The 55534-nt window shown below is 63.4% G+C and carries 57 protein-coding genes and 2 pseudogenes (1 of these 59 cut by a window edge); 20 read left to right on the forward strand and 39 right to left on the reverse strand.

Annotated features, from left to right (window positions below; all coding sequences use genetic code 11):
- Positions 1–287: 287 nt before the first annotated feature.
- Positions 288–761 (reverse strand): helix-turn-helix domain-containing protein, encoded by a 474-nt coding sequence (locus J2Y49_RS29305; RefSeq protein WP_149226076.1) that lies wholly within the window; start codon positions 759–761, stop codon positions 288–290.
- A gap of 693 nt (positions 762–1454) precedes the next feature.
- Between J2Y49_RS29305 and J2Y49_RS29310 the strand changes: the two genes are divergently transcribed.
- Positions 1455–1700 carry a DUF4167 domain-containing protein gene (locus J2Y49_RS29310; RefSeq protein WP_149226074.1) on the forward strand — a complete coding sequence of 82 codons (246 nt, stop codon included), beginning with the start codon at positions 1455–1457 and terminating at the stop codon, positions 1698–1700.
- Positions 1701–1839: 139 nt separating this feature from the next.
- On the opposite strand, the gene J2Y49_RS29315 is transcribed toward J2Y49_RS29310, so the two are convergent.
- From J2Y49_RS29315 to J2Y49_RS29330, 5 genes are all read right to left on the reverse strand, one after another.
- Positions 1840–2175 (reverse strand): helix-turn-helix transcriptional regulator, encoded by a 336-nt coding sequence (locus tag J2Y49_RS29315; RefSeq protein ID WP_149226072.1) that lies wholly within the window; start codon positions 2173–2175, stop codon positions 1840–1842.
- Positions 2176–2333: 158 nt separating this feature from the next.
- A complete protein-coding gene (locus tag J2Y49_RS32490; protein WP_149226070.1) occupies positions 2334–2771 on the reverse strand; it encodes a DUF1643 domain-containing protein in 438 nt (145 codons plus the stop codon).
- Positions 2772–2811: 40 nt separating this feature from the next.
- Positions 2812–4110 carry an ATP-binding protein gene (locus J2Y49_RS29320; protein ID WP_149226068.1) on the reverse strand — a complete coding sequence of 433 codons (1299 nt, stop codon included), beginning with the start codon at positions 4108–4110 and terminating at the stop codon, positions 2812–2814.
- Between the two features lie 382 nt (positions 4111–4492).
- Positions 4493–5377: a ParB/RepB/Spo0J family partition protein gene (locus J2Y49_RS29325; RefSeq protein WP_188092480.1), complete on the reverse strand. Its 885-nt coding sequence runs from the start codon at positions 5375–5377 to the stop codon at positions 4493–4495.
- Positions 5370–6452, reverse strand: coding sequence for an AAA family ATPase (locus tag J2Y49_RS29330; protein ID WP_149226064.1), 1083 nt, complete (start codon positions 6450–6452; stop codon positions 5370–5372). The genes J2Y49_RS29325 and J2Y49_RS29330 overlap by 8 nt, the downstream gene beginning before the upstream one ends.
- A gap of 243 nt (positions 6453–6695) precedes the next feature.
- On the opposite strand from J2Y49_RS29330, the gene J2Y49_RS29335 reads away from it, so the two are divergent.
- Positions 6696–7463: an IS5 family transposase gene (locus J2Y49_RS29335; protein WP_149226062.1), complete on the forward strand. Its 768-nt coding sequence runs from the start codon at positions 6696–6698 to the stop codon at positions 7461–7463.
- 605 nt (positions 7464–8068) lie between these two features.
- On the opposite strand, the gene J2Y49_RS29340 is transcribed toward J2Y49_RS29335, so the two are convergent.
- The 5 genes from J2Y49_RS29340 to J2Y49_RS32495 form a co-directional block, all read right to left on the reverse strand.
- Positions 8069–8917 (reverse strand): hypothetical protein, encoded by an 849-nt coding sequence (locus J2Y49_RS29340; protein WP_149226060.1) that lies wholly within the window; start codon positions 8915–8917, stop codon positions 8069–8071.
- A gap of 5 nt (positions 8918–8922) precedes the next feature.
- A complete protein-coding gene (locus tag J2Y49_RS29345) occupies positions 8923–9147 on the reverse strand; it encodes a hypothetical protein (RefSeq protein ID WP_149226058.1) in 225 nt (74 codons plus the stop codon).
- Between the two features lie 6 nt (positions 9148–9153).
- Complete coding sequence (locus tag J2Y49_RS29350; RefSeq protein WP_149226056.1) at positions 9154–9438, reverse strand: hypothetical protein; 285 nt, start codon at positions 9436–9438, stop codon at positions 9154–9156.
- A gap of 486 nt (positions 9439–9924) precedes the next feature.
- Positions 9925–10182: a ribbon-helix-helix domain-containing protein gene (locus tag J2Y49_RS29355; RefSeq protein ID WP_149226054.1), complete on the reverse strand. Its 258-nt coding sequence runs from the start codon at positions 10180–10182 to the stop codon at positions 9925–9927.
- Between the two features lie 54 nt (positions 10183–10236).
- Positions 10237–10812: a FlhC family transcriptional regulator gene (locus tag J2Y49_RS32495; protein ID WP_149226052.1), complete on the reverse strand. Its 576-nt coding sequence runs from the start codon at positions 10810–10812 to the stop codon at positions 10237–10239.
- 408 nt (positions 10813–11220) lie between these two features.
- Here J2Y49_RS32495 and J2Y49_RS29360 point away from each other — a divergent pair, with 408 nt between their 5' ends.
- From J2Y49_RS29360 to J2Y49_RS29380, 5 genes are all read left to right on the forward strand, one after another.
- Positions 11221–11871, forward strand: a complete 651-nt coding sequence (locus tag J2Y49_RS29360; protein WP_149226050.1) for a response regulator transcription factor — start codon at positions 11221–11223, stop codon at positions 11869–11871.
- A gap of 144 nt (positions 11872–12015) precedes the next feature.
- Positions 12016–12546 carry a hypothetical protein gene (locus J2Y49_RS29365; protein ID WP_149226048.1) on the forward strand — a complete coding sequence of 177 codons (531 nt, stop codon included), beginning with the start codon at positions 12016–12018 and terminating at the stop codon, positions 12544–12546.
- Between the two features lie 29 nt (positions 12547–12575).
- Positions 12576–14759 carry an ATP-binding protein gene (locus tag J2Y49_RS29370; protein ID WP_188092479.1) on the forward strand — a complete coding sequence of 728 codons (2184 nt, stop codon included), beginning with the start codon at positions 12576–12578 and terminating at the stop codon, positions 14757–14759.
- A 51-nt stretch (positions 14760–14810) separates the two neighbouring features.
- A complete protein-coding gene (locus tag J2Y49_RS29375; protein ID WP_188092478.1) occupies positions 14811–15761 on the forward strand; it encodes a glycosyltransferase family 2 protein in 951 nt (316 codons plus the stop codon).
- 12 nt (positions 15762–15773) lie between these two features.
- Positions 15774–16040, forward strand: a complete 267-nt coding sequence (locus tag J2Y49_RS29380; protein WP_149226042.1) for a hypothetical protein — start codon at positions 15774–15776, stop codon at positions 16038–16040.
- Between the two features lie 347 nt (positions 16041–16387).
- Here the strand turns inward: J2Y49_RS29380 and J2Y49_RS29385 are convergent, their stop codons facing one another.
- Together J2Y49_RS29385 and J2Y49_RS29390 are read right to left on the reverse strand one after the other, a co-directional pair.
- Positions 16388–17377, reverse strand: a complete 990-nt coding sequence (locus tag J2Y49_RS29385; protein ID WP_149226040.1) for a response regulator — start codon at positions 17375–17377, stop codon at positions 16388–16390.
- A 401-nt stretch (positions 17378–17778) separates the two neighbouring features.
- On the reverse strand, positions 17779–18855 hold the full coding sequence (locus tag J2Y49_RS29390; protein ID WP_149226038.1) for a hypothetical protein: 1077 nt from the start codon (positions 18853–18855) through the stop codon (positions 17779–17781).
- Between the two features lie 574 nt (positions 18856–19429).
- Here J2Y49_RS29390 and J2Y49_RS29395 point away from each other — a divergent pair.
- Positions 19430–20374 carry a recombinase family protein gene (locus J2Y49_RS29395; RefSeq protein ID WP_310119074.1) on the forward strand — a complete coding sequence of 315 codons (945 nt, stop codon included), beginning with the start codon at positions 19430–19432 and terminating at the stop codon, positions 20372–20374.
- Between the two features lie 131 nt (positions 20375–20505).
- Here J2Y49_RS29395 and J2Y49_RS29400 read toward each other — a convergent pair whose 3' ends face one another.
- The 5 genes from J2Y49_RS29400 to J2Y49_RS29420 form a co-directional block, all read right to left on the reverse strand.
- Entirely contained in the window at positions 20506–20838 is a 333-nt protein-coding gene (locus J2Y49_RS29400) for a hypothetical protein (RefSeq protein ID WP_310119166.1), read from the reverse strand.
- A gap of 193 nt (positions 20839–21031) precedes the next feature.
- On the reverse strand, positions 21032–23539 hold the full coding sequence (locus J2Y49_RS29405) for an ATP-binding protein (protein WP_310119076.1): 2508 nt from the start codon (positions 23537–23539) through the stop codon (positions 21032–21034).
- A 20-nt stretch (positions 23540–23559) separates the two neighbouring features.
- Complete coding sequence (locus J2Y49_RS29410) at positions 23560–23823, reverse strand: hypothetical protein (RefSeq protein ID WP_310119077.1); 264 nt, start codon at positions 23821–23823, stop codon at positions 23560–23562.
- Between the two features lie 235 nt (positions 23824–24058).
- Entirely contained in the window at positions 24059–25567 is a 1509-nt protein-coding gene (locus J2Y49_RS29415; protein ID WP_310119078.1) for a sensor domain-containing diguanylate cyclase, read from the reverse strand.
- Positions 25568–25929: 362 nt separating this feature from the next.
- Positions 25930–26805: a diguanylate cyclase gene (locus tag J2Y49_RS29420; RefSeq protein WP_310119079.1), complete on the reverse strand. Its 876-nt coding sequence runs from the start codon at positions 26803–26805 to the stop codon at positions 25930–25932.
- 335 nt (positions 26806–27140) lie between these two features.
- Here J2Y49_RS29420 and J2Y49_RS32500 point away from each other — a divergent pair, with 335 nt between their 5' ends.
- Positions 27141–27449: a hypothetical protein gene (locus J2Y49_RS32500; RefSeq protein ID WP_409017929.1), complete on the forward strand. Its 309-nt coding sequence runs from the start codon at positions 27141–27143 to the stop codon at positions 27447–27449.
- Here J2Y49_RS32500 and J2Y49_RS29430 read toward each other — a convergent pair.
- A complete protein-coding gene (locus tag J2Y49_RS29430; RefSeq protein WP_310119081.1) occupies positions 27419–28282 on the reverse strand; it encodes an MBL fold metallo-hydrolase in 864 nt (287 codons plus the stop codon). The genes J2Y49_RS32500 and J2Y49_RS29430 overlap by 31 nt on opposite strands.
- 128 nt (positions 28283–28410) lie before the next feature.
- Here J2Y49_RS29430 and J2Y49_RS29435 point away from each other — a divergent pair, with 128 nt between their 5' ends.
- From J2Y49_RS29435 to J2Y49_RS29450, 4 genes are read left to right on the forward strand one after another with little or no spacing between them, the layout of a single operon-like run.
- The gene (locus J2Y49_RS29435) at positions 28411–28719 is read left to right on the forward strand and encodes a metalloregulator ArsR/SmtB family transcription factor (protein ID WP_310119082.1); all 309 of its coding nucleotides are present in this window, start codon (positions 28411–28413) and stop codon (positions 28717–28719) included.
- Positions 28720–28744: 25 nt separating this feature from the next.
- Positions 28745–29170 carry a YeeE/YedE thiosulfate transporter family protein gene (locus J2Y49_RS29440; protein ID WP_310119085.1) on the forward strand — a complete coding sequence of 142 codons (426 nt, stop codon included), beginning with the start codon at positions 28745–28747 and terminating at the stop codon, positions 29168–29170.
- A gap of 5 nt (positions 29171–29175) precedes the next feature.
- Positions 29176–29613: a YeeE/YedE family protein gene (locus J2Y49_RS29445; RefSeq protein WP_310119086.1), complete on the forward strand. Its 438-nt coding sequence runs from the start codon at positions 29176–29178 to the stop codon at positions 29611–29613.
- Positions 29614–29638: 25 nt separating this feature from the next.
- Entirely contained in the window at positions 29639–30415 is a 777-nt protein-coding gene (locus J2Y49_RS29450) for a sulfite exporter TauE/SafE family protein (RefSeq protein WP_310119088.1), read from the forward strand.
- A 212-nt stretch (positions 30416–30627) separates the two neighbouring features.
- Here J2Y49_RS29450 and J2Y49_RS29455 read toward each other — a convergent pair whose 3' ends face one another.
- The 5 genes from J2Y49_RS29455 to J2Y49_RS29475 form a co-directional block, all read right to left on the reverse strand.
- Complete coding sequence (locus J2Y49_RS29455) at positions 30628–30795, reverse strand: hypothetical protein (RefSeq protein ID WP_310119089.1); 168 nt, start codon at positions 30793–30795, stop codon at positions 30628–30630.
- 584 nt (positions 30796–31379) lie between these two features.
- Positions 31380–32153 (reverse strand): OBAP family protein, encoded by a 774-nt coding sequence (locus J2Y49_RS29460; protein ID WP_310119162.1) that lies wholly within the window; start codon positions 32151–32153, stop codon positions 31380–31382.
- Positions 32154–32300: 147 nt separating this feature from the next.
- Positions 32301–33062 (reverse strand): MBL fold metallo-hydrolase, encoded by a 762-nt coding sequence (locus J2Y49_RS29465; protein ID WP_310119090.1) that lies wholly within the window; start codon positions 33060–33062, stop codon positions 32301–32303.
- The gene (locus J2Y49_RS29470; RefSeq protein WP_310119092.1) at positions 33059–33529 is read right to left on the reverse strand and encodes a beta-lactamase hydrolase domain-containing protein; all 471 of its coding nucleotides are present in this window, start codon (positions 33527–33529) and stop codon (positions 33059–33061) included. Before J2Y49_RS29470 ends, J2Y49_RS29465 begins: the two co-directional genes overlap by 4 nt.
- Positions 33530–33568: 39 nt before the next feature.
- Positions 33569–34039, reverse strand: coding sequence for a hypothetical protein (locus J2Y49_RS29475; protein WP_310119093.1), 471 nt, complete (start codon positions 34037–34039; stop codon positions 33569–33571).
- A gap of 782 nt (positions 34040–34821) precedes the next feature.
- Here J2Y49_RS29475 and J2Y49_RS29480 point away from each other — a divergent pair.
- The 4 genes from J2Y49_RS29480 (at position 34822) to J2Y49_RS29490 (ending at position 37499) form a co-directional block, all read left to right on the forward strand.
- Positions 34822–35634: a hypothetical protein gene (locus J2Y49_RS29480; protein WP_310119095.1), complete on the forward strand. Its 813-nt coding sequence runs from the start codon at positions 34822–34824 to the stop codon at positions 35632–35634.
- Between the two features lie 124 nt (positions 35635–35758).
- The gene (locus tag J2Y49_RS32505) at positions 35759–36049 is read left to right on the forward strand and encodes a VOC family protein (RefSeq protein WP_409017931.1); all 291 of its coding nucleotides are present in this window, start codon (positions 35759–35761) and stop codon (positions 36047–36049) included.
- Between the two features lie 107 nt (positions 36050–36156).
- Positions 36157–36780: a hypothetical protein gene (locus tag J2Y49_RS29485; protein WP_310119096.1), complete on the forward strand. Its 624-nt coding sequence runs from the start codon at positions 36157–36159 to the stop codon at positions 36778–36780.
- Between the two features lie 29 nt (positions 36781–36809).
- Positions 36810–37499 (forward strand): DUF305 domain-containing protein, encoded by a 690-nt coding sequence (locus J2Y49_RS29490; protein ID WP_310119098.1) that lies wholly within the window; start codon positions 36810–36812, stop codon positions 37497–37499.
- 151 nt (positions 37500–37650) lie between these two features.
- Here J2Y49_RS29490 and J2Y49_RS29495 read toward each other — a convergent pair whose 3' ends face one another.
- The 4 genes from J2Y49_RS29495 to J2Y49_RS29510 all read right to left on the reverse strand — a co-directional run bounded on the left by J2Y49_RS29495 (position 37651) and on the right by J2Y49_RS29510 (position 41567).
- The gene (locus tag J2Y49_RS29495) at positions 37651–38148 is read right to left on the reverse strand and encodes a hypothetical protein (RefSeq protein WP_310119099.1); all 498 of its coding nucleotides are present in this window, start codon (positions 38146–38148) and stop codon (positions 37651–37653) included.
- Positions 38145–38828, reverse strand: a complete 684-nt coding sequence (locus J2Y49_RS29500) for a DsbA family protein (protein WP_310119100.1) — start codon at positions 38826–38828, stop codon at positions 38145–38147. Before J2Y49_RS29500 ends, J2Y49_RS29495 begins: the two co-directional genes overlap by 4 nt.
- A 117-nt stretch (positions 38829–38945) precedes the next feature.
- Positions 38946–41048 (reverse strand): protein-disulfide reductase DsbD domain-containing protein, encoded by a 2103-nt coding sequence (locus J2Y49_RS29505; RefSeq protein ID WP_310119102.1) that lies wholly within the window; start codon positions 41046–41048, stop codon positions 38946–38948.
- A 129-nt stretch (positions 41049–41177) separates the two neighbouring features.
- Positions 41178–41567, reverse strand: a complete 390-nt coding sequence (locus J2Y49_RS29510; RefSeq protein WP_310119103.1) for a hypothetical protein — start codon at positions 41565–41567, stop codon at positions 41178–41180.
- 285 nt (positions 41568–41852) lie between these two features.
- On the opposite strand from J2Y49_RS29510, the gene J2Y49_RS29515 reads away from it, so the two are divergent.
- Entirely contained in the window at positions 41853–43253 is a 1401-nt protein-coding gene (locus J2Y49_RS29515) for a rhodanese-like domain-containing protein (RefSeq protein ID WP_310119105.1), read from the forward strand.
- 148 nt (positions 43254–43401) lie between these two features.
- Here J2Y49_RS29515 and J2Y49_RS29520 read toward each other — a convergent pair whose 3' ends face one another.
- From J2Y49_RS29520 to J2Y49_RS29545, 6 genes and pseudogenes are all read right to left on the reverse strand, one after another.
- Complete coding sequence (locus J2Y49_RS29520) at positions 43402–44874, reverse strand: TniQ family protein (RefSeq protein WP_310119107.1); 1473 nt, start codon at positions 44872–44874, stop codon at positions 43402–43404.
- A 5-nt stretch (positions 44875–44879) separates the two neighbouring features.
- Complete coding sequence (locus J2Y49_RS29525; RefSeq protein WP_310119108.1) at positions 44880–45752, reverse strand: TniB family NTP-binding protein; 873 nt, start codon at positions 45750–45752, stop codon at positions 44880–44882.
- A complete protein-coding gene (locus tag J2Y49_RS29530) occupies positions 45745–47427 on the reverse strand; it encodes a Mu transposase C-terminal domain-containing protein (RefSeq protein ID WP_310119109.1) in 1683 nt (560 codons plus the stop codon). Before J2Y49_RS29530 ends, J2Y49_RS29525 begins: the two co-directional genes overlap by 8 nt.
- 398 nt (positions 47428–47825) lie before the next feature.
- Positions 47826–48422: pseudogene (locus J2Y49_RS29535) on the reverse strand (IS6 family transposase); the annotation flags it as partial.
- Between the two features lie 62 nt (positions 48423–48484).
- Complete coding sequence (locus J2Y49_RS29540) at positions 48485–49771, reverse strand: type II toxin-antitoxin system HipA family toxin (RefSeq protein WP_310119111.1); 1287 nt, start codon at positions 49769–49771, stop codon at positions 48485–48487.
- On the reverse strand, positions 49768–50058 hold the full coding sequence (locus J2Y49_RS29545) for a helix-turn-helix domain-containing protein (RefSeq protein ID WP_310119112.1): 291 nt from the start codon (positions 50056–50058) through the stop codon (positions 49768–49770). The genes J2Y49_RS29540 and J2Y49_RS29545 overlap by 4 nt, the downstream gene beginning before the upstream one ends.
- Before the next feature lie 148 nt (positions 50059–50206).
- On the opposite strand from J2Y49_RS29545, the pseudogene J2Y49_RS29550 reads away from it, so the two are divergent.
- A pseudogene (locus tag J2Y49_RS29550) lies at positions 50207–50602 on the forward strand (DDE-type integrase/transposase/recombinase); the annotation flags it as partial.
- Positions 50603–50663: 61 nt separating this feature from the next.
- On the forward strand, positions 50664–51374 hold the full coding sequence (locus J2Y49_RS29555) for an IS6 family transposase (protein WP_409017930.1): 711 nt from the start codon (positions 50664–50666) through the stop codon (positions 51372–51374).
- 187 nt (positions 51375–51561) lie between these two features.
- Here the strand turns inward: J2Y49_RS29555 and J2Y49_RS29560 are convergent, their stop codons facing one another.
- The 5 genes in view from J2Y49_RS29560 to J2Y49_RS29580 are tightly spaced (at most 31 nt apart) and all read right to left on the reverse strand, a layout consistent with a single transcriptional unit that may run on beyond the window.
- Positions 51562–52251, reverse strand: a complete 690-nt coding sequence (locus tag J2Y49_RS29560; RefSeq protein WP_310119113.1) for a fumarylacetoacetate hydrolase family protein — start codon at positions 52249–52251, stop codon at positions 51562–51564.
- Positions 52252–52278: 27 nt separating this feature from the next.
- Positions 52279–52917, reverse strand: coding sequence for a maleylacetoacetate isomerase (gene maiA, locus J2Y49_RS29565; protein WP_310119164.1), 639 nt, complete (start codon positions 52915–52917; stop codon positions 52279–52281).
- Positions 52918–52927: 10 nt separating this feature from the next.
- Complete coding sequence (gene gtdA, locus J2Y49_RS29570) at positions 52928–53986, reverse strand: gentisate 1,2-dioxygenase (RefSeq protein ID WP_310119115.1); 1059 nt, start codon at positions 53984–53986, stop codon at positions 52928–52930.
- Positions 53987–54004: 18 nt separating this feature from the next.
- Positions 54005–55195, reverse strand: coding sequence for a 3-hydroxybenzoate 6-monooxygenase (locus J2Y49_RS29575; RefSeq protein WP_310119116.1), 1191 nt, complete (start codon positions 55193–55195; stop codon positions 54005–54007).
- Positions 55196–55226: 31 nt separating this feature from the next.
- On the reverse strand, positions 55227–55534 hold the 3' portion of the coding sequence (locus J2Y49_RS29580; protein WP_310119119.1) for an SDR family oxidoreductase. Its footprint extends 475 nt past the window's final position; 308 of the gene's 783 nt are visible here — the last part of the coding sequence; its start codon lies beyond the right edge, outside the window; its stop codon occupies positions 55227–55229.

Consider the following 55534-nt stretch of genomic DNA (forward strand, 5'->3'; position numbering starts at 1 on the left):
CGTATCGGCCAACTCCTTGACCACTTCAAGCCGGACGAGTGCGCCAACTACTTCCGCGCCGCAGGGTATGGAGACTCATTCTGAAAATGCTCTAGGAACAGTGCCTTGATGCCGCACCGGCTCGCCCAGAGGTGCTCTGGCTCGACGACCAGCACCGGGATGCTGCCCGATCCCTGGCGCTGGTCGGATTTTGCAACATGCTGATAATCGTGCGAGACCGGTGGTGACCGCCTAGAACTTTGCCGCAGTGGACATCTAATTGTCGCTGCGTGGTTGCGGCAGTGAGATCAAGTTGGTTCGGTTGAGCTCAACTTCGTTAGAACCTTGGCGAGATCGATCAGGCTCCTGCGGACGGACGGGTCACTGATGGTGTAGTAGGCGCGCACCAGCTCCAGAGTCTCCCGCTTGACCATCGGGTCCGGCTCGTAGCCGCTGCCGGAGTGGTCGCCGATCACTACATCGCCATCTTCATCGACCGTTGTTGCCGCAACATGAGGCGGCATGTCGTCGAAAAAGAAGGACAGGGGCACATCAAGCACACGCGTGAGGTGGAACAGGCGGGACGCGCTGATGCGGTTGGCGCCGCGCTCGTATTTTTGCACCTGCTGAAAGGTAAGGCCGATAGCCTCCCCCAACTTTTGCTGGCTCATGCCAAGAAGAGTCCGACGTAACCGGATGCGAGACCCAACATGCACGTCGATCGGGTTGGGGCCCTGCTTCTTGCGGCCGCGAGTCAGTTTCGGCTTGGTGGCATTGGTCATCGTAAGTGAGCTCCTTGTGCAGCGGCTGCGGTGGACGTTTGGATTAGTGACAGTGGGCCATTGAAGGCAGGCCGAGATCAGCGGATCGGCGCCGGACGGTGCATCGCCTGAAATGATCCCCCACTCGACCGGAAGCGCTACTTATTGGCCGGAGTAAGCTAGTCGTTTCTGCGCCCTCGAAGCTGCCTGGAGACCAGGCCCGACGACCCTGCCGAACCCACGGAGGTGACCAGCGGGGCTTAGCTTCACGGTGCAGTGCATGGTCATTGCTTCGGGCGGAGTGAGGGCGCCAATGGCGTCACTCCACTGGTCTTCCAAGTCAAATTAAGAGATATCTGCTAACGGGTCAATAAGAGATATCTCTTAAGCGCACTGAGAGAGATCGCTTTAGAAGTGGCCCGAAGCACACCCGAAAAAGTATGTCGGGGATATGTATCCCGGGTTCGCCGAAGGCACTTTTTGCCGCATCGCCCCGGTACTCACCTCCGAAGATGATCAGGCAGGCTTTGTCCGGGATGCAGTAGAGAAGAAGTTGGTGAACCGCGAGTTCATAGCGGGTGAGGCGAGGAAGGCCGTCAAATACCTTGCGGATGACTCCTTCGGCAGTTCATTGTCTCGGTCAGCAGAAGCGGTAGTATGCTAGGGGCATCTTGAAAGCGCTCAAGTGCACCTGACCAGGAAGACGCAAACGGAATGTCCACCTCAAACCCCACTGGAAAGCACTTTTCGAGGCCGGCGTTCGGCAAGACACGCTCACAGATCAGTCCCTCTCAGGGCAGCGCGCGGCCGGCGACCCGCGTGAATGGAACTGCGCAGCAGAAGCAAGCTCAATGGCTAGCCCGTGCAGCTGACGCGGAGCGCAGTGGCGATGCGGTCGAAGCAGAGCTGTGTCGTCAATACGCCGAGCACTTCTTTCGGGTATCACGAGGACAGGATTAAGTGCGTCTGCCGGCAGAATGAAGGGGTATAGCGCGGCGTCCTACAGCATTGGCGTGCGGCGCACAGCCTAGCAGATGGCAGCCACCAAGTGGGGGCATCACACCGTCCAATCGCGACGATGTCGATCAAGCAAGGTACTTTAAGAAGCTTCACCGGCGTACTTCGACCCTACTGGGCGGCCCACCCGCTTCCGCCTGCCCGGCCCTATAGTGCCGCCGCAGCTCTCGGCGGCATTGCTAAGTGCTAGCGTTGCGAGTGGACGACCATCGTAGCTGGAAAAGCCGAGTTCGACGGCGATCAGGGCAAGCTCGAGGGTCTTGGAAAATGGTGCCGGGCGCCGGAAGCCGTTACCATCCTGCCGATAGCCGCGCTCCAGGTCCTTCAGCGTGCTGACACCAAGGCCGATGCGTTGTGCCAGCTCGCGCTGTGTAAGGCTGTGGCGCTCGCGGAAAGCGGCAAGCTGTGCATTAGTCATCGAGGACGTTGTGTCCGGTTCTTAGCAGGCATGAGAGGCCTCAAATCTCAAGCGTGTTTCTATCGGGCAGCGACGATTACGACCGAAGAAGGACTAGGAGAAGGCTGTCAGCGATATTGCCAACGCCTCGGCACCGCGGGGAAGCGCCGGGGCGTTGGTCACCTAGCGGCGGCTATCGCGCCGACTCGACCCAGGCTCATCCACGGGCGCGGCTGAACATCGTCTGGCACGCGGTGTTTTCCACGGGCAAGCGGGTGGATCGGCGTTCCGTTCATGGTCGTACCAAGAGAGTGAAGCGGCGGAAGCCCCTTTGCACCAAAGCTCCATGCCCTGCCCCACTTCTGGACCCGCGTCACCGTCGGATCGAGCACATCTTCATTCGCGGTGGACGGATTAAGACCGATCACCTGCATGAACGGCTTGGAGCTGTCCCGGACGCGCCGGAGCGTGTAGCGGTGGCTGCTGTCGTACCGGTTAGTCCCCGACCATGCGGAGGCCCAGCCTGGATACCGGGACGTGTCCGCCATGGCAAAGTCGAACAACGAAGTCATTCGATCACCTGCAGCATGGTCGGTGGCGCAAAGGCGTGCCGGCATTTTAGGCTCGCCACGCTCGCGCCCGCAAGGGTCGCCAATTTTAGACCAGCGTCATGTCCAGCCATAGGGTGCCACTATCTCCCTTGTTCTTGATAGCGATGATGGAGCTTTTGTGTGTCTGAATGCCCTCTAAGCGTCGGGGTTCGACCTTGAGCTTCTTGGCGGCGCGATCCAGGAAGATTGGGTCGACACCGAGGACGAACTTCGTACCCATCTGCGCGAGGATCTCGTCGGGAAAATCTGTCAGGTTCTGCGATGAGAGGATCAGACCGAGTCCGAACTTGCGTGCCTCGCGAGCCCAGACGCTGATGATATGATCAGCCTCAGGGGACACAAATTTGTGACTTTCGTCGAGTAAAACGAACATGACGGTTTCTGGCTTCTGACCGTCGCCACGGGCCGCAGCAAAGATGTCGTCCAGGATGAAGTCGACGGCCATCCGCTGGCCGTCCGAGGACAGCGCTGACAGATCGTAGCGCCAGATCGCCGCGGCTGGATCGAACATGTAGGTGTCGGCTCGGAACAGCCCGGAGCGTTCAAGATTGCAAATCCGCTCGTAACAGCTTTGGAGCACCTCCTTGTTCCCGTAGCGGAACAGCGCGCTGACCTCCTGGCCATCGTACATGCCTTCTAAGAAGCGCTCGAACAGCTCACGGCATTTGTCTTTGAGCTTGTCGACGTCCACGCTGGTTTCCTCGCCACGGATCTCCTTCTTGATTGCACGATCCATGGAGCGCAGCTTTCGGCTCAGATCGTCGAGCGCGGCAACGGTTTCTGAACTGGTGCCCAGAAAGACCTGGGTCATCTTGCGTTCCATGAACCACTTGAGGGTTTTCACGGTGGGGTGCCGCTTGGGCATCTCGGGATTGCGCCGGTCGTCATATCGAAGGTTCCACGTTTCGGGCCGGTCAGCGTGGAACCCAAGGTAGCCATAGAGGTCGAGCAGAACGTTGTGGAGGGTGTGCTCCTGCTTGGAGCCGAGCGGCCGGCTTGTCCGGCTGATCGTCTTGAGGAAGGTCTCGATGGCTCTGGTAACCCCGCCGTAGTCCGGGTCCTCACGGACGGTTAGTGGGTTAAGTCCTAGATCGGACGTCGAGCTGAACCGGAATGAGTCTTCACCCGACACACCCATGTCCCCATGGGGATCGAGGACCACGAACCTGATCCGGGGATTGACGAGGGACATGCCGGCCATCAGCCGGCGGAGGCGGGTGGTTTTTCCCGATCCTGACGGGCCAATCACCGTAAAATGGGAGTTCATGACCTTCTCGGAGTCCCAGAACACTGGAACCTCTTCCGGGCCTTCAACCGGCTTATAGGTGCCGAATTTGATCCGCACTACGCCCTCTCCCGCTTCGTCCGTTCGCTGTACGGGGCGGATAATAGAGGCATCGTGTAGCGTCGCGCGGCTCCAAAAGACGCTGAAATCCTACGTCTTTCTAAGGACGGCCCGGCGTAAACTGTTCGCCTATGATTGTGCGTGGCTTGGGGCAGGGGGGGCTGGGGGTGAGCTGTGCGCCCCGTACCTCAGACCCTACCCGACGTCGGGTAAAAGATAGAGGGGCGGATGCACCGCCCCTGCCCACCAGCTTTTTACCCGACGTCGGGTAAAAGACAGAGGGGCGGATGCACGGCCCCTGTCCACCAGCTTTTTACCCGACGTCGGGTAAAGGGTCGACTCTACGAGCTATGGAGAACTCTCGCTCCTCTAACTTATGCTTTCAATCCCCGATGATCCGGGTGATCACGTCTCGCAAGCGCCGAAGATCGTCCATGTCATCGGAAGAGAGATCCTCGGGTCGAATTTCGTGCTTGGACAGGCTGGTCGCCATGGTGCGCCACTGCTTTCGGGCTCTCTCAATCGGCGCAGCCCTCGGCGCTACCGCGGCTTCTGGAGCAGGGTTGTCGTCGTCCTGGAAAGCAGCCTTTGCTTTGCGAAGCTCCGCAACGCTCGCGCCGTTCTTGATCATGTCCCAAAGGCGCATCGTCACGGCCTCGTCGTCGATGCCCAGAAGCTCCGACAAGGCCGACTTCGAAACCTCCTTTTGAATGGCCTCGTACTCGACCAGGACGGTCTCGGGGAGCTTCACGATGTTCAGCAGGCGGGTAACCTCAGACTGGCTTTTACCGATGAAGCGCGCGAGGTCCTCCTGGGTCAGCTTCTCTCCCTTTGCCAATGCGCGCTCTTGCAGTCGCACGAGACCGCGACCGCTCTCGACGGGCGTGAGGTCGACACGTTGAAGGTTCTCGACAAGCGCGGTAACCTCCACATCCTCCCGGTCCGACACGATGATCGCGAGGATGTTATCTCGCCTGAGCAGTTGGTGAGCTCGGAACCGGCGTTCGCCGGCCACCAGCATGTAGCCGCCTTCAGCACGACGGCGGATCAAAATTGGCTGCTTCAGACCATGCGCGTCGATGCTGGCTGCTAGGCCAGCGAGCTCGGCTTCATCGAAGGTCTTCCGCGGCTGGTTCGGATTTGGGTGTATGTCCGGCAGCGGGACCTTGTTGATTTCCGGAAAATCCGGATTGGTAACGCGGTCAAGGTCGATTGATGCCGCTGCGAGACCGAATGCCGGGTTAGTGTTAGCGAACTTCTTAGCCATTCGTCGTCTCCAGGGCAGGGGCCTTAGCGAGCAGGGCTTGTGCAATGGAGCGGTAAGTCTCGATACCATCGGCTTTCGGCACAATGGCGAACAGGGGCTTACCGGTCTGAACCGCCTTGGCGAAGTCTTTGCGCTTCGGGATCGGGTCCCACACTTTGATGTGCGCACCGAACGCAGCCTGCAGATCGCCCAGGGTCTGCACGTCGATGGTCGAGCGGCGCTCGAAAATAGCCGGCAGGATCCCGAGAATTTCAACTTTCGGATTGCCGCGCCGTTTCACGTCTTGGATGGTCTTGATGAGGTGAGGGACGCCTAGCACTGCCATTGGTTCGCAAATAGTCGGGATCAGGACCTGATCGGCGGCAATTAGAGCGCTTTCTGTGAGTCCGCCCAGATGCGGTGGGCAGTCGATGATGATCACGTCGTAGGACGGCTTCAACGGGGAAAGGCGTTCGCCGAGTACCTTATCGCCCTGCGTCTGGCCGAACTTCAGCTGGCCCTCGGCCTGTGCCAAGGTGATCGAGCAGCCGATAAGGTTGAAGGCGCCATCGCAAACCTTCACCGGGAAGTGCGCCGGATCAGCGCCCTCGTTGAGCAAGAAGTGGGTGAGGGAGCGCTGTTCGGCTTCCAACTGCATCGGATTCACCGCGAGGCTTTGGGTCGAGCTCGCTTGAGGATCGGCGTCAATCAGCAGAACGCGCTTTCCCATTTCAGCCAACAGGAAGGCGAGGTTGCAGGAGCTGGTCGATTTGGTTACGCCGCCCTTCTGGTTCGCGAGTGCTAGAACCACGCAAGCGTTGTGGTGAGCCGGCGGACTGGACGGCACGCCAAAAAGCTTGTCAGTGCTGGCCAGGAGGGCTTCGCGCAAACCGGGCACGAGCTTACCTTCAGCCACATCCGAGTTCGCCTCGACAAACTTGGCGACGGCGGCCGGGATCTTCTCGCCCCCTGACTCCCAACGGCTGATGCGGGCGCGGTCATAGCTTCGCCCGATACCGGCGTTCAGCCAATCCGCAAATTCGGCTTGAGATGCACCGCGTTGCTCGCGTACCGCCTTCAGCGTCAATCCTTCCATCACGCGGCCTCACTCTTCTCATGGGGTGGTGGTTTGGTTGGAGCATCGCAGTTCGCGGTATGTGCGTCAACATCGTGCCGTCTGTGTGTCACGCGTGAAGGCGGAGTGCGACAAAACGGTCACGATCACGTTTACCCCTGGAGGATTAGAGGCGGTTTCCAGAACCCTCATCCGATGATCACTCCTCCGGAAACCCGCTGATCTGCTGTCGGTTTCCTGTGCCTTTGGCACAGAGAGGCAGGCATGGGACCGACAGTCGCGGACTTGGTGGCGGGGATCATCGACCGGATCGAGGATCGGCCTGTCGGCCCCGGGCGTCCGCCGATGTCCACCGTGGAGGTCATCGAAACACTCCGCTTCTTCCTGCGCGAGGGCGTCCAATGGCGCGAGCTGCGGGCGGCGGACGGGCGTGCCTCGGGCTCGACCCTGCGCCGCCGTCTGGAGGAGTGGCACAGGACCGCGTTGCTTCGGCGGGTTCACGCCGTCCTTGTCCGCATGGTGCGCTCCGGCCCCGACGACGCCGCATGGGACGTTGTGGTCGACAGTTGTTCGGTACGGGCAAAGCACGGTGGTGAGTTGACCGGACCAAACCCGACCGACCGCGGCAAACCCGGCACCAAGTATCACGTGGTCGTCTCGACTGACGGCCTGCCACTGGCGGTCATGCCGTCAGCCGCCAATGTGCATGACACCATGCTCTTCCCCGACTTGCTGCGCCTGGCCCAGGTGGTCTGCGCCGCCATTGCCAAGCTCTACGCCGACGCAGGCTACGATAGTGCCGATAACCGTTGGATCTGCTTACGTGACGGGGTTCAACCGCACATCCGCAAGATCGGCGAGCCACACGGCTCGGGGCTCGGCAAGGTTCGATGCGTTGTCGAGCACGGCTGCGCTTGGCTGCTCGCGATCAAACGCCTGGATCGACGGCAGGATAGGCTCGGACGGATCGTCCTCTCCTTGCTCACTGCCGCCGCCATCTTCATCATCGCTAACCGCATCAGTCCATTCTGAAAACCGCCCCTTAGTTTTACCCGACGTCGGGTAAACAGAAAGGGCAGGGGGGGCAGCGCCCAGGCGCTTCCACGGGAGCTACAACACGCATGGAGCACTGAGCGATGCAACTACAGGTGCTCTGGCGGGTCACTCGAAGCGTTGGTAGGTTTGCGCTGCGCGTTCGCGTTCTGCAAAAGTGCTCTGGTGGTTCACAGGAATGCAGATCAGTGTGGGTGGGGGGAGGCACAGTGCGAAACCGGAGCCTACCTTAGGGGCTAAGGAAGAAGGGGAAGGGCAGGGCGTGACACGGTCGACGCACGGCGTTGGTGGGGTGCTTGTGGTCCTCGCGAACAAGCTGGTGTTGCCTCCTGCCCGGCGCGGCGCGCCCGATCAGCGCCATAGGACAAGAACGTGCAGACTTCCTGCCACCGCATCCACCGTCAGGTGGAAACCACGACGTTTACCGATCCCAGTCGCACATTCGCTAAGCCGCGCCGCTGCGACCTCACGTGGAGCCTATTTTTTGAAGGCCAGGAGAGAGCCCGCAGCGCACCTGCTCTTGATCACGCCCCCAGCGAGTGAGGTAGTTGTCAGCTTTAGCCGCACTCCGTGAGACTAGACGATCAGAACGGCTTTACTGGAGCATTCGATACGATCCGCCATGCCGGATCAGCGGCTATCAGATGAGATGAGATCGCACTGATATGGAGTTGCCCATAGAGCACCAGGATGCTGCGGTCGCGTGCGTCCTCGATCGCGCGAGCGACGCGCTGTTCACGCAGGGTCGTGATTGCCGGTGGGAGCACCGCGTGTGCATATCGACCTGATGTCGTGGTGGCGAGCAGGATCTGGAAGGCGGCGCGCACGCGGTCCTGAACCCACCCAGGCAGACCGTCAAACGTTTCCCGCACTTCCGTCAAGGTGAATGGCGCGTCAGGCTGGCGGTCGTGGGCGGACGGTGGGGTAGGGGGGAGTTCCGCGAGCAGCTCCGATAGCGTCACATCCACGTTGCGCGCATCGGGGCCAGGCCGGCCGATGATGGCCTCGTTGTCCTGGAGCACCAAGCCTTCGGCAAGCGCCGGCGCAAGCATCTCATAGGGATGCGCCTCACTGTCCGCGAGGAGGTTTGGCGCACCTCCCAAGCTGTTCAGGACATCGGAGAAGGCATCGTTGCCGCGGCCGAGGTCGTCGCGGACCCCTTCGTAGAACACGAGCCACCCTTCGGCCCGGCGGCGAGCGACCAATTCCCCCACGTCGCGGTAGAACTCCGGCGAGGCGATGTGAATCATGCCCTGCATCTCGACTTTGCGAGCGCCGTCGCTCAACGTTGTTCGAGACAGTTCCAGCGGCAGCACGGAGGCAATGAGGGGGAGGGCGGCAAAAGTGGCGACGCCCACACCAGCAACTGCAACCGGCACCGCGAGGATAACGGCGCCGGCGATGCAAAGGACGCGGCGAAGGCGGATTTTCATGGCGGTTACTCGCTGCTCCGGCCCGGTCCAGACCCAAAGAAAGCTTCAGCGGCGTGCTGATCGATGATGTGGGTGCCGCTCTTGCCGGCGACAGCTGCCGGGTGATGGCGAAAGGCAAGGAGGAGGGTGGCGAGGCTAATTCGGTCGGTGAACCACAGGTGCAGGGCCGTTAAGGCATATCGGATGGTCAGGCGGGGCGGGCGGAAATCGTGATCGGAAATAGTCTGCATGATGCCTCACTCGCCAGCCGCGTTGCGCTCGAACAAGTACCAATAGGTGCCCATGACGAGCGCCACCCAAGCTATTATAACGGTCGGGGACCACATAAAGGCCACCTCAAGAACGCGGAACAGAGGCGTGTCAATGTAACCGGCAAAAAATGCAAATTCGCCAAGGTTGGCCTTTAGAAATTCGTGATAGCTGTCACGATTCATATGGTAATAGATTGCGCTGACTGGGTGGTAGATAACTATCAGAGCCGCGACCAGTGTACCTTTATTCCGTAGCGCCCAAGAGATCATCTTGCGTCCTCCAGTTTCGGCGCAGCATCCTAGCAGCCACGTTTGGTCACCGCGCCGGAGAAAGACGACGTCTTTCGACGCCTTTCAGGCATGATAACTCCCGCGTCGGAGGTGATTCGGCCACTAACAAGGGCGGTAATCGCTGGATTGCGGGCAGCCGGTGACAAGTCGGGCGATAACCCCGTACTATCGGCCGCGGCGGGCGTGACTTCCGTTGAGCCGTGCCGAGACTGCTTCAACACCAGAGTTAAACGCGAATTCAGTGGCCTAACCTCCGGCCCCCGGCACGAGCTTCAGCTGTGGTGAATTATCTGGGTTAGGAACGGCCCGGCAAGGCAAAGCACTGGAGCAGCCGCACGATGGCGCCGGCCGGAGGGGTGAGCAGCAACATCGTGCTCCGTATCCGGCACGTTCACGGCCTTAAGCTGCATTGGTAGTGCACCTTCATGCTGGCGCGCAAACCGCATCAGGTTCTGGCGCAAGGGTTCAATTTGCTCGCAGCAGAACCGCACCGGACTCTTGAGCTTTGGCGGCCGACCGGTAATAGGAGATCGCGAACATGCGCAGCGCCGAAGTCAGGCTTTCAGCCCCACGGCGGCAGTTGAGCCGCTCGACAAGAGTGGCCAAGTCGGTGTTCTGGCAGGCTGCGACGTCCTGAAGCCCGTCCCAGAACTCTTCCTCAAGCTCGACGGTCATCGGCGTCTCGCACAGGGTGAACACGATGGCGATCTTATTTGTTTTCATAACGGCCTGCGGCCATCCTTTGTGGAACGTAGTGGCGCTGGTGGGCGCCGCAGACTAGCTGATCCGGACTGCGCGATCCACGCCGGTGCTATCACGCCAGGGATGGTCATGAACGGAGGAGCGGTCCTTTGCCAGGGATGCGCCGCAGTGAGGGCACGAGGATGGAGGTGCCACTTCGTCGTGGACAACGTGGTCACGCCCGCATTCGCACGCCTCGAACGAAATGGTCCGGGAGCGTAGCTCCCGAGCAAGGACCCAAGCTGCAGCGATAGTGGTCGCCTCAGCTGTGTTCAGGTCTCGTGATGCGAGGTGCAGATCGTGGGAAACGATGAGCGCATTCACGTCGACCCGGCGGTAGGCGTTGCTCCCCGCCAAGCCGGCATAGTGGCTCAGGAAGGTTGAAGCCTGACGAGTGGAGCCTGTCGTTCCTAGGAGGTCAGCAATCTGGGGGAGAGTGGATGGCGGGGGCGCTGAGTCGTGAAGCTGCCGGTAAAGTTCCCGGACCGCGTCACTGGGGAGGCCGGTGTGGAGGCGAATGACGGGAACGGGAAACCACCGCAGGATCATGCGCGCAGCCAGATCGGAATCCGAGTGCCCGGCGGCAGGGCGTGGCAGTGAGGCGGCCGACATTCAGAGACGCTCCTGTGGTGCACCGGTTAAGTTGTTCGCGAGGCGCCGGTGGAGAGCGTCCACCACACCCCGACCAAATGGGTTACATCCCTACTTAAGAGGGGGTGGGGGCGACCCTACCTTTGAGGTAGCCGAGGCTGCAATAGAAAAATGCGCAACTTTGTCACAGTTCGCGTATAACTCCGATAAGTGCTTGAAAAGACCGGATTATCAGATGCGCTGATTCGCGGAGGGGTGTCATTTCTGCAAAATATGGGGGCGGGGCTACCTCGGCGGCTACCGCACGCAAGCAGCCTTTAGGCGATGGCGCTACCCCACCAGAGGGAGTAGAGCGTTGTGCCATACGGGGAGGCTGTATATAGTGCCCGCGCTTTTAGGGGCGTCGCATATCAACGGTGGAATAAAATAATGAGGATACTGCTGGCAGATGATCACTGGTTCATGTTTGAGTCTATGGTCCGTTTGCTCAACGAAGAAATTCCCGGAAGCGAAGTTGTCGGGGCGGCAAATCTCGACGAGGCGATGAAGGTCGTTGATACTGATAAGTCCTTTGACTTGATATTGTTGGACCTGAACATGCCGGGCATGGGTGGGGGAGGGCAGGACAGGTTCTCGTGTATTGATAAGATAAAGAGAATAATTCCCGATACCCCCGTAGCCATTATTTCGGCTGAGGAGGATGAAGTTATTGTTCAGACAGCGCTATCAAAAGGTGCCGCTGGTTACATTCCAAAGTCTCTGACAAGGAATTCCCTCGTTGCTGCGATGCAGTTGCTGGTGTCCGGGATGGCTTCCTATCCACGTCCCGTGACTCGCAGAGTACAGAAGACTCCTGCTAGCCACCTAGGAGTGTTGGGGCTGCGAGATAGCAATAAGGGCCCGAACCTTAGTGCCCGCGAGAAGGAAGTTCATTCATTAATTATTCAGGGTCTCAGCAATAAGGCGATAGCAGAGCGACTGGCAGTCAAAGAAGTAACGGTTAAAGAACATGTTAGTGCGATACTAAAAAAGTTTGGGGCGAAGCGGCGCTCAGAGATCATAGCTGCGGCTGTCAGGTAAGGAACCGTAGGTGCAGCGATGCACCGATGCTGCCGCTTTGAACGGATGATTTGATCGATGGTCGAATCGTTTTCTTAAAGGGCAGTTAATCGTGGGAATTGGGCGGTGTCTTCATCGTCGATAACTCAGGGGATATAGAGCATCATGGTAAGGGCTGTGTACTGCTCATTTTTCGTTTCGCTTTCGGTTGGTTGCGCCGTTATCGCTTTTGACGGCGGGCGTCTCGCTCCCTCGGCTCACGCAACTGAGAGTTCCGTTCAGGTCGCCAGCGAACCGATCCTGGTCGTTAGTGGCTTGGTCGCGGCCGGTCAGGAGCGCAGCTTCACGAGGGATGAGTTCGAGGGTATGGGATTGTCCAGTCTGACGACGCGGACGCCCTGGAACCAAGACCCGGTCGAGTTCTCCGGCGTCAAACTGTCGACCTTCCTGAAACAGGTCGGCGCGACTGGTCGAGTGCTGCGCGTAACTGCGTTGAATGACTATGTTACAAATATCCCTGTTGATGATGTAAAATATGACCCAATTCTCGCAACGCGTCGTGGCGGGAAGCAAATGTCCGTGCGTGATAAAGGGCCGATTTTCATTATATATCCATTTGACGAAGACAAGTCACTCAATAGCGAACTATACTTTTCGCGTTGTGCATGGCAGGTAAAGGCCATCCAGATCGAGTGAATACATAGATGCGGCGGTCCTGGGCATTCTTGAGCACTATCACGCTTCGTCGCAAGCCACGGCGTCGCACGAACAGAATTGCTTTCCAGGCACTCGCGGCGACAGGTGCGCTAATGGTGCTCCTATGGTCCTACCTCGACAATGAAATATCGAAGGAATTGGATTCACAGAGAACCCAGCGTATCGAGGCCTCACAGTGGTCCCTTCATCAGTTTGAGGTCGAATTCAATCGCTTCTCCGCGCTGGTTCGGACACCGGTCCAAGGCAACAACGAGCGGAGAGACTTGGAAGTTCGGTATGACATTCTTCTGAGCCGCTTCGATGTTCTGAAGAATGACCATTGGTTCATCTTAGAAGCGAACACGGCGTTGAGCGAGAGGATTGCTCTGCTTGAGCGGATGGTGATGACCTGGGAGTCGCTCCTAGAGGCACCATTCAGCAGCGAAAACCGAGTTGCGCTATCCGCGTCGGTGCAGAACGCTGAGGCCCAGCTCAAGCCGCTGGTTTCGGAGATTCATGGAACGGCCAGTGCGTCGAGAGCCGAAGCGAGAAGCCTGCTCGTCGACAAGCTGACACACGTCAACTGGGCAATTGCTGCGTTGGCGCTCACCGCGTTCGGGCTGGTCACCTCACTCTATGTCCAGCTCAAGCGCGAGGAGAGGGCTCGCTTAGCAGCGGAAACGCTCGCCGACGAGAAGTCGGCTCTTGTGCGTGAGCTTGAGGATGCCCGAAATCAGGCTGTAGCAGCTGGCAGAGCGAAATCTGCCTTTCTCGGTGCCATGAGCCACGAGATCCGGACACCGATGAGCGGGATAATCGGTATGGCCGATCTGCTGCACAGAAGCGCTACCGGTTTCGAGCAGCGCCGCTGGGCGATGGCGGTCAAAAGCTCCGCGACAGCACTTCTCACCGTGGTCAGCGACGTCCTCGAATTCTCCCGAATTGAGGGATCAATCGTTCACTTGGTCCATGAGGGATACGACATCGAGGAGCTAGTGGACGGGGCTCTTGAGTTGCACGCGCTGCCGGCCGCTGAGAAGGGGCTGTGGCTCGAGTCAATCGTCGAGCCTGATGTTCCCCGCGAACTGCTGGGCGACCCAGGCCGTATTCGGCAGATCGTTGTCAATCTCGTCAACAATGCGGTGAAATTTACCCAGACCGGGGGCGTGAAGGTGTCGGTCTCCGCACCTGAGAACAGCGGTGGTGGGAGGGACTTGCGGGTTTCCGTAGAGGATACCGGTCCAGGGATCCGCGACGAGGATATTCCCCGCCTATTTCAGCCGTTTAGTCAACTTGATGCAGGGGCATCAAGGCGGTTCGGTGGGACCGGTCTCGGACTCGCAATCTGCCATGGATTGGCGGACCAGATGGGAGGGAGGGTCACTGTCGAAAGCACCGCCGGCAGCGGGACGACGTTCAGGCTTTCCCTGCCGTTGTGTGCAACAGACAAACAGGAGGTGACTGCACGTCTCGACGGCCTTCCTCCGGTTCTGGCTTTCATGCGTTCGTCAGAAGAACATAACGCGATGCTGAATAAACTGCGCATGATTGGATGCGAAGTGTTCAACGCGAACGAACAACTCGCTGCAGGCCAAAATCCAACCCGAGCATTGGTGGTCCTGGATATGGAGCACCCTGCCGCGGCCCAGATCGAAAGCAGCATACCGCCTGACTGGCCGGTGGTGCGGGTGGTTTCCACCAGCAGCCATGGTTTGATCGGCGAAACCGGCACTGTGCTCCTGAAGCCTATACGGCGAACTGCTTTGGCTGCGGCGCTTGCGGAGGCGGCCGGGCAGGGAACTGGCGCGACTGCTTCGGATGGAAACCCGACCACTTTGTCCATCATGGTCGCCGAAGATAATGGACTGATGGCCGACATCATTTCGTTCTATCTCCGTAAGGAAGGTCACGAGGTAGTCGTCGTCGGAAATGGTGCTGAGGCAGTTACGCAGCTAGATCAACAACACTTTGATGTGGTGCTGATGGACGTTCAGATGCCTATCATGGACGGTATTACTGCTGCTCAGGCCATACGTTCACGGAAAGATGAACGAGGGCGGATCCCAATCATCGCGGTTACAGCGAACGCTCACGACGACGCGGCTGAGCTGTGCAAGAATTCAGGGTTTAACGGATTTATAACCAAGCCAGTTGATAAAAGAACAGTCGGTCACGTCATAGCGTCCGTGTTGGCCGGATCATCAGCTGTGTAGGCCGAAGACTGGTTGCTGGTGCTATAAAACCCTATGCGGATCGCCCAAGAAATGAACTATAAATTGCCTGCGGGAGTCCCACGTTGGCAGCTTCCACTGACGTTGCCTCCCAGCTATTCGATTGAGCAGCATCTCTACTCTGCTGCCGACCTCACCGTCATCATTCCGGTGAAGGACGATCCGGCCGGTCTGAGCGAGACCCTGTATGCGTTGAATGAACTTCACGCTGGGGTGCGTCCGGCCAGGGTGATCGTGGTCGATGATGGATCGAGCGACGCTGGGCTGGGTGCGAGTGCTGAAGTCCGCAAAGCATCCGAGGCTGGTCTCGTGGTTGAAGCGTGCGTCCAGGGTGTAAACCGCGGACCAGCCGCAGCACGTAACCGTGGGGCCGAATTGGCATCTACGCAGTGGCTCTGGTTCCTTGATGCTGGCGTGCGGCCGGATACAGACTACCTTGAGGCTATCACGGACCATGGCCACGTCTGCCCGGCGGTGGCGTGGACCGGCCCGATCACCTCGGATCCGACTGGGCTGTTCGCCTCCTACTACACCGCCCAATCCACTCTGAGCCCACCCGCTCAGCCGGACGGACAACTGGATGGCTTTGTGACCGCGTCCGTTGTCATTAATCGCGCAGCATTTGAAGCGGTTGGTGGGTTCGATGAGCGCTTCCGGCGGGCAGCTTGCGAGGACCTCGACCTGGGTCTACGTCTTCGCCCGCACGGTAAGATCAGGTACGCAGCTGACCTGTTGGTGCGGCACCGGTTTCGCGAAGACGAGCAGGATTTCCGCCGACGGTTCAGGCGCTATGGATTCGGCTTCTTTCAGTTCGGTGCCAAGTGGCAGCAGAACATGGAGCCATGGCCGGTGGTGGCTAGAATAGACGACCCTGTGCACCGGCAGCTCGCCGGAATGCAGTACGAGGAGCTCTGGAATGGTTGGAGGGAGGCGCAAGCCGTGGACGAAGCAGCGAAATCAGAAGGCGCAGGGTTGCTCTCCTGAGAGCCTTTTCCGTTGCTGTTCGGGGGGCGCGGGAAGGACACGCTGACTAGCGGCGACGGGGAGGATCTGTTCGTGATCGGCTGGGACGGCGGCCGAGACCTGGTCACCGATTTCGACTTTGCGCAGGGCGAGTGCATCGGGCATGCCAGCATTCCCCATTGGCGGGATCGCTCCAACGCGTCGGGCGATGCCGTGGTCGATGTCAGGGGCTTTGGCAGCCTGACGCCGGCCGGCATCGCACCTGACGACGTCACCTCCGCCTGGTTCACGGTGGTGTGACCCGGCGCTTTCAGCCATGCTGGCCGAGATACTTGAGCTTTGACATCTCGAGCAGCTGGGGTGTGTGGCGAGATGTCCAGCTCACGAGATTGGCTTTTCGGAAGAATGGCCAGGGGTTGCCAGGTGAGCTGTGGGAGCCTACGGCGGAGTGCTTGCCGCACCGCCGTACCGCCCGGATGTGTGCCGCATTCATTAGGCCCTTGATCGCGTGTGACCGCTGCGGCCGACTTCGTACGGCCATTCCCATTGTTGCTCCCGTCGTCGGGGGCTGACGCAGGCGCTATTGAGCGCCGCATAGGCCTGCAATACACGCGGTCTGAGGCGGAGATCAAATTCGGGAAGCGAACTCAGAGAAGACAGTAGCTGGCGTAAGCCGCCTCAGCATCTGTGAGCGACTGTTCAGCAGCATCGATCAGAGCATTGATCGTCGTCCACGACGCTCTGGTACGGCTTGCTTGCTCAAGCTGGCTGACTTGCAGCGAGACCTGAAATGCTCCGAAAGATCGTGATGTACCTTTGAGCGTGTGTGCTTCGGCTTGCATCGTGTCGTGGTCGCGGATCGAGCGCATCGTGGCGAGCTTGCCTCGTGTCTCAGAAACGAACCTGGCTATGAACAAGGGCACATGCTCTTGGCCCAGGTCCCGTAGCATTGCGGATAGCGTGTGCCCGTCGATCCGGTCGTCGTTGACCGGGAGCGATGGAAAAGTCCGGTTCAGAACCCTGACAAGTTCGTCCAGGCGCACGGGGTTGGTAAGAACCTCCTGAGCTCCATGCGCCAGAACTGCGAGCCGGAACGCGGGGTTCGCGTCTCCGATCAGCGCCACTACCGGTGTGCTGCAGAACGGAACGGGGAGGCGCCGCAGTGACGCAATCACGTCGGGGCCCTCCATGTCCTGAAGTTGCGTGCTTATAAGCACAGCATCGTAGCGGTGCCGACCAGCGGCATCGATTGCGTCGCCGCCCTTGATTTCGACTTCGAGCGCGACATTGGGCAGAGACTGAAGAAAAGCTCTGATCAGATCGGATACAGCCGGGCGATCTTCGACTAGGAGCACTCTCCGCTCGGGGGGGTGGTTGCGAACGATCTCCCGCACGGGGTCAGCCTCTTTCTCGTCGGGTGTGGACACTGAACAGGTAGCGTTACCGGATGAGAGCTGCGACGCTCCGGCAACCCGCCCACCTGCTTCGTGCACAGCATTCAGAACGCGCTGGGCTGCGGCCAACGATGAGAGTGGGCGGCTTACAGCGGCTGTGTTGCCGTTGCTCTCGTCATAGTTCTGCCAAGCGTCAGGGTCGATCGCTCTGGCAATAAACTCAATGTCAGCTACGGTTTTCATCTAGGTCGTACAGCTCGAAAATTCATCAACTGATAGAGTTGGGTGAATCCAAAGGCTCTGCTCATTCCCAAGGCGATCGTAACCCTTCAAAAAGCCCGTTCTCGGGCGGCTTGAAGCGAGTAGCGACAACCACAATGATCATGGTGATATAATAGCGAAGAACTTAATAAGAAGTTTACCGGTAATTTAGAAAGAATTTTAGTAAAAAGCATTATCCTTCCGGAGCCAATTTGCGACGTGACTTCTAGGTGGCAGCAGAATGTTGATCAATGTGGGGCTTGCTGTAACAAGTGTCGGTTGTGAATTGTCGGGGCGCAGCTTCTGTTTAGGTTTCGTCTATACATGTAGTCGAATTAGCGCGGCATGGTTGAATGATCCCGGTGATGCGAGCCGCAGCCGGATCAGATCTTGCCGTACGATAGAAGCCGGGCGTTGGCACTGCCATAATCGGCCAGCAGCGGGTCCAGGCGCCTCATGACCTTCTCCAGCTGAGCGAGTGCGTCGTCCACACCTTCGGCCGGCTCCACCCAGCGGTCAGGTTCGGTGACCACTGCGGGCGGGGGCAGAAGTGGTGGCGCGGCAACAGTTCTGACCGCTGCCTCTGATCGCGGTGCCACCTCTCCCAGCATCGGCGCAAGGTCTTCTGCCACGAAGACACGGTAGGTGCGGCGGCGCGTGATCTCCACGGCGATCTCCAACCGCTGCAACTCCTCCAGCAGGTCGGTGGCGACACTTGTGGCGCAGCGCAGCCGCGACGCCAGACGCGCCGGACTTATCACGCCTTCAGCGGCCATTGCGTCGATAGCGCGGCGGATGCGGGCGTCGCTGCGCCGGTCGCCCACACGCCGGCGCCAGCTGCGCCAGCGGTGGAGCAGGGCGATGAGCCGGTCCTCGCCCTCCTTCGCCTGCAGAGCCATGCCGTCGAGAAAGGCAACTAGCCAGACACCGCGGGGCTCTGCGCGGCGAATTGCTTCCACCCCATTCAAGCAGGGTAGCGGCAGCGGCGTCATTCCCTGAGCGGCGAGGAAGCGCGAAACCGCGAGGCAAGCGCCGCTGCGGTCGCCGCCAGCTTCCAGGTGGGCAAGGAAGCCAATGCCGCAAGCGATCAGCGCTGCCGACCCTACGGCGGCGTGGGCCTCTTCCATCTGCGCAAGCGCGTCATCCGTACCGGTCGGGGCGAGAGCGGCCGTGCCAGGTCCGGCGAGCATCTGCCGCATCATATCGAGGGCAAGCATGGTGGCGCCCCAGTCGCGCTGGGCCCGAGTCGGCACCTGCGCCAGCAAGGTACGCAGGCGGTTGGGATCGACCCGGCGACCCTGGGTCTCTGAAATCTCGGCTACCGCCTCGACACGCGACCGGTGCAGCCACGCGGCCAGCACCGGGGTGCCGGCAGTTGCCTGGGCCAGCCGGCCTACGGCCGCGGCGGCGCGCTCCAGAGGGCCGATGAGGGGCTGCGGGTCCAAAGAACGAAAACGCATCTATCATGCTTTATCAATTGGTTACGCATTCTTGATACCGAGAAATCGGCAACAAGTCCACTTTTGTGAAAGGTTGAAAGCCCGTTTTGGTGATAATTTGCGCTATCGCCAGCAGGGGAGGGCAGCTATCGTTCTCGCCTGTCGTTGTAAGGCAGTTGATGCAAAAAGCCGGATCCTGAGGGATTGGGGCCTTACGTGCCTCGGTTTTGCAAACCGGTTCATGCAAAATGTAAGCGGTTTATGCAAAAAGCTGAGCGAAGCCCCTCCGCGCTCGCTTCAACCCACTGGAAAACAAGGGTTTCCTTCAGACGTTCGAGACGTGCCCAGCAGGGTGGTGCGCGTCCGACCATCCCGACCGGCGCTTACTGGGCGACCGTCTGGTTTGGCGTCTTGTCTCGCTTCCTGCGGAGAGGAGTAGGGCAGGCGTGGCGACCAAATCTTTTCCGCTGATTTTCAACCGTCCGGTTATGAATAAGCGATTGTCCTGAAAATAGGGTAAGCTGGCGCAGCCGGCCGGTTGGGATTGCCATTCCCTGCTGGCTTGGAATCCATCACAGCATAGGAAACAGCCGTCATGGCCCTCATCGGCTACGCGCGCGTCTCCACCGAGGACCAGTCCACCGAGGCGCAGTTCCTCGATCTGAAAAAGTTCGGCTGCACCGAGATCTTCCGGGAGAACGCCTCCGGCGCCGACCGCGAGCGGCCGCAGCTCAAGGCGGTGCTGAACCGGGTTCGCAAGGGCGACACGCTGGTGGTGGTGCGCATCGACCGCTTGGCGCGCTCGCTCGCCCATCTGCTCGATGTGATCGACGGCCTGGAGCGCAAGGGAGCGGCCTTCAAGTCGCTCGGCGATCCCATCGACACCGGCAGCCCGCAGGGGAAGTTCACCCTGCAGATCCTTGGTGCCGTGGCCGAGTTCGAGCGCTCGTTGATCCGCGAGCGGACGAAGACCGGCGTACGGGCCGCCAAGGCGATCGGCAAGCAGCCGGGCAATCCGGGACTGATCGCCAAGGACCCACTCGCCCGGCGCCGGGTGGCCCGCGCCCGGGACGACCGGCTCAGTGAGCGGGTCGCCGAGGGGGCTGGGGAGTTTCTTCCCGTCGTCGAGCGGCTGCGGCCGGGGCACCCATGGGACCGTGTCGTCGACGTGCTCAACAACGCGGTGAAGAAGCGCCCAGGCGACAACCCGGCACCCTGGACGCGTGACGCGCTGATCCGGGCCGTCCGCCGCCTGGTCGGCGACGGCTTGGCCGATCCCAGCCTGCTGAAGGCGGCGCCACGGCGCTCCAAGAAGGCTGTAGCGCAGGACAGGCGGCTGGTGGAACTGGTCGCGACCATCCACAACGCGGCCGACGGAGAGAAGCCGACGCTTGCTCGGATCGGCCGTCAGCTGGAGCGTCAGGGCATCCCGACCAAGACCGGAGCCCGAACCTGGGCGCCGTCGAGCATCAAGGCCCTGCTCGACCGGGCGCGCGACCAAGGCTTGCTTCATCCTACCGAGGACAACACCTTAAACTGAACTGATGGTGTGGATGCCTCCCGTTCCTCGGCATCGGAATATGCCAGGATGCGGTGTTTGTCTGACATTGCAATGGAGGGCAGCATGGCCGAGACCTATCTGGTGGCGATCGATCTTGGGAAGCGGCATTTTCAGGTATGCGCGACGGACGCCTCTGGGAAGGCGCTATTCAATCGGGCGTTTTCCCGCCAGATGCTGCAGGAGTTCCTGGACAAGCTGCCGGCGTATACGTTGCCATGGAAGCCTGTGCGACCAGCCACTATGGGGGTCGTGCCGCCCTTTCGGCTGGTCATGAGGTTCGGCTTATTTCGCCGATCTATGTGATACCCGCTCGCCTTATCAACCGCCACCAGTTCGCCCTTTTCTGCATCAACGTCCTCGGGCTTGGCTTTGAACGCCATGGCGACGGCGTCCTCCTCGGTTGTGGCGTAGCCGACCACCGAGAGCTCAGCGTCCTCGAGCACGACGCGTTCCCCGATCGGCGATGAGCAGTTCGTCCTCGACGATCAGAACCGAGCCTTTGATGAAACCATAACAGATGGTGGCAGCATCTCTGCCTCCGCATGTCTGGAAATCTAAAGGGCTGTGCCCGAGGCGATGTGCAGATGCACGGCGTCCGTGGCTGGATGCGCATTTGCCGTGTGGCCGCGGGGGCCGTCAGCCGTGCTGTGGCGCGGGCGCTTCCAGGCGAATATCCAAAGCATCGGCCAGGTGTCTGGCCGTCACCGGCTTGTGCAGGATGCGCAGCCCGTGGGCCGCGGCCTCGCGCAGGCTCTCCGTGCCCGTCTCCCCGGTCAGCAGGACGCCCAGCACCTCCTGCCCGCAGAACTCACGAATCCGGGCGACCGCCTCCGTGCCCAGCTCGCCCCGGCCCAGGCGGTAGTCGGCCAGGATAAAGTCGGGGCAACGCCCCGCAGCGCGCAGGCGGTCGACGGCTTGGTCAGCCCCCGACGCGACGATGACGGTGCAGCCCCAGTCCCTAAGCATCGCCTGCAGCCCCATCAGCACCATCACCTCGTCGTCGACGACGACCGCGAGCCGCTCGGGGCCAACCCGCGCGGTGCCCGCCCCCCCGGCGCTTTCGGGCGCCACGGCGGGGGTGGCCGCGCCGCGCGGGATCGAGAACGAGAACGTCGAACCCCGGCCGACCCTGGAGCGGACCTCGACCGTGTAGCCGAGCAGGTTCGCAATCCGCTGCACGATGGCCAGTCCGAGCCCGAGCCCCTGCTGCCTGTTGCGCTCGACGTTGGCGACCTGGTGGAATTCTTCGAAAATCCGGCTCAGTTCCTCGGGCGGAATACCGATGCCCGTGTCCTCCACCTCGACGCGGACGCGGTCCTGCTCCGGCAGGCAGCGGACGGTCACGCCTCCCCCTTCGGTGTAGCGGACGGCGTTCTCAATCAAATTGCGCAGTAGGCGGCCCAGGAGGACGCGGTCGCTGCGCACCGTCTCGAAGCAGTCGGGCATGTGCCAAGCCAGCCCCCGGCTCTCGGCGACCGGCTGGTAGGCCGCCCGGAGTTCGTCAAGCACTGCGTTGACGGGAATGTCCTGGAGCGTGATCGTCACCAGCCCGGCCTCAAGTTTGGACACGTCGAGCAGGCTGTCGAGCAGCCCCTTGAGGGCTTCCAGGCTCCGCTCGAGTTGGACCAGCTTTTCGCGGCCGGACGCGTCCAGGTGCCGCTCCAGGGCCGCGGCGAACAGGAACAGCGACTGCATAGGCTGGCGCAGGTCGTGGCTGGCGGCAGCCAGAAATTTGGACTTCGACCGGGACGCCACCTCGGCCTCCTGCTTGGCGGCCTCCAGCGCCCGCTTGGCCTGGCGCTCCTCCGTCACCTCGCGGACAATCGCGCCAACGGCGACGACCGTGCCGTCCGGCCCCTTCAGGGGGTAGAAGTCCTCGATCCAGTCCCGCTCGATACCCGGATGGCTGGCCGTCGTACCGTGCAGCTCGATGCCGTGGATCGGCTCCCCAGTCTCGAGGACCTGCCGGAACAACGGCTCGGCCGCCTCGCGCAGGGAGGGAACGACGTCCCAGGCGTTCCGGCCGATGTGCTCCGCGACCGGGACGCCGTTGATCTCGGCCAGAGCCTCATTGATGCGCACGAAGCGCAGGTCGCGGTCGAGCAGAGTGAGGCCGATGGGGGCGGTGTCGTAGATGGTTTCAAGCTCGTGGAGCTGCCGGCGCTGCACCACGACGGCCTCCTCGGCCCGCTCCTTCGCCCTCTTGAGCTCCTCCTCGGCCCGCTCCCGGAAGCGCAGGTGTCGGCGCAGTCCCCAGGCTGCCGTGAGGACGGTCGCCAGGAGCGCCGCCGCCGAGGTCAGCAGCGTACGCAGCATGGTGCCGTCCGCCGCCGCCATCCGGGCATCCAGGTCGATAGACAGAACGGTGAGGGTGTCCTTCACCCCGATGCCCAGTGGGGAGAATGCGGTGATCAGCCGCCTGCCGTCGTCTCCACGGATTTCGACGACGCCGGCGTCCGGGGCCTCAAGCAGCGGCCAAAGGAACCCCGGCAACGGCCTTGGGGGGGCGCCGCTCTCCGGAGCGCGCGCGAACACCGTCCCCGCCTGGTCAGCGACCAGAAGGCCGGCATGTGGGGGCAGAGGCTTCTGCGCGAGCAGGTCCTCGAGCCACGCGGTGTCGATCAGGGCGTTAACGGTCCCGGCGAACCGTCCGGCATTGTCCTCGTACCGTCTGACCATCGGGACCATGGGCCTGCCCGAGTAAACGGACGGGGCGCTCAGTCCCCTGACGATTCCGCCCGTTTCGCGGGCCTGCTGAAAGGCGGCCCGATCCGCGATGGAGCGGCCGAGGGACTGCGGAGCGGTGGAGCATCGGACGATGCCGTCGGCGTCGGCGATGGTGAGCACGAGGTGGCGTGGAAGGTGCGCGCCCAGATGCGCCATGACGTTCGGACACCGGGCCGGGTCCAGCGCCGCGACACCCGTGTCGACCAGCCAGTTGAGCATCTGGCCCGCCTCTCCGAACACGTGGCGCTGCTCGTCCTCGATGTTGGCAAGCCAGCGCTTGGCCTCGTCGCGGAGTTCGGCCTGCCGGACCGCCCTGGCCGCGAGTTCGTTGTAGAGGATGACGACGAACAGGGGGATCGCGATGAGGAGCAGGAGGAGCGGCGCCCGTGTCGAAGCCTTGCCCGTCATCCCTGCCATGCGGAGGTGCTTGCGTATCGTCACCGCGACTGGCCGCTTGCCGTGCTGGCGCGGGAAGGCGCGCCGGCACCGGGGGAGGTCCTGCGGTCCACGAGGTCGCCGTCGTCGACCTCGGCGATGCCGGCGTCGCGGATGAGTCGCAGCAGCAGACCGCGCACGGTCAGGCCCTCCTGCTCCGCGCGCAGGCGCACGGCGCGCCGGACGTGGCCCGGCACCATCGCCGACAATTGAACGTCGCGCGATTGGCCGCGGGCGTCGGTCGGCGTCGGTCGGTCGTGAGGCATGAAGGTACCCTAATTCCAGACTTCCCGATGTTCGGCGAAGGTACTCCTCTCAGGGATGGTCATCGACTATTCAAAAGGACATATTGCCTGCTTCAGGTAGAGGTGCCGGCGATGTTCGCGTGATGTCCGCCGGACCATCGGGAGACCGTCGCAAACCTGGGGGCACTACGCCGCCCAGGTTTGCGACGGCCTCAAGGGGCATCTGCGACCAAAATGGGCGCTGCGTGGCAGGCAACTATTCTGCTGCACAAGACAGGCACGGCTCTTGTGCCGGTTCGTGAATGGACCACACCCCTTTTCCCGCCGTCTTGGCACGATACATCGCGGCGTCCGCCAAGCGCAGGGCACAGGCCACATCGTCACATTCGTCGTCGGTGAGCGCAATTCCGATGCTGCACCCCACGCCAAGGTCCAACTCGCGAACCTCCCTGATGATGCGGGCGGCGACGCCAGTGGCGACGGCCCGGACATCGGGGCTATGCCCGGACAGGCAGATGATGAACTCATCGCCACCAAGCCGGCCGAGCAGATCGCCGTCCCGGGTGGTCCGGCGCATGATCTCGGCAACCATCCTCAGGACCTTGTCGCCTTGCTCGTGGCCGTGCCGATCGTTGACGCCTTTGAAGCCGTCCAAGTCGATGTAGAGAAAGGCGAGGCCGGCCCCCTTTTTCTTGGTGCTCCGGCGCAGTCCCTCCGCCAGTTCCAGGAACAGCCCTCGGGCGGGTAGGCCGGTCAGGGTATCGCGCCGGGCCTGATGGAGTTCGGCATCAAGTAGCCGTGCGGCGCCTTCGGCTTCGAGCGCACGCTTTTGAACATGGTGTTCGCGGCGGATCATGCCGGCTCCCCATAGGAGCAGGAACAGGACGAGGATCGTGGTCAGGATCACTTCGGCGATGAACCAGAGGGAGCGGGACTGCCAGGCGGCAAAGACCGATCTGCTGTCGATCCCGGTATAGACGACCAGGTTCAGATCGGGAATGAACCGGTAGGCCGCGAGCCGCTCCTTGCCGTCCAGCACGGATTGTGCCCAGTAGGTTCCAATGGGGGAGCGTGGGATTTGCTCCTGGAAGAGCGGTCCGTTCCGGTTGTTCTTACCGAGGTGGTTGTCGAGGTCCGGGCTGCGGGCAACGATTTCGCCGTCGGTGCGGAAGACGGTCACGGTGGTCTCCAGCCCGAAGGACATCAGGGCATAGAAGTTGACCAGCCATTCCGTCTTCATAGCGGTGCTTGCGACGCCGATGATCTCGCCGGTCCAGTCGCGGATTGGCCGCGCGATGATGAAGATGATGCGGTTGTCCAAGCGGCTGCGCAGAGCCGGGCTGACCACGAAGTCGGCGCCCGCCATCACCTCTTTGAAATAGGGGCGATCGGCAATGTTGAATGGCCGCTCCTGCTGCCGTCCGGTCCCGACCACGGCATTTCCCTTGGTGTCGAACAGCCATAAGGTTTCGCCGCCGTCGACATTCGCGAGCGCATCCCGCAGTCGATACCAGTAGGGGATGGTCCGCACGGCCTCCAGGCTGCCGGCATCGTCGACGACCGCGGTGGCTTGGCGCAAGCCGATGTCCGCACCTTTGGTCGTGTGTTGAACGTGGGATTCGACGACCTTGGCCATATCGGCGGCAAGCGCCTCCATCTGGGCGATGGTGGCCTGCCGGTCCCGCCAGACGACGTGGGCCGTCATGCCGATGACGACGATCAGGGCCGATGCGGCGGCGACCAGGGCACTGTGGTGTCGGGACATGGATACTCCCCCGCAACTGCGAAGCGCTAAAATATTCGGCAGACTTGCAAATGACATACCAGAGCATATGGCTTGGAAACGTATGGGCGCCCTTGATGGGATCTGGAAAGAATCGCACGTTGCATCGCAAAAGTGGAGGCGCCGAGCAGAATGCCGCTGCTCCGGACAGGAGAGAAGCCCGGATTCGCGTGATCCACCCCTTGCCTTCGGTTGTACAGGGTGTGAAACGGCACGGGATTTTAACGCCGATCAGCACAGTAACCTGTTAAGTACCAGACCCCTTGGGGTCCCACCTGTGTGCTGTTTCGCACTTCTTGCGCCGTCAGCGGTGGCATGGCGCAAAGCCTAACGGAACCGAACGGTTAACGTGCAAGTTCGACTCGGTTCCGACCGGCCCGTTTGGCGGCATACAATGCGGCATCAGCTCTTGAGAGCGCCGCATCGAGACCATCGGTTCCGATCCCGGAGATCCCGATGCTGGCCGTGACGCGAAATGTGATGCCATCGTGATTGATGTTCGTCGTCTCAATCGCCGTACGAACGCGATCAGCGATGGTGACTGCGACGTAGGGATTGGTCTCCGGCAACAGCACAGCGAACTCTTCGCCGCCGAACCGACAGAGCAAATCGTTCGGACGTAGGGATGTCTCGCAGACGCTGACAAAACGCTGCAATGCCACATCGCCACCTGCATGGCCCCAAGTGTCGTTAACCGACTTGAAGTGGTCAATGTCCAACAACAAGATCGACAGCGATCGCTGATGTCGTTCAGCGTCGTTGAGAGCGATTCGCGCACGCTCCAGGAAGCAGCGTCGGTTGATCGCGCCAGTCAATGGATCAGTCTCTGCCAAGCGAATGATTCGGTTACGCATTTCCACAATACGAGCGCCCGCACGAAGCCGTGCAACGAGTTCGGCGGGCACCAACGGCTTGCGAATGAAATCATCGGCCCCACCGTTCAGAGCTTGAATCAAGCTGCTCTGGTCATCACGGCCAGTTACCAGTATCAGGTGCCCGTAACTTGTTCTTGGGTGCTCCTTCAGTTGTCGGATAACCTCCATACCGGTCAGCTTTGGCATTTCCCAGTCTAGGATCGCAATATCGAAGCCATCGCGAAATGCAAGTTCCAGCGCTTCTGCACCGTCCTGTGCAACAATTGGAATGAACCCCATCTCCTCGACACAATGCGAGAGCATCATGCGCATAACCATGGAGTCATCGGCAATCAGGACGCGCATTTAATCCTCGCCCAATATGAGGTGTTGTGGTCACTTGCTAATGATACACAGATGAACAATAATACGAGCCGGTTAACGCGGCGTGAAGCAACCAATGGTCGCGTCTTGAAGGTGGTGTCTGACAGACCGTTTGAGAGGTGAGGCAATCACAAGAGCGTGTGGTCTGGATTGTGGCTCGTTGCTAAAAATAGGTGATGTTTAGGTGATCTCACCTTGGTGAGATCAAGAGACAGACGATCTGGAATCTAGATCCTTTCCAAAGCATGCTACGTGCAGTGGTCTGAGAGGCGTTGTCAGGTTGGCGGTTGGTGGCCCGACATGGCAGGTTCCGGGGTATGAGCACGTTGTCCAACCCGTACCGCGGCTTCCGCTTCCCGGCCGAGATCATCAGCGAAGCGGTGTGGCTGTATCACTGCTTCAGCCTGAGCCTGCGCGAAGTCGAGTTGATCCTGGCGGCGCGCGGCATCGAGGTAAGCGACGAGACTATCCGGGAGTGGGGCCTGCGCTTTGGCCGGGAGTTCGCCACCACCCTCAAACCTCGTCGGCCCTGGCCGGGCGACAAGTGGTTGCTGGACGAGGTGTTCATCCGCATGCCGCCTTCCCAGCGCCGCGGTCAAAGCGTGTCGATCGGGATCTTCAAGTAGCGCTTGCCATTCTCCTCGGCGGGCGGCAACCGCCCAGCCCGGACGTTCACCTGCACCGAAGGCAGAATCAGCTTCGGCACGTCCAGGGTCCGGTCGCGCGCCGTGCGGAGTTCCACGAACTCGGTCTCGCTAACGCCATCCCTGACGTGGACGTTGCGCGCCCGCTGCTCGGCGACTGTGCTCTCCCAGCTGTACTCATCCCGTCCTGGCGCCTTGTAGTCGTGGCCGGTGAAGATCCGTGTCTCGGGCGGCAAGGAGAGGATGCGCCGGATCGAGTGGTACAGGGCGTGAGCGTCACCACCCGGGAAGTCGCAGCGCGCCGTGCCGTAATCGGGTTGGAACAGGGTGTCGCCGACGAAGGCCGCGTCGCTCACAACATAGGTCATGTCCGCCGTGGTATGACCGGGCGTGTGAATGGCCTGCGCCTCCAACTGGCCGATCCGGAACCGCTCGCCATCGGCGAACAGATGGTCGAACTGGCGGCCGTCGGCCACGAAGCCCGGTTCCATGTTGAACAGGGTGCGGAAAACTTTCTGGACCTCACGTATGTGCTCGCCGATGCCGATGCGGCCACCGATTCGGTCCGTCAGGTAGGGAGCCGCCGACAGGTGATCGGCATGGACGTGTGTCTCCAGGATCCACTCGACCGTGAGACCCCGCTCGCGCACCAGCGCAATCATGCGGTCGGCCGAGGTGGTCGCGGTGCGGCCGGACTTCGGGTCGAAATCGAGCACGCTGTCGACCAGGGCCGCTGCCCGGGTGGTGGGATCGGCGACGACGTAGCTGACGGTGTTGGTCGCCTCGTCGAACAGCGGCATGACGTCGGGTTTCATCGAGACCTCCTGGCTGGCCCGGCGGGACCGTTCCTGATACCGCTTGAAGAGGTGGCGCGGCGCAATATATTAGTCAAGACTAAATTATAGAGATAGAAACTGTGCCGAGCGTACCAAACGATCTGCCGATGGACCCCGGCGAATTGGAGGCCCGCGCTGCCGAGGCCGAGGCGTTCCTGCGCTCGCTCGCGAGCCGCCACCGCTTGATGATCCTCTGCTCACTGATCGAGGCTGAGATGTCGGTGGGTGAACTCATCCGGCGCCTTGGCCTTTCCCAGTCCAACCTGTCCCAGCACCTTGCCAAGCTGCGCGAGGAAGGACTCGTCGCGACACGCCGGGACGGTACGACCATCTTCTACCGCATCGGCTCAGACCGGGTTCGCCCCATCCTCGCCGAGCTCTACCGCCTGTTCTGCGTCGCCAGTCGTCCTGAGTGACACCTCCACTCTGACATTGAGATCCATGGAAAACTTTACGCCTGTCTCGGCCGCCGTCGGCGGTCTCCTCATCGGTTTGTCCGCGGCTCTGCTGTGGGTTGCCAAGGGTCGGATCACCGGGATCAGCGGCATCCTCGGCGGCTTCAGCGCGCTGCGCCCCGGCGACATTGCCTGGCGCGCCATCTTCCTGTTCGGCCTGATGACGGCGCCGCTGCTCTATGGCGCGGCGGGTGGCGCACTGCCGGAATCCGCGTCGCACACGGGCCCCACCCTTCTGATCGTGGCCGGTCTGCTGGTCGGGTTCGGCACGCGCCTTGGCAACGGCTGCACGAGCGGCCATGGCATCTGCGGCCTCGCCCGGCTGTCGCCGCGCTCCCTCGCGGCCACCGCACTCTTCATGGGCAGCGCCGCCGTCACCGTCTTCGTCGTCCGCCATCTGATCGGAGCCTGATCGCCATGCCCTCCCTGCTCGTTGCCCTCGCGTCCGGACTGCTGTTTGGCCTGGGGCTGACGGTGTCCTCCATGATCGACCCCACCAAGGTGCTGAATTTCCTCGATGTTGCGGGCTCCTGGGACCCGAGCCTCGCCTGCGTGATGGCCGCGGCCATTCCCGTCGCCGCCGTCGGCTTCGCCCTTGCGCGGCGACGCGGGACGCCGCTGGTCGGCACCGCTTTCCACGGCCCCAAGGCAACCGCCATTGACCGCCGCCTTGTATCAGGCGCCGTCCTGTTTGGCGTGGGCTGGGGACTGGCAGGCTACTGTCCCGGCCCGGCGCTCGCCACGCTCGGCTTCGGCGCTTCGGGAACGTGGCTGTTCGTCGTCGCCATGCTGGCAGGTATGGCTGCCCATGACCTCATCATGACCGTCCGCATGCGCCGCGCCGCGGTCGCGTGACCTTTCCCAACGTGGAACGCTTACAATGTCCGAGCTCCTCACGATCCTGTCCGGCTCGCTGGTCGGCTTTTCCCTCGGCCTGATCGGGGGCGGCGGCTCGATCCTCGCCGTACCGTTGCTGCTCTATGTCGTGGGCGTGCCGGACCCCCACGTCGCCATTGGTACCAGCGCCCTGGCAGTCGCCGCGAACGCTTTCGTCAACTTGGCCCAGCACGCCCGCGCCGGAACGGTAAAGTGGCCGTGTGCGGCCACCTTCGCCGCGTCCGGCGTGGTGGGTGCGTTCGCCGGATCGAGCCTTGGCAAGTCGGTCAACGGCGAGGGGCTGCTGTTCCTGTTCGCGCTGGTGATGGTCGTGGTTGGGGTCTCCATGCTGCGGGGCAGAGGGAGCGAGGGCGACCCGACAGTGCGTATCAACAAGCCAATTGCGGTGCGCCTGGTCGGCATCGGTTTCCTGACCGGAGCCGTCTCAGGTTTCTTCGGTATCGGCGGTGGTTTCCTGATCGTCCCCGGCCTCCTGCTCGGCAGCGGCATGGCGGTCATCAACGCCATCGGCTCGTCGCTGTTTTCGGTGGGAACCTTCGGTCTGACCACGGCGGCCAACTACGCGCTCTCCGGTTTGGTGGATTGGACAGTCGCCGGACTGTTCATCGCCGGTGGCGTGGTCGGGGGCTTCGCAGGCATGAAGGCGGCGGTGAGATTGTCCACGCGTAAGGGCGCGCTGACCCAGGTCTTCGCGGGCGTGCTGTTCGCTGTGGCTGCCTACATGCTGTACCGAAACGTGGGCGCCCTTGGCCTATTCTGAGGCGGGGTTTCAACGGAACGGACGCTCAGGTCGGCCCGGAAGCGGAACACCGCTGCCGGGCCGATTCGGGTCAGCAAGCGATCACGCGGTCCCGCTTTCGAGGTCGGCCAACCTCGTCTCTTGCAGGGCGCCTCGTAGAGCCGCCAGTCGCTGCGCCATTTCGAACGCGACGGGAGAGAAGGCGACGGACTGCACCTCAAGCCCCTGATCGGTCAGCCAGACGCCGTTGCCCCCTCACCGTCGGTGACCGCCAACGCATGTTGACCCGACTGCAATTGGGATTGCAGCCTGGACGGGAAGACATTGGGCGTCGTTCCGAAGAGATAGTTTTCGGTGGAGAACCGCTGATTCCCGCTTTTGCGATGCAGGTTCGACGCCATGTTTGTCCTTCAAGCCGGCGAGGCGCCTCCTATCGACGTGGGCCGCCGGGGCCACCTCCAGGACCCATCGGGTTGCCTCCGGCACCGGTTCCACCAACGGGTCCCATTCCCATGCCATGTCGAGGTGCCGGGGGAGGTTCATCCGGGAGAGTGACACCACGTTCCTGGGCACGAGCCTGCATCTGCCGATGATGCTCCAAGCGCAGGCGCTCGCGCTCCTCCGCTGTCTTGGCCTGCCGCATCTGGGAATGGTACGCCGTCCGCTCCTGCTGCGTCATCAGTTGGCTGCCGTAGATCGGGGTCTCATTCTGAAACGACGATTGTGCAAGAGACCCCTGGAATGCCGTTAAGGACAAAGCGAGGACGATCGCCGAGGCTGTGAGAATACGCATGATCCTGCCTCCTTTTCGAAATCAACACCATCGAAGCAGCATCTTCCCAGGCGCTGCAGCCGGGCATTAACCTCGATCAAGACCAACTCTTGGCTGGCAGGGGACTTCGCATGCCCCCCTGTGTCGGCGCATCGTGGCACTGACTGCTTTTCCAGAGCACCATCGCCCGTCCCATCCCGCGGCTCCCGAGCTTCAGCGCGTAGCGCGCTTGTCCACAACTCCGGGAATGTCTTGCGTCGGCCGCGGGAACTTGCCCTTGAGGGCATCCACGCCCTCCTGCGGCCGGGCGGTGGGCACGAGATCCTGACGGGCACGGCGGCGGTCCGCGGTCGACATGTTCATCTCACGATCACGACTCTCGACTAGCCCTGGCTGGGCCTCGCCATCACGGTTGAACGACCATGCCAACATGGGAGGACCATAGGGCAGCCGATCGCTTGGCTGCGTGCCCTCCTCCGACTGCCAGGTGTGCCAGGTCTTGCCGTAGCTGTTCATTTTGCTCTTCATCAGCTCGTGCTCGGCGATGTTGGGCAGGTTTGGCGCCACCAGCTGTCCGGACAGGATCTCACCGTTGTGGGGATGCCAATATTGGCGCTCCTGCCGTGGCAGTTGCTCGAACAGGCGCTCGGAGATGATGTACTCGACGCCCGTCAGATTGGCGTTTGCGGTGTTGCCGTCGAACAGCGCGCACTGGGCGAAGTCCTCGTTCATCTGACGGCAGAAATGGTGCGCCTCCATCTGGTGGTTGGGGTCGTTCTTCATGGGATGAAAGCCGACGAGGTAGATGTCCATGCCGCCGAGCGGCGCGTTGCTCTGGAGTGCGGCCGCTCCGGCCTCGAGCATATTGGTCTTCGTGCTCTCGGCGCTGCCCTGTGGGCTGACGGACGGCGCCACGGTGCCCGTACCGGTGCAGGCGGCAAGCGTGCCGACGAGAACGAGAGGCAAAACGGTTCGTTGATATGGCATGGGCAAGGTCAGATCCTCATCAAGAGAGCGTGTTCGAAAGCGGCTGGCTGACGGTGAAAGGGCCACGACCTTCCATTGTTGGGAGCGAAGTCGACCGCTGCGCTACGCAGCAGTGGTGTGCCTTTCGGGGTGGGGCAACGGTTCCTGTCAGGCGGGCACGCCCTGGAAGGATTTGTCGCCGATGCGGCGTAGCGCCTCGGGCGCATCGTCGGGGCAGTCGCCGCAGAGCCGGTTCGCCGGCACCGCGATGTCGATCTTCCTCGGATACGGCAGGTTCAGGTTCGCCATAATTCCGGTGAACTCCTCCAAGGATTTGGTGTCTCCCAGGCGAGGATTGCGCTCACGCTCTTGGAGCACGGTCGAAACGTGCCGGTGCTGATAGTCGTGGCTGGGGTAGACGAGCGTGTCCTCGGGCAGCGTGAAGATCTTCTCGCGCACCGAGCGGTAGAGCGCCTCGCTGCTGCCGTTCTGGAAGTCCGTGCGGCCGCAGCCGTCGATCAGCAGAGCGTCGCCAGTGAACACCCGCAGCGTATCGCCCCGGTCGACGAGGTAGCAGTGGTGGGTGTCGGTATGGCCCGGCGTGTGGAGCGGCTTGAACGCCAGGGTGCCCATCGTGAGCGGCTTGTCCTCGGCGATCCCGATGTCGGCACAGGGCAACCCGTCCATGGCGGGGTAGGCAACCTTGCACCCGGTCAGGCTGCGCAGGCGGCAGGCCGAACTGATGTGGTCGGCGTGGATGTGGGTGTCGAGCGTGTAGGCGAGCCGCAGCCCCAACTGCTGGATCAGCGCCAGGTCCCGCCCGACTGTTTCCATGACGGGGTCGAGCAGGATCGCTTGGCCAGTCTCCCGGCAGCCAAACAGGTAGGTGTAAGTCGACGACTCCGGCTCGAACAACTGGCGGAAGATCATGAAGACCCTCCCCTTGGCGTACTTCTGGCGTCAGCGGCGCGGGTGAAGAACGCCTTGGCGTCCGGACTCGCGAACTGGAAGCCCATTGTCTCCGCCTTGGCGACCGCCTCCTCGCCCGACAGCCCTTCGGTGCGCGCGACGTGCAGGAAAGTGAAGAGACCGGCGCGCTTCCCCGACGCGCAGTGTATGGCGACCGGGCCTGGCAAGCGTGAGACCTCACGCTCGAAGCGTTCCGCCGTCGCCTCGTTCATGTCCTGTGGAGAGACTGGAATGCTGACGTATTCAAGGCCGTGGCGCCGAACGATCTCACCCTCCTCGGACGGGGACAGGATCTCGCCCTGCTCCCCCGGCGCCCGCAGGTTCACGACGGACCGGTAGCCTTCGCGGACCAGTTCCTCCACGCGCCCGGCGGTCGGCGGCGCCATCTCGATGGTGAAGCGGTCGTCCACTCTCAGACGGTTGGACATAAGGATTTCCTTCGTAGACGAGGATGGTTGGATGGAAGCTCACGCCTCGGTAGCGTCCAACGCTGCCCTGGCCCGCAGGCGCGGGGGTGCGTCCGTGTCCATAGGAGGTGCGTTGAGCCGTCTGAAATCACCGCGCAGGGCCTTCAGCGCATAACGCTCGCGGTCGATCTCCGCAGAGGTGCGGATGCCGAGGCGCCGAAACACTGGAACCGGCGGACACCAGCCCTGGAGCGCGTGCTGGAGAAGAAATCCCGTCACGACAGCGGGCAGGACCAGGAAGCGCCGGTCGAGGAAGGCGCCCAGCAGCGTACCCGTCAGCGCGAGGGTCGCGGCGTTCGCCTCGAGCGTCCGCTCGATGTCCCATTCGTGGTCGAGTTCGTCCAGTCGGTGGTCGATGTGCTCCGGGTGTTCGGCGTGGTGGCGCAGGCTCTCCTCGATTTCGCTGGCGAAATGGCGGTTGAGGTCTTCGGACGTGGCGTTTTCCACGCGGGACGCGGTGGCTGGCAGCAAGATTGCCTCCTTTGTCGGAATTGCTGTGCAGTATCCGGACAACCGCACGGGGTGCGGGCTGCGCGGGTGTCCAATCCCAACATTAGACTTAGCTGAAGCGTTCCCGATCGGGCTCCGACCGCCTTGTCGCCATGCGTCCCGCGTTCGAAACGGAGGACGGTATGGCGCCCAGCCCCCACACAAAGGTGTTGCGCTTTCCCGAAACTGCCTACTACTGTCCGGCCCCGCCGGGCAGAGGCGGTTCCGCCGAAAGTTGACTTTTAGAACATTACAAGAACTCGCACTCTGACCCCCGTCGCGGCGGTGCCGGAGTGCGCGTCTTCATGCCGAAGATTTCTTCGACAAGTAATCAGCGGCAGATTCCCGAAGAATGCTCGGGAATTGAAGTAAATTTCTGCAAAACGCCCGGCTGCGCCAACTTCGGTGTGTCGCCCAGCCGCACATCACCACGTAGTCGTCCTGCGGCATCATCCCCGATCAGCCGGGACAACTACCGCCTTAGTGGTACGGGCGGTGTCCCTGGCCTTTACTGCCAACTGTGCGGCAAGACAACAACTTTGAAGTCCAACCGGAGAGTTCACGAAAAGTTCTCCCCCCGTAACCACGTTCTTGAGGCTTCCAGGGGTACTACACGAAAGTGCGCCTTTCGTGTAGTGACCCCGAGAAGCCGGGCGGCTACTCGCCCCCCATTCACACGCAAGCAGCCGTTGTCGATGTGCAAGTGACAGCTTGCAAAGGCACCTCTGATCATTGCATCCTGAGGTGCTGGCTAGGAGAAAAACATGCCCAGCACCCTTCCCCATCCTCATGCCACGTTTCTTGAATGCGTCCGCGATGCGGTCGCATTCGACGATCGGTTCAGCGCCCTTCTGATTGGCGGCTCGTACATTCACGGAGGCTTCGATGAGCACTCGGACCTCGACTTCTTGATCGTCGTTGAGGATGACAGCTACTCAGGCGTCATGGCGTCGCGTATGGCCTTTGCCGAAGCGTTGCCCGATTTACTCGGTGCCTTCACGGGCGAGCATGTCGGTGAGCCGCGGCTTCTGATTTGTCTCTACGGTCCACCACTTCTGCACGTAGATTTGAAGTTCGTCCTGGCTGCCGACCTCGACCATCAAATTGAACGCCGTGCGATCCTGTTTGCCCGGGACAATGCGGAAGTTGAGAGGCGTGTTCGGTTCGGTCGGGTCGAATGGCCGAACCTACCCTCCGAATGGTTCGAAGCCCGCGCCTGGATCTGGCTGCACTACGCGGCCACCAAGCTCGCTCGCGGTGAACTCTACGAGGCGATCGGCATGCTTGGTTTCTTCCGCGAACAGGTGCTCGGCCCCTTGTTCCATCGACGTGCCGGCAAGAACCAGCGGGGTGTGAGACGCCTGGAGCTTCTGCGGTTGGACGAGCATGAGAGATTGACGACGACCCTCGCTCGTCACGACGTCGCTTCGGTGAGGGACGCCATCGAAGCCTGCATCGACCTTTACGTTGATCTACGGGCCGACGATCCGGCGCTGAAAAAGACTAGGCTGATGCCGGATCTCCTTCGCGACTTCATCGGTCGAGGGATGCCAGACATGAAAGACCACAGCCGATGACGGTTGACGATCGAACGGGACGTCGGCGCCTGTCCCTCGCGACGATGCTGGTCCGAGACTACGACGAGGCGATCGCCTTCTACGTCGGCAAACTCGGTTTCGAGCTACGGGGGAGGACACCAAGCTGGCGGACGGCAAGCGTTGGGTCGTCGTTGGCCCTCCCAGAGGCGACGCCTCGCTCCTTCTCGCAAGAGCCATCGGGGAACAACAGAGCGCCACCGTCGGCCGACAGGGCGGCGGTCGGGTCTTCCTGTTCCTTGAGACGGACAACTTCGCCCGCGATCATGCCCGTTACCTCGCGGCAGGCGTCGTATTCCGCGAACCACCGAGATCGGAGCCGTACGGGATGGTCGCCAAGTTCGAAGATCTCTACGGAAATCTCTGGGACCTGATCGAACCCCGCGCGTCCGACTGATCCAAAACATCAACAAAGGCGGACCGTCCGCTTTCCACCCCAGCCAGCGTGGTGCAGGGATGCGGGACTGGCGGCGGCCTACGGATCGGCGTAGAAGCTATGGCCCGTTGATCGATGCCTTCTTCGTCGCCATCGCCAAGGACCGGACGGTGGACGAAAAGCGCGCCGCTCCGGCGGAGGCCAAGATGCGCTTGGATGAGGCGCTGACGGCGACGGGCCTGGGCCCAGCCTTGGCGACGCCCACCGAGGTCCGGCACGTCAAGGTCGCAGTGATGCGAGAGCGCATCCAGGCGGTCGTTGACGCCAGCCCGGAGGAACATGCCAGGCTCGACGGCGTGTGGGTCAAGCACCCGTTCCTGACGATGGCCGAGCCAGAGAAAAAGATCGTGCTGCTCACCGACCTGAACGGCTACGGCGCCGACGCCCTGGTCCGCTTGGCCCATCTGTTCAACCGAGCCTCGCTTCACGCCATCGACCGCTTCTTTATGCTGGTCCGGCGCCGCCTGCGGCTTCTGGAGCGCCCAATCTCGCCGACGCGCCGGGCGCGGCGCGTTTGGCACGGCTACGCGCCCTATGACCCGGCGATGGTCGGCAAGTGCCTCGACATCTTCCGGGTCTGGTACAACTGGTGCTTCACGGGTGAGGGCGGCCTGCCCCCGGCGGAGCACCGGGGCGTCGCCAAGGGTAAGGTCCGAATGGAAGACATCGTCTACTTCGATCCCTACACCTGATACGCAGCCCGTCTTACCCAGCCCCTCTCATGCTCGCTCTGGCAGAGTTCGTGGAGCGGTATGCCACGACAATGACAAACTGTGCGGGAACAAAAATGATGGGGGTTTTGTTCCCCCTCATTGGGCAGGATGGGGTAGAGGAAGCCGCAATGTCACACGAGCAAAATCACCATAGGAACATGATGAAAATGGGTTGGGGTCGGTTTGTGGCAATGATCGCAACCTCAACGGTCATCATGTTCTTTTTGATGTACCAGCTTGTTTATTCGCTCGATCACGCCCTGTTCAGCGTAAATCGGCTGGTCTCCTCGCTCGTTATGGGGTGCGTCATGACTATCGTGATGCTCGGCTTCATGTGGTCAATGTACAGGGGTATGGCCGTTAAGATCGCCGTGCTGGTCGGAGCCGTGCTGGTCGGAGTTATACTCCTCTACGTGAACCGCAGTCAGGGCCTAATCGGCGATGTCAGCTTCATGAAGTCGATGATCCCGCACCACTCCATCGCCATCAATAATGCAAGCAACGCCAGCATCAGCGACCCCCGCGTGCGCAAGCTCGCGGATAAAATCATCGAATCACAGGTTCGCGAGATCGCTGAGATGAAGCTGCTCATTGACGACATTGGGAACAATGGCAAGCGCGGGAGTCAGCCCCTTCCTGCGCGACCGGCTCAGGTCACGCCCGATATGGAGCAGCAGATACGAGAGGCGGTTCAGTAGCGCCGTCGAACCCAGCGGACCGTGTCGGCTTCCGACGGAGCACGCCGCTCGTGTTCGGACTTTAAGTAGAAGTGATGATGCCCAGAGTAATGTTGCAGGCCGCATGGCCTGCAACACCTTTGTGTAGGGGCTGGGGCATGGCGCCGGATCCTCACTGCCGGCCCGTACCGATGCCGTCCGGCTGTCCAAAGCTGCTCCCGACAGGGCAGGTCACGGTCCGGGTGCGCTGCCTCCATTCCCACGAGACCGCCACCGCCATCACAGCCGCGCCGGCCGCGGCCAGCGGCAGCCGGTAGGGCTCGAAATAGGTGAGCAGCAGGTCCGACCCGAAGGCGAAGAGCAGGATCTTGTTGCAGGTCGGACAGGCAATGCCGAGAAACCCGAGCAGGCTGCCGAAACCGGCGCCGCGAACAGGGCATCGGGGCCGCCGGATGGCGACGTACACGCCGACCAGCACGGACTGTATGGCCAGCAGCCAGACCTCGAAGCCCTGGGTCGGCGTCATCCGCACGAACACCGGGTTCGGCCAGACCGCCGTGACCGTGCCGAGCACCAGGAAAGTGCCGATAGCCGCGGCTACGCCATGCCACGGCCGCACCGGCGCGAGACCACCAACATCGGTCGACAGGGCGGTCACGTCGGCGTTCATCCCTGGCCCCCATTCTTCCGCTTCGCGCGAACCTCGGCGACGACCTCCTTCATCGCCTTCAGGTCCAGCCCACCGGGAACGATATAGTTGCCGATGATGAAGCCCGGCGTGCCCCGGAGTTGCAGCATGGCGGCCTGCGCCGACACCTCCTTGAAGGCTGCATCGATCTGCGCATCACGCTCCTTCAGGTCGCGCTCGGCCCGTGCCAGGTCCAGACCGGCTTCCCCGGCGGCCTTCCGGATCTTGTCATCGTCCAGGCGGCCGGGGATGGTCATGAAGGCATTGTGGACCTGCTCGTAGCGGTCCTGCCAACGCGCGGCGAGCGCGAGCTTGGCGGCGTAGATCGAGGAGGCCCCGAACACCGGCCAGTGCTTGTGGATGATCCGGACGCCCTTGTCCTCGGCGGCCAGTTGTTTGACGGCCGGATGGACCCGGCGACAGACCGGGCACTGGTAGTCGAAATACTCTATCAGGGTGACGTCGCCCTGGGGGTTGCCGGCCACCACGGCGCTCGGCCCGCGTGCCAGTGCTTCGGGGCCAAGTTCGGCGACCATGGGCGGGACCGCCGTTGCTTCGGCGGAGGTTGGCGCCACGAAGGAGGACACTGCGACAGCACCGACGCCCACGGCAACGGTTGAAGCCAGCAGGGCTGCGAAGATCTTGGTCGGGTTTGAAGCCATGATGGGATGATTCTCCGGGGTCGGGATGTGGGGAAGGTCTCGGGTGTTCAGGGAAAGGCTGTCGGATGACGTACGGGGGAGAGGCCGCTTGACCGCTCCCGTCTCCCGTGCGCTCGCTTACCCGGCTGACCGGGCCCTGCGGAGGGCGTCGAGGACGGCGTCCTCGGACAGCACCTCGGGCAGGACGACGCCATGCGGCGCGCCGGGGCCGTAGACCACGTTGAAGGGAATGCCGTAGCGGCCGTGCTGTGCGAGGTAGGTCATGATGGCCGCGTCCGGACTGGTCATGTCGGCCTTCATCGCCACGATGCCATCGGCCGACAGGGCGCCCGCCACCGGCTGGCGCTCGACCACCATCTTCTTGTTGACGATGCAGGTGACGCACCAGTCGGCAGTCACGTCGACGAAGACGGTCTGGCCCTGGGCGACCAGTTTGCCGATTTCCGCCTGGTCGAACCGCCTCCATTGGGCCGACACCGCCGCCGCGTCCGGTGCCGCCATGGCGCGGTGGCCGAGAAAGGCCGGGATGGCCAGCGTCCCGGCGAGCGCCGCCACCGCGACCGGCATAGCCGCAAGGCGTAGGTTCCGACCGCCGCGCATGGCCAGCGTCATGGCGGCGATGGCGACGGCGGCGGCCACCGCGATGCTCCCGGCCACGGTGATCGAGGTCTGGGCGGCGAGGACCGTGAGAAGCCAGACCGCCGTCCCGGCCAAAGCCAGGGCGAGAAGATGGCGGAGGGCTCCCATCCATCGCCCCGGCCGCGGCAGCAGCCGGACCGCACTGGGAAAGGCCGCGACGAGCAGGTAGGGGCTGGCGAGCCCGATCCCGAGCGCACCGAACACGGCCAGGATCTCGAGCGGACCACGCGCCAGGGCGAAGCCGACGGCGGTGCCGAGGAAGGGCGCCGAACAGGGGGTCGCCAGCAGGGTGGCGAAGGCGCCCATGGCGACGTGCCCGGCCAACCCGTTGCCGCCGATGCCGCCCAGCATGGTCATGACCGATGACGGAAGCCGGACCTCGAAGGCTCCCGCCATGCTGGCGGTGAAGGCGAGCAGGATAACGACCATGGCGGCGATGAAGACGGGCTGCTGGAACTGCATGCCCCAGCCGACCACCCCGCCCGCTGCTTTGAAGGCGGCCAGGGTGCCCGCGAGGACGAGCATGGCGGCGATGGCACCCGCCGCCGTCGCCAGGAAGCCCAACCGCACCCGGCGACGCTCCTGCCCCTGCTGCCGGATGACCGACATCAGCTTGAGGGAGAGCACCGGCAGAACGCAGGGCATCAGGTTGAGCACGAGGCCGCCGAGCAGGGCCACCGCCAGGAACGGCAGGAGATCGGCCAAGCGGCTGGCGACCGCGGGCGCCTCGGCCGAGACGGTGACGGGGGCCTCGACGGCGCGCCCGCCGTCGACGACCGTCACGGTGAGTGGCTTGCCCGGCAAGGTGACGGGGTCGGGACCCGCCGCGATCGGCAAGGTCAGAACTGCCGCTTGCCCACCATCCTCGAACACCACATCGGGCTTGCCGAACGCCCAGTCGCCGCCCTCGATGAAGGCATCCGGCTCCGTCAATGGCACCGTGACCGATGTCACGCGGACGGCGAGCGTCTTCTGCGCGGCGTCGGCCCAGACCCGCTCGACGGCCAGTTCCGAGGCGCTCCGGTCGCCGGGGACCTGGGCGTCGAACCGGGCGATCAGGTTGCCGGCATCCGCATCGGGCGCCGCCGCACCGGCGGGAAGGTCCAGCCGGACCTGATGCGCGGCCGGGACGCAGATGTCGCTGCACACCAGCAAGTCGACCTTGCCGAGCAGCGAGATTGGGTCGCCCGGCCGTTCAGGCTTCACCTCGAGGGGGAGAACGACCTCGCCCTTGTAGCCTAGGGTCTCGATGCCGAGGGTGGAGAAGCGGTGCGGCGCGGGCCAGTGCACCGCGACCGACGCGACATTCGTCGAGCCGGTCCAGTCCATCTGGGGCGGAATGCCGGCGTCCCCGGGGCTGCGCCAGTAGGTCTTCCACCCGTCCTCCAGGAGGATGCGCAATCCGGCGGGAACCGTCTCCAGGTCCCCCGTAGCGTTCACCGGGGACAGGATCTGCGTGTGCGATGCCTGGCTTGCCGACATCGGTCCGGCGGCTGCGTCGGCGGAGGACGGCGCCAGCATGGCGAAGAACGTCGCCGCGATCGGCGCCAGCACATGGCGCCGCATCAGGAGGGAGAGCATGTCATGGTCCGTGAGCAGGGTCGAGCCAACGGGCACCGCGCCCTGCGGGCGGCGGTGTCCGGCGATCCGGTCACGAAAGGCAATGGCGAGACAGGCAACGCCCGTTCGCGCAGACGGCTCCGTGACCGCTCAGGCGGACGGACGCGGGGGAGGCAGGTCGGGGATGGTGGAGATGCCGCGCGACGGGTCGTCGGTCACAAAGCCATGCGCGTCGCCGTCTGCGGAAGGGGGAGGAACAGCGAACGTGGCCGTGGGCAGGCCGCCACAGACCGTGATGCATTGAACCGTGGGACACCGCGCCAGACCGGACGCGTTCCCGTTGCGGCCGCAGGGCCGCTCGGCGTCGCGGGCGGTGGACACGACCTCCTGCACGCTGCCTTGCCGCTGGTCCGCCACCGCGCTGACCGCATCGGACGACTGGGCGAAGGCCGCACCGGGAAACGCCTGGACGGTGCCCGAACCGGCGACGGTAACCAGCGCGGCCACCATGAGCAGGCCCGCCACCAGTCTCCGAACCATGGTCGCCGTGCGATCCAACACCGTCTCCCTGCTACGCTCTCTTGAGGCTAACCGCGATAGGGGCGTGGCCGCAACCCAACCCTGCTCGACCGTCCGTGAGCAGTGGCGGGATGCCACGTCAGTCCTGTCGCCAGTGCCGCATCACCCATGGAACCACTCTGGCCGCTGCCTGTTCGGATCGCAAGCAAATCCATTAGACATTAGGAAACTACGGTCAATTGCTTGCGCCCGGCATCGCTGGCGCGCGGGTGTGGGCACCTGTTTCCCGGACAAAGGACGATCACCATGGGACTGGTACTCGACCGGATTGAGGCGGAGGGACTGGCGCAGCTGTCCTACCTCGTCGGCGACGACGCGACAGGGCTGGCGGCGGTCATCGACCCGCGTCGCGACGTCGACGTGTACCTCGATGCCGCGCGGCGCCGTGGTGTGCGGATCACGCATGTCATCGAGACCCACATCCACGCCGATTTCGTCTCTGGCGCGCATGAGTTGGCCGCGCGTACCGGCGCCGTGATCCACGGCGGCCGGTCGGACGACTACCGCTTCGACCTGCACCAACTCGGGGATGGCGAGGAAGTCGACCTCGGCGGCGTGCGGCTGCGCGCCCTACACACGCCCGGTCACACGCCGGAGCACGTCTCCCTGCTCGCCTTCGACGCCATGCAGGGTGAGGAACCGTTCGCGGCGTTCACCGGCGACACGCTGTTCAACCTCGACGTCGGCCGTCCGGACCTTCTGGGGGGTGGCACGGAGCGGCGGCTCGCCAGGCAACTGCATGGCTCGCTCTTCGACAGGCTCCTGCCGCTGGGCGACAGGGTCGAGGTGTTCCCCGGGCATGGTGCAGGGTCGTCCTGCGGCCGGGCGATCGGCGACCGCAACCAGACCTCCATCGGAAACGAGCGGGCCTACAGCGAGGCGCTGCGGCCAAGATCCGAGGACGAGTTCGTGGAATGGCTGCTCGGCGCCATGCCCGAGCCGCCGCGCCACTACGCCCGGCTGAAGAAGGTCAACGCCGCAGGCGCGCCACTGCGTGGAGGCCTGCCCGTCGTGCCGCCGCTGCCGCCGGGCGAGTTCCGGGAGCGGGCATCGAGGTCGGAGGCCCTGGTACTCGACACGCGCTCCATCCTGGCCTTTGGCGGCGGGCACGTGCCGGGCGCCCTGAACATTGCGCTGCGGCCGGAGTTCCCCACCTGGGTGGGCTGGATGGTCGATCCGGACCGCGAGCTCCTGCTGGTGGTCGAGAGCGAGAGCGACCTCGTTCCCGTCGTCGAGCACCTGTACCGCCTCGGCTACGACAACATCGGTGGCCATCTCCTCGACGGCATGACCAGTTGGCAGAATGCGGCGTTCGAGTTGACGCATGTCCGCGAGTGGACCGTACACGAGCTCGATCGGAATCGGCGGGACAAGACCCTTATCATCCTCGACGTGCGCAGTGACGAGGAGTGGGCCGGTGGCCGCGTGCCGGCCGCCCGCCACGCCTACCTGCCACATCTCGAGGAGCATCTGGGCGAACTCGATCCCGACAAGCCGGTGGCGACCTATTGCGGCACCGGGTATCGGGCTTCGATCGCGGCCAGCCTGCTCAAGCGGTATGGCTTTCGGGATGTGATCAACGTCCCCGGCTCCTGGACGGCATGGAAGGCTGCAAAGCTCCCTGTGGAAAAGCCGGAACAGGGCTGATGGCCAATGCTGAGCCCCCTCGGCGGGATCCCGTCCCGTTGAAGACCGTTTTGACCATGAGGTTCACTCAGAGAATCGATCCTAAGGGGGATCGCTGGTTGGTTCGCCTCTGTGCTGGAATTGCCATTCCGTGGTCGCGTGGCTCATGCTAACGGCTCCCCTCGGCCTGGGAGGCCAGAAGTTTGGTGGCAGCCGCTGAAAGCTTGCGCATGAGCGCACGGCGCTCGCGGGCGCGGAGCTTCTTCGGCAATGGCCCATGAGCCTCCAGAACCTGCCGGACGGCATCCACAATGTGCGGGCTGATCGTCAGGCAAGGGGCTGTCCAGTTCGGACGCGATGTGGAGGGCTGTCGGGCGCGCCGGATCGCCGTCTCCGGAAACCGCGGCAAACCCGGCCGCTTACCAAGACCGAGGTTGCGCTTGTTCCAGGCCGCTTGACGCGCGGCGTCGACCCGCGACGCGGATCGGGTGTTGGACGCCACCGGCCGGTAATGGAAAGGGCCAACCCATGGGAAGCGGGAAACATGATGGGGCCCCGTGACCAGGGATCGGTCGGCCAGAAGTGCCCTGACCCAGGCTGTGTGATTCCAATGGGCTTCGGCCAAGCGCTCCGCGTAACTGGCATGGTTGCTCCACGGCTTGGCGAGGGTCTGGGCGGTGCGCGTGGCGACCGTATCCTTCGGCGGCCACCCAACGGACAGAGCACCGCCCGTCATTGGTATCGCCAGAATCTCGCCCGGCCAGAACTCTAGGACCATTAGGATCACGGCCATGAACTGCCCCTCATCGCGCCTGGTCTTGCGGCCGGCCTGGTTGGTCGTGCGCAAGCCGGCAAACAGGGTGGTGAAGGGCGCTGCGAGGAGCTGCCAAGCCAGGACCAGCGATACGGCCAACCCATTGCGCTCCTCCGCGGGCAGCGGCACCGGCTGGAGGTCGGCGTTCGCGTCGTAGGCGTCCAGGATGCGGAACTCGCAGCACTCGCGCATCGTGTCGATATCGAAGACCTCGACCCTGAGGTAGCTGTTGAGCAGGTAGACGAACCACAGGAAGACGTCGACGGAATAGGCAGGCGCTAGGCGGGTCCCAACCACTTCCTGGAACAGGGATCGGTCGAAGGCCGCCCGATCGAGGAATCCGATGACCTGCCGCACCTGGTCGTAGAAGGCCGGTAGTGGGACCCCGGCCACCACGTCCCGTGGATCCAAGTCTGGGGGATGAAGAGGACACACCACGCGCCAAGCGGCCCGCGCAAACAACAGCTCGACCGGCCGATCCGCGCGGCGCTCCGCCTCATAGGCACACTCCGGGCAGGGAACGTAGTGGTTTCGGCAGACCTCCTCCAGCGGCTGGTCGAGCCCTGTGAAAGTCATTCCCCGCAGCACCTCCTCGGCAATCCCTGTGTCGACCTGCAGCCGCGCCATCACGCTGGGCAGCGGCCGAAACACGAGGTCCCGGTTTATCGCTTCGGTCACCCAGCGGCGTGGTACACCGAGCCGCTCCAGATAATCGGCCCGGCTCAGGCCGTAGAGGTCGGCGATCGCCTCCGCCCAGCCGCCCAGCGCCTCGCCTGGAGCCGGCGGTGGAACGACGGGCAAATCCGGGATGGACGCGAACAGCCGCATGCCGGTCACCCCATCCCTGGCCGGCCGATGAACTCGTTGACCATGTCGGCGGTGATCCGTTCTTCACCGACCTGAATTGCGTCGATGCCGAGGTCGGTGAGCGTCTCGAAGAGCTTGGCGGTGGTTCCCCCACAGTGGGACAGCAGCGCCCGGATCGAGCGCGTGGTGAGGGTTGAGGGCCGGCGCAGCGGCAGGGTGCGCAGGACGCTGCCGACCATCGTCTGGAACTCCTCCCCCGCCTCCCATACCGGCAGCTCGACGAAGCGGAAGCGGCGGGTGAGCTGATGGTCGTGCATCAGCGCCTCGCGGGCATCCTGGGTGCCGAAAAGAACAAGCGGGATGCCCAGCACGTTGGTCAGATGGCGGATCACTGTCAGCATGATCCGCTGCTGGCGCAGCGTGCCCATCAGCATGTTGTGCGCCTCATCGATCAGGATTTGGCGGACTCCAGTCAGGCGATAGAGGGTAACGACGCGGTCTGCCAGAAGCGGGATGTTGGCACGGGACTCGCTGACTGGGGCATCGATGGCCCGGAGCAACTGGGTGTAGAACCATTTGACGTCGCACATCGGCGGCATTTCAAGGCCGACCGTTGCGGTGCGTCGCACCCCAGTCTTCTTATCGAACACCGCCGGGTGGTCGCGCAGGTGCTTGGCCATGATCGTGGATTTGCCCTGGCCGGATTCGCCCCAGATCAGCAGGTTGGGCTTGATCGTGCCGGGTGGTTGCTCGAGCTGTTCGAGCATGAGGTCGAGAACGAACCGGCACCGCGGGTATTCGGTGAAGCGGCGACCCTGCATGCGGACGATGCGCTCCTCGGGAGACAGGGCGATCACCTCCAGCGCCGACGGTCCGAGATGCCGGTAGTCGTCAATCATCCCAGCTCTCCGTGTCGTAATAAGGCAGGTCGAGCGGGGCGTCGTCTGCGCCGTCGGGCACGACCCGATACGCCGCGTCGACGGCGGGTGGGGTCGAAACCGCCAGCAGGGTAGGGACCGACCGTGGCCCCGCGCTCCGTGCCCGCTCCATACGGGCCCGCCGGCTGCGGTTGCTGGCCTCGTCCACCAGCTTGCGCCGGGCCAGCACCATGTCGAAGATCATTGCCTCGTCGACGCCGGCGCGCCCCTGACGGCGCAGCGCCCGTCTCGCCGCCTTGTGCTCCCACTGGGAAATGGCCGGACGTCGCAGGTTGCGGTAGGGAACTTCAAGGTACTCGCCCGACACACCTCGGATGAAGACCTTGGAGAGGTCGGCAGGGTTGTAGTGGGCCGTGACCTTGCGCTTGTCGTGGAGGAAGGGCGTCAGCGCGTCGTGCCAGTAGGAGATGTTGAACAGGTGGACGCCGTCGCGCTGCACCGTCCGCTCCTCAAACGGCAAGAAATCGCGGTGGAAGGTCCTCAGGTCGGCCGGCATCCGGAAGACCTTGCCCTCGGTGTCGGCCGCCCACTTGGCGTTGGGCGACGTGCCGATGCCTTCGTGGAAGGTGGCGTGGTGCTCCAGGATGATGCTGGCCACCAGCCACTCGATCTCAGCGATGGTGAGGCAGGCGTTGCCGGCAGCGTCGTAGACGCCACGCTCCTTGATGTTGGAGAAGGTGGTGCCGGGCAGCAGATGCAGTTCCTGGCTCAGATGCCCGATGCGGCGCTCGACATGGCCGCCCATGTGCGGTGTGCCGGGCGGCCGGTAGCGCAGTTCGATGCCGTAATCCTCGCAGGCTCGGGTGAAGGCCTTGGAGTGGAACTCCTTGCCGTTGTCGGTGTGGACGGCCTCGCACAGACCCATGACCGGCCAACGAGCCGGCAACCCCCGAGCCACCAGCCACTCGCTCTTGTCCATCACCGCATGGGCAACGCAGGCGGCGACGCTGGTCGCCGAGGGCGGATCGAAGGTCAGGTAGAAGCCGCAGTACATGCGGGTCCGGATGTCGACGGCCAAGGTGATGAAGGGCCGTCCGATCACCTCCAGGCTGTCGGGTTCGACGGCCTGAAGGTCGGCCGGGGTGTGGTCGATTTGGACGACCTCCAGAGCGCGCTCAGCCTCGAGCGATCCCCGGATCGGGTTGAACTCGTCACGCGCCTTCTTACGGCCGTGGCGGCGCTTGGTCTGTTCCCGCTTGCTGATCGCCGCCAGCCGGGCGTCCACGGTCTGGCGAGCCGGCTTGGTCAGGCCCTCCACCGCGCATCGGGCCTGAATTCCCTTCATCAGCAACGATTTCTTGGGGCGAAGGAGGGTCAGGTAGTTGCCTTTGATCTCCTCCTCGATGATCGCCTCGACCCGGTGATCTAGGCGCTGGGCGCCACCGGCAGGTCCTGGTGTCTTCAGCAGCAGAGAGCGTGTCCGGGGATCGGCTTCGTAGGCCTTGAGCAAACGGTAGAGATAGTTGGGGGTGACATTGAGTTCGCCGGCCGCCGCCGCCATCGCTTCCGCCCGCGCGCCATAGGGGGGAGGGTTCTGCATCAAGTCACGAACGATGGGTTCGCGCTCACGGGCAAGGGCCCAGTCCTCTTCGGAGACGGTCGTCAGCGCCTGGGAGGTGTGCAGATGGCGCGGCACTTTTCACCCGATCCACTTTCTGCTTTTTGCAGCATCCTCTCTACTTTTTGCATCATTTGGATGACGATGAGACGAAGAATCCCTTACATTTGCTGAGTGACAATTTGCATGAACTACTTTACGGCGACATCGCCTGTCGTTGTCGGTTTTCCGGGATCGCTGGATTTAGTGTCGGCTGGCGAAATAACCTTTACTGAATCTGCTTCAGCCGGAATCCTGGTCGCAATAACGTGAACTGATGCGTGTCGCCGGTGTCCCTTCGACCTCAATAACCTTTACTGACCATCTCTATAACCTTGACTGGAACCCGGCCGCAGGTCCGCCTTCGGGAGGCACGCGCCGGGCATTGTCACGCGAACTGAACCGGCCTGCAAAGAACCTGGCATCCGCCAACTGCGTCACGGCGCCGCGGTCGCGGCCAGCCACTCGGCCATTGCCTGCGCCCGAAAGGTGCGCAGGGTGGGGCGGGAGACCAAGTGGATCTGGAGGTTGAAGGTGTTGTGGACGGCGGCATGAAGAGAGACGAAGCGCTGGGCGGAACCCGATGATTTGAACCGCTGCATCTTGCGTTCTCGTCGCCGCACCGGCTGGTGTGAGACTTCGGCGCGGTTGTTTGTTCGGCACCTTTGTTCATAGTGGGCGGTCAGACCGAGTTGGCGGAAGGCAGCCCCGTAGGACCGGAGCTTGTCGGTGATGACCTGGGTGGGGGCGAAGCCATACTTCTTCAGCAGCTTGCGCATCACCTTCAAAGCCGCAGCCTTGTCGCGTCGGCGCTGGACGAGCACCTCCAACACCTCGCCTTCGTCATCGACGGCCCGCCACACGTACATCAGCTTTCCGCTGACCCTGATCACCATCTCGTCCAAATGCTAACGCGGGCTGGGTTTCGGCCGGAGGCGCCGCAAGTTGCCGGCGATGGTCGGCCCGAACTTTACCACCCAACGCCGGACCGTCTCGTAAGACACCTCGATGCCGCGTTCAGCCAGCAGTTCCTCGGGCTCCGGCACCACAATCTTCGGCGGCCGTCCCTGCCGGTGCCCGTGCCTGCCCGGCGGTCTCACCGCGGATGCTCGTCCTCGGCATCTTCCTCGACGTGGGCGAGGAGCCGCACGACGGTCCGGCAGCGAGCCTCGATCGCCGCGGCGAACTCGCCCAGCAGCGGGTGGTCCCCGCCCGGCATCGTCCTGACCGCTGCGACCGCCTCGGGCAGCTTCCGCCGGACCCGTTCCGCGACCGTCTCGATCCGCCGGAGGATCATCGTTCGGTTGAAGCCGCACTCGTCGGCCATGCGCTGCCAATGGCGGCCCTTGAGATGATCGCCGCGATCCTTGCCGGCGATTGTCTGCGACAGGTTCTTCGTGACGTTCTCCCACGCGGCCGCGCACATGAGATCGTAGAGCGGGGCCAGCGAGCCCCCCCGGCCAGTCAGCAGGATACTGTAGTTCTTGGCGTGGGCGTCGGTGTTGCAGATCAGCACGTTGAAGACCACGGCGTCGAGCAGCCGCATGCGGTCGGCCGCCGTCAGGTGGTCGTCCACCACCTTGAACATGTCCACGAGCCGCGGCCCTTTGATGCCCGAGCGATTGCGCTCGTACTTCGCCCCAGGCGGCTTGCCGAGCGCTTGGCAGAAGTCCTCCTGGTGGACGCGCAGCCAGCGCCCGTCCCGCTGCACCCGGTCGTAGCGGGTCACCAGAAGGTAGCTCCGCTCTCCCGCCTTGCCCGTCGTCACCGCCGCCGTCTTCAGGTCGCAACGGTGGGCGAGCGTCATGCAGAGGGCCTCGTTCTGCACGCTGCCCCACAGCCGTCGGCGGGCGTCGGGCTTCAGGATGTGTGTGGACGGCGCTCCGTTGACCGGAATTGCCATCCGTCCGTCCGGCAGCAGGGCGACGGGCAGCTTCTCCTGGGCGCCGGCCAGCGACATCGACACGCCGTCCTCGCCCGCCAGGAAGGGCTTCGCCGGCAGCTCCTCGATGATCTTCTCAAGCTCGGTCTCGCCGTCGATCGGACGGTAATCGGGGACCTCCCCCGTGCGGAGACGCCCGATGGTCAGCGCTCCCGCCGTGTCGCGGCCGATCCGCTCAAGGATGCCGATGACGTCCTGCGGCGAGACGCCGAGGTTCCGCCCGACGGCGAGCAGGTTGGCGTCCTCGGGCAGCAGGTTGGCCAGCCACGGCATCAGGACCTCCGGGCCGAAGGGCCCCCCGCCAAGCGGCATCCCCAGCGATACCGGGAACGCCCCCCGGGTGTTTTGCCAGCGGACGTCGTAGGCGAAGGACGGCCCCTCATCGGCGAGGGTGATAGCACCGATGACGAGATGTTCGTAATGGACGGGAAGCGTACTCACGCCTCGTCTCCCAGGTCGGGGAGGTCTGGATAGGCATCGCCGGGGCCGAGGTCGGGCAGTGTATCGGCAGACGGAACAGGGGCTTGGTCGGTCAACCGGATGCCGACGCCCCTGGCAACGGCGAGGGCCTTGCCGAGCTGGCACGTCGGCTTGCCGCTTTCGAGATCGACGATGAACCGCTCGCCGACGTTGACCGCCAGCGCGAGGTCGCGCTGGGTTATGCCGAGGGCCTGTCGTCGCGAGCGGACGAGGCTGCCGAAGCGGCCCGGCGTGTCGATGAATTCCATGGCATGCTCCGTTCTTCCCGCTCGGGAAGATGATGCCTCCTCTCGCCTGGGTCAAGGCGATATCTTACCGAGCGGGAAGGAATGTTTGGCTTGACAGAGTCGGGGACCGAAAGTTTCCCGCTCGGGAAGCCTGGCGCGGTTTCACCGGGGCCAGTACAGGTACCTGTGGACGGCCGTCGATGATGAGAGCGAGGTGTTGGAGGTTTTCATCCAGCGCCGACGGGGCAAGGCGGCGGCCGGCAAGCTGATGCGCACGCTGCTCAAGAAGCAGGGCTCTGCCCCGGCCTGGGTTTCCACCGACAAGCTGCGCTCCTATGGGGCTGCGTTTCGTGAGATCGGCCTGACGGCACACCATGAACAAGGCCGGCGCGAGAACAACCGGGCCAAAGTCTCGCACCAGCCGCTCCGGCGACGCGCAATGAAGATGCAGCGCTTCAAGTCTCTAGGCTCAGCCCAGCGCTTCGTCTCTCTGTACGCCGCCGTCAACAACACCTCCACCCCTCAGCGCCACCTGGTCTCCCGCCGCACCCTGCGCACCGTCCGGACGCAGACCATGGGCGTTGTCAGGTTGGCGTTGGTCGCTCCGGCGTGGCAGGCTGGCAAGCATGAGCACGACGTCCAATCCCTATCGCGGCTTCCGCTTTCCGGCCGAGATCATCAGCGAAGCGGTGTGGCTGTACCACTGCTTCAGCTTGAGCCTGCGCGAGGTCGAGCTGATGCTGGCGGCGCGCGGCATCGAGGTCAGTTACGAGACCATCCGGGAATGGGGTCTCCGGTTCGGGCGCGACTTCGCCAACACCCTCAAGCGCCGCCGCCCCAAGCCGGGCGACAAGTGGTTCCTGGATGAGGTCTTCATCCGCATCCGCGGCAAACAGCACTATCTCCGGCGCGCCGTTGACCAGAACGGGGTGGCGCTGGACATCTTGGTCCAGAGCCGGCGCAATACCAAGGCGGCCAAGCGCTTCTTCCGCAAATTGCTGAAAGGACTGCGCTATGCGCCACGGGTCGTGGTTACGGACAAGCTGAAATCCTACGCGGCAGCGAAGAGGGAGATGAAGCTCGGCAGCGAGCATCGGCAAAGTCGATACCTGAATAATCGCTGCGAAGTCTCGCATCAGCCGACCCGACGGCGCGAGCGGCAGATGAAGCGGTTCAAATCCTCCCGGCAGGCCCAGCGGTTTCTCTCCATCCACAGCCGGATCCACAATCACTTCCAACTGCGCCGCCACCTGATCTCTGCTTCCGAGTACCGCGCCGCCCGCGCTCGCGCCCTCGCCGGTTGGCGCGAGGTGACCGGCCTCGCCCAGGTCAGCTGACCAACGACCCAGCAGCGGGGCTGCTCGTCCTTATTGCGCCCTTGGTTGGTCAAGTTGACAACACCCGGCCAAGGGCGCTCTCCTCGACAATAGCCGGGGCATCCGCCGCCGGGGACCGTATGAAAAATCCCCGCCGATCGCAGATCGGCGGGGAGTGGAGGATGTCAGCCGAGGATCGGGAAGCCGGTCACGCGATGGTCAGGGCGATGCCGCCGACGCCGGCGACCGATCCTTCGATGCGGTCGCCGGTCTTGACCGCGCCCACGCCTTCCGGCGTGCCGGTGTAGATCAGGTCGCCCGGCTGCAGATGATAGAGGGTGGAGAGATGGGCGATCAGCTCCGGCACCGACCAGATCAGCAGGGTCAGGTCGGACGACTGCTTCGTCTCGCCATTGACGCGCAGTTCCAGCGTGCCGCTCGTCGGGTGGCCGCAATCGGCCACCGGCACGATCTCCGACAGTACGGCGGAGTCCTCGAAATCCTTGCCGATGTCCCAGGGCCGCTGCTTGGCGCGGGCGGCGAGCTGCAGGTCGCGCCGGGTCATGTCGAGGCCACAGGCATAGCCGTAAACCACGTCCAGCGCCCGTTCCCGCGCGATGCTGAATCCCGGCTTCCCGATGGCGACGACCAGTTCCATCTCGTAATGGTAGTTCTCGGTCGCCGGAGGATAGGCGACGGTCGCCCCGGACGGGACATAGGTGGAGGGGGACTTGGTGAAGTAGAACGGAGCCTCGCGGTCGACCTGCACGCCCATCTCGCGCGCATGAGCCTCGTAATTGCGGCCGACGCAGAAGATGCGGTTGATGGGGTAACGGGCGTCGGTGCCGCGAACCGGTGCGGCGGGGAGCGGTGCCGGATCGAAGACATAGCTGGTCAAGTCGATGCTTCCTTCAATGGAGTGGTGTCAGTCGGCGTCGGGCTGGCGGCCGGGTTCGGCGGCCTGGAAGGCGGGCAGGGCGCGCGCAGCCGCGACGATGCGGCGGATGGTGGGATAGGCGTCGAGCGGGCAGTTCATCCGCTCGGCATTGAAGACCTGCGGGACGAGGCAGATGTCGGCCAGCGTCGGCTGGTCGCCGAAGCAGAAGGCACCGGGCCGCGGGCTTGCCTCCAGCATCGCTTCCAGCCCGCGGAAACCCTCGGCCACCCAATGGGCGTACCAGGCGTTGCGGGCCGGCTCGTCCTGGCCCAGGCCGTCGCGCAGGTGGTTCAGGATGCGCAGATTGTTGACCGGATGGATGTCGCAGGCGACGGCCAGCGCCACCGACCGCACCCAGGCGCGGCCGTACGGATCGCCCGGCAGCAGCGGCGGCGCCGGGTGCGTTTCGTCCAGGTATTCGATGATGGCGAGCGACTGGGTCAGCGCCCTGCCGTCCTCGACCAGCGCCGGCACCAGCCCCATCGGATTGACGGCCAGATAGCCCGGCGAGGATTGCTCCTTCCGGCGCAGGTGGATGAAGTGCTGCTCCCCGGTCAGCCCCTTGAGGTTGAGCGCGATGCGCAGCCGGTAGGCCGCGGACGACCGGAAATAGCCGTAGACCTCCATCATCATCCGCTTAATCCTTCACGCGATTGCCGCGGTCCTCGCGCCACAGGCCGAGCTTCTGTTGGGCGATGCGGTCGGAATAGCTGAAGATCACCGCATCCTCACTGGCGTGATGGGTCACCCATTTCCAGCTCGGGGCCACGAACACGTCCTTCGGCCCCCAGGCGAAGGGTTGGCCGTCGATCGTGGTGGTGCCGCGCCCCTCGACCACCGCGAAGATGGTGGCGTCGGTGCTGCGGTAGGCGCTGGTGGCGAAATCCTTGGGCAGAAGCTGCATGAAGGCCGACATGGTCGGCATCGGCGAGCCGCCGTCCACCGGATTGACGAAGCGCATCTTCAGCCCGTGGCAGGGATCCCAGTCCTGCTGGCGGCGCATCGTCTCCAGCGCCTCGCGGGTGCGGGCGTAGGGATAGTTGAAGATGGGGGAGGAGGGCTGGTCCGCCTCGTAATCGACCGGCAGCATGTTGGCGCCGAACCGCGCCAGCGAATGGCCGACCGGCCGGGTCAGCGGCTGCTCGTCCTCCGGATAGGTTTCGGCGAAGGAGGCGTCGTAGAAGGAGACGGTCGGGATATCGAGCCCGTCGAGCCAGATCATCGGCTCGTCGCTGTGGTTGCCGTGATCGTGCCAGGCGCGCGGCGGCGTGATGACGAAGTCGCCGACCTGCATGATGGTGCGCTCCCCGTCCACCGAGGTGTGCGCCCCGGCGCCGTCCAGCACGAAGCGCACGGCCGACTGACTGTGGCGGTGGGCCGGCGCCACCTCGCCGGGCAATACCAGTTGAAGACCGGCATAGAGCGAGGTGGTGATGCGGTTCTGGCCGGGCATGCCGGGATTCTCCAGCATCAGCACGCGGCGCTCCGCCTCCTTGGCGGTGATGAGGGAGCCCGCCTCCAGCAGAAGCTCCTTCATCTCGGCGAAGTTCCACAGATGGGGCAGGCAGGCGCTGCGCGGCTCGCGGGTGATGATGGCGCCCATCACCGACCACAGAGGGTTCAGGTTGCGCTTGCTGATCTTGTCGTAATAGGCCTGCCGCTCGGGCGTGTCGGCGGGGGGTCCGGAAATCGACATGACGTTCGGTCCTTTCTGTCAGATGGCCGCGCCCAGGCCGGTCACGCCATAGAGCCAGGCGACGCGGTCGTAATGCTGTTCGCGGGTCGAATTGCCGAGAATGGCGTTGCGCAGCGCCGCCTGCCCGTTCGCGGGGTGGTAGACATATTCGCCCATCAGGCGGGAATTGAGCTGGACCCGGCCGGTGCGGGCGAAGCGGTCGCGGTTGTAGGCCGGAAAGGCCGCCTCCAGATCGCCCCCGGTTTCCGCCATGTGGTGGGAGAGGTTGACCGCGTCCTCCAGTGCCATGCAGGCGCCCTGGGCCAAATACTGCAGCATCGGGTGGGCGGCGTCGCCCAGCAGAACGACGCGGCCATCCACCCAGTTGGGCGTCGGATCGCGGTCGCACAGCACCCACAGCTTCCAGTTCTCGCCACGCTCGATGATCTGCTTGGGACGGTCGGCGATGTGGCTGAAGCCCTCGTACACCACTTCCCTCGTCACGGGCACGCCGGCCACCGCCTCGGCGGCGTCGTTGTGGCAGGTGACGACGAGGTTGAACACCTTGCCGCCCTTCAGCGGGTAATGGACGATGTGGCATTTCGGGCCGGCCCACAGCGTCGCCGCGTTCCAGCGCAGATCCTCCGGCATCTGCTCGGTCGGGATCACCGAGCGGAAGGTGGTGTGTCCCGACACGCGCGGCTGGGCATCGCCGACCACCTGCGCCCGCACCTTGGAGCGCAGCCCGTCGGCGCCGATCAGCGCCGAGCCGGTCAGCCGCCCGCCGTTGCCGAGCGTCACGGTTACGGACGCGCCGTCCTGCTCGTAGCGCTCCACCGACGAGCTGGTGCGCAGCTCGATCAGGTCGCTGGTCCGACAGGCGTCGAGCAGCACCATGTGCAGGTCGGCGCGGTGGACGACGGCATAGGGATTCTTGAAGCGCCGGCGGAACGGCTCATCGAGCGGGATGGCGGCGATGCGCTCGTCGCGGATGGCGTCCATCAGCACCAGATGGTCGATGTAGACGGCCTTGGCCCGCGCGGCGTCGCCGACGCCGAGATAATCGAAGGCGTGGAAGGCGTTGGGGCCGATCTGGATGCCGGCGCCGATCTCCCCCAGTTCGGGGGCCTGTTCGAGCACGATCGAGCGGAAGCCCTTGCGGGCCAGCCCCAGCGCGGCGGCCAAACCGCCGATGCCGCCTCCGGCAATCAGGATGGGACGGTCGGGCATGTGTGTGTTCCTCTGCGTGATCTCTGGTCTTTCACAGCGTGGCGAGCAGCCCGCCGTCCACGGGGATGACCTGTCCGTTGATGAAGCCGCCGGCGGGGCCGGCGAGGAAGACCGCCACCCCGGCGATGTCGTCGGGCGTTCCCCAGCGGCGGGCCGGTACGTCGCTCTCGATGTAGCTCTGGAAGGCCGCGTTCTCCTGCATCGCCACGGTGAAGCCGGTGGCGACGAAACCGGGGGCGATGGCGTTGCAGGAGATGCCGAGCGGCCCGTACTCCACGGCCAGCGCCCGCGTCATGGCGGCCAGCCCGCCCTTTGCGGTGCCATAGGCGCTGATGGTGC

Source organism: Azospirillum sp. BE72 (assembly GCF_031455875.1).
GTDB lineage: Bacteria > Pseudomonadota > Alphaproteobacteria > Azospirillales > Azospirillaceae > Azospirillum.

Coding starts and splice junctions, on each gene's coding strand:
- J2Y49_RS29305 (WP_149226076.1), bottom strand. CDS start 761: ATGACCAATGCCACCAAGCCGAAACTGACTCGCGGCCGCAAGAAGCAG.
- J2Y49_RS29310 (WP_149226074.1), top strand. CDS start 1,455: ATGTCCACCTCAAACCCCACTGGAAAGCACTTTTCGAGGCCGGCGTTC.
- J2Y49_RS29315 (WP_149226072.1), bottom strand. CDS start 2,175: ATGACTAATGCACAGCTTGCCGCTTTCCGCGAGCGCCACAGCCTTACA.
- J2Y49_RS32490 (WP_149226070.1), bottom strand. CDS start 2,771: ATGCCGGCACGCCTTTGCGCCACCGACCATGCTGCAGGTGATCGAATG.
- J2Y49_RS29325 (WP_188092480.1), bottom strand. CDS start 5,377: ATGGCTAAGAAGTTCGCTAACACTAACCCGGCATTCGGTCTCGCAGCG.
- J2Y49_RS29330 (WP_149226064.1), bottom strand. CDS start 6,452: ATGGAAGGATTGACGCTGAAGGCGGTACGCGAGCAACGCGGTGCATCT.
- J2Y49_RS29335 (WP_149226062.1), top strand. CDS start 6,696: ATGGGACCGACAGTCGCGGACTTGGTGGCGGGGATCATCGACCGGATC.
- J2Y49_RS29340 (WP_149226060.1), bottom strand. CDS start 8,917: ATGAAAATCCGCCTTCGCCGCGTCCTTTGCATCGCCGGCGCCGTTATC.
- J2Y49_RS29345 (WP_149226058.1), bottom strand. CDS start 9,147: ATGCAGACTATTTCCGATCACGATTTCCGCCCGCCCCGCCTGACCATC.
- J2Y49_RS29350 (WP_149226056.1), bottom strand. CDS start 9,438: ATGATCTCTTGGGCGCTACGGAATAAAGGTACACTGGTCGCGGCTCTG.
- J2Y49_RS29355 (WP_149226054.1), bottom strand. CDS start 10,182: ATGAAAACAAATAAGATCGCCATCGTGTTCACCCTGTGCGAGACGCCG.
- J2Y49_RS32495 (WP_149226052.1), bottom strand. CDS start 10,812: ATGTCGGCCGCCTCACTGCCACGCCCTGCCGCCGGGCACTCGGATTCC.
- J2Y49_RS29360 (WP_149226050.1), top strand. CDS start 11,221: ATGAGGATACTGCTGGCAGATGATCACTGGTTCATGTTTGAGTCTATG.
- J2Y49_RS29365 (WP_149226048.1), top strand. CDS start 12,016: ATGGTAAGGGCTGTGTACTGCTCATTTTTCGTTTCGCTTTCGGTTGGT.
- J2Y49_RS29375 (WP_188092478.1), top strand. CDS start 14,811: ATGAACTATAAATTGCCTGCGGGAGTCCCACGTTGGCAGCTTCCACTG.
- J2Y49_RS29385 (WP_149226040.1), bottom strand. CDS start 17,377: ATGAAAACCGTAGCTGACATTGAGTTTATTGCCAGAGCGATCGACCCT.
- J2Y49_RS29390 (WP_149226038.1), bottom strand. CDS start 18,855: ATGCGTTTTCGTTCTTTGGACCCGCAGCCCCTCATCGGCCCTCTGGAG.
- J2Y49_RS29395 (WP_310119074.1), top strand. CDS start 19,430: ATGGCCCTCATCGGCTACGCGCGCGTCTCCACCGAGGACCAGTCCACC.
- J2Y49_RS29405 (WP_310119076.1), bottom strand. CDS start 23,539: ATGGCAGGGATGACGGGCAAGGCTTCGACACGGGCGCCGCTCCTCCTG.
- J2Y49_RS29410 (WP_310119077.1), bottom strand. CDS start 23,823: ATGCCTCACGACCGACCGACGCCGACCGACGCCCGCGGCCAATCGCGC.
- J2Y49_RS29415 (WP_310119078.1), bottom strand. CDS start 25,567: ATGTCCCGACACCACAGTGCCCTGGTCGCCGCCGCATCGGCCCTGATC.
- J2Y49_RS29420 (WP_310119079.1), bottom strand. CDS start 26,805: ATGCGCGTCCTGATTGCCGATGACTCCATGGTTATGCGCATGATGCTC.
- J2Y49_RS32500 (WP_409017929.1), top strand. CDS start 27,141: ATGAGCACGTTGTCCAACCCGTACCGCGGCTTCCGCTTCCCGGCCGAG.
- J2Y49_RS29430 (WP_310119081.1), bottom strand. CDS start 28,282: ATGAAACCCGACGTCATGCCGCTGTTCGACGAGGCGACCAACACCGTC.
- J2Y49_RS29435 (WP_310119082.1), top strand. CDS start 28,411: ATGGACCCCGGCGAATTGGAGGCCCGCGCTGCCGAGGCCGAGGCGTTC.
- J2Y49_RS29440 (WP_310119085.1), top strand. CDS start 28,745: ATGGAAAACTTTACGCCTGTCTCGGCCGCCGTCGGCGGTCTCCTCATC.
- J2Y49_RS29445 (WP_310119086.1), top strand. CDS start 29,176: ATGCCCTCCCTGCTCGTTGCCCTCGCGTCCGGACTGCTGTTTGGCCTG.
- J2Y49_RS29450 (WP_310119088.1), top strand. CDS start 29,639: ATGTCCGAGCTCCTCACGATCCTGTCCGGCTCGCTGGTCGGCTTTTCC.
- J2Y49_RS29455 (WP_310119089.1), bottom strand. CDS start 30,795: ATGGCGTCGAACCTGCATCGCAAAAGCGGGAATCAGCGGTTCTCCACC.
- J2Y49_RS29460 (WP_310119162.1), bottom strand. CDS start 32,153: ATGCCATATCAACGAACCGTTTTGCCTCTCGTTCTCGTCGGCACGCTT.
- J2Y49_RS29465 (WP_310119090.1), bottom strand. CDS start 33,062: ATGATCTTCCGCCAGTTGTTCGAGCCGGAGTCGTCGACTTACACCTAC.
- J2Y49_RS29470 (WP_310119092.1), bottom strand. CDS start 33,529: ATGTCCAACCGTCTGAGAGTGGACGACCGCTTCACCATCGAGATGGCG.
- J2Y49_RS29480 (WP_310119095.1), top strand. CDS start 34,822: ATGCCCAGCACCCTTCCCCATCCTCATGCCACGTTTCTTGAATGCGTC.
- J2Y49_RS29490 (WP_310119098.1), top strand. CDS start 36,810: ATGCTCGCTCTGGCAGAGTTCGTGGAGCGGTATGCCACGACAATGACA.
- J2Y49_RS29495 (WP_310119099.1), bottom strand. CDS start 38,148: ATGAACGCCGACGTGACCGCCCTGTCGACCGATGTTGGTGGTCTCGCG.
- J2Y49_RS29500 (WP_310119100.1), bottom strand. CDS start 38,828: ATGGCTTCAAACCCGACCAAGATCTTCGCAGCCCTGCTGGCTTCAACC.
- J2Y49_RS29505 (WP_310119102.1), bottom strand. CDS start 41,048: ATGCTCTCCCTCCTGATGCGGCGCCATGTGCTGGCGCCGATCGCGGCG.
- J2Y49_RS29510 (WP_310119103.1), bottom strand. CDS start 41,567: ATGGTTCGGAGACTGGTGGCGGGCCTGCTCATGGTGGCCGCGCTGGTT.
- J2Y49_RS29515 (WP_310119105.1), top strand. CDS start 41,853: ATGGGACTGGTACTCGACCGGATTGAGGCGGAGGGACTGGCGCAGCTG.
- J2Y49_RS29520 (WP_310119107.1), bottom strand. CDS start 44,874: ATGCGGCTGTTCGCGTCCATCCCGGATTTGCCCGTCGTTCCACCGCCG.
- J2Y49_RS29525 (WP_310119108.1), bottom strand. CDS start 45,752: ATGATTGACGACTACCGGCATCTCGGACCGTCGGCGCTGGAGGTGATC.
- J2Y49_RS29545 (WP_310119112.1), bottom strand. CDS start 50,058: ATGGAATTCATCGACACGCCGGGCCGCTTCGGCAGCCTCGTCCGCTCG.
- J2Y49_RS29555 (WP_409017930.1), top strand. CDS start 50,664: ATGAGCACGACGTCCAATCCCTATCGCGGCTTCCGCTTTCCGGCCGAG.
- maiA (WP_310119164.1), bottom strand. CDS start 52,917: ATGGAGGTCTACGGCTATTTCCGGTCGTCCGCGGCCTACCGGCTGCGC.
- gtdA (WP_310119115.1), bottom strand. CDS start 53,986: ATGTCGATTTCCGGACCCCCCGCCGACACGCCCGAGCGGCAGGCCTAT.
- J2Y49_RS29575 (WP_310119116.1), bottom strand. CDS start 55,195: ATGCCCGACCGTCCCATCCTGATTGCCGGAGGCGGCATCGGCGGTTTG.